We start from the raw sequence: 55,626 nt of genomic DNA, 5'->3' as shown, positions 1-55,626 counted from the left end.
AGACCCAGCCCGGATCCCAACATCAGTAGCGCCAGCACCGGGAGTCCGTAGTACCACCCCGGGAACGGCCCAATCGATCCGGCCCCCAGCTGGACTTGGGTCACGACCATGTTTTGGTCAAGTTCCGCACCGCCGGCCGATACGTATGGGAGGTTGCGGAAGCGTCCCCGCTCGTCCGGTCCCGACAGGATCCCTGCAACGACGAGCCCCGCGGCCGATGCCCCGAGCAACACCGCCGGCATCACGATCCCCCAGGCCGGGCCGAACATTCCGGTCGAGCGCGGCGTCAGCTCGGCGCTGGTGTGCAGCGATGATTCCGGGGAGATGTCGGAGAACTCGTGCGGGATGCGCCAGGCCACGAAGACCAGGGAGGCCAGGACCCACATAGCTGCGGGGGCGGCGGCCAGGGGCAGCCCGGCCGCGCCAGGGTATTCAGCGTGAAGGACCAGCGCCGCGACGCCGCCCAAGGCCATCACCGCCAGTGCCACGACGGTGCGTGCCCGCAGGCTGCGCAGCACCCTGCCGGCGTTGGCCCGCTCGATGATGGTGCCGGCGGCGGCAAGCGACAGCAAGTTGGAGCGTTGCTGGGTGAAGATGTTTCGCCTGACAAGCAGGACGATGCCGACCGAAAAGCCGTGGAGCAGCAGTAGGGCGAATCCGTTGACCATGGGGGCTCCCGTTGTTGGAACGGGAGCCAACCAGCCACCCGCTTGTATCAATAAGGCAATACAAACAGGTGGCCGCTTCTTGTGTCAATGGATCGGTACAAAAACCTAGATTTTTGCACCCTTCAGCACGACATGGCTCAGGAACTCGTGCACATGGGACATTTCCTGCGCGTTCACCGAGTGGAACATGTTGGTATAAAGCACCTTGGTGACGTGGACGTCGCTGGTGGCCCAGGCATGCGTGTACTCGATCTTGTCCTGGGTGATGACCGGATCGGCCTGGTCCCTTCCCCAGAACACCGGCTTCCGCATTTCCTTGAGCTTCTCGTCCTGGAAGAAGCCCGCTCCCTCTTCCGGCACCGCAAAACCGGACAGGCCGATGACCGTGGAGATCGCATCGGGCTGGTGCCGCAGCAGGGACGTGGCCACGGCCATGCCCATGGAGAATCCGAGCAGGCTCACCGATGAATGCTGCTTGCTAACCGGCTCAAGCCAGGACCACAGGTCGGCGATGGAGTTCTTGACTGCATCGAAGGAATAATCCAGGTCCTGCATCAGCGGGAACCAGGTGTACCCCGGCCCCAATGATTGCGGGGCCCGAACCGAGACAATCGTGAATTCCTCCGGCAGCATGGGGGCGAGCCCCATGAGGTCCTCTTCGTTGGAGAGGTAGCCGTGCAACAGCACCAGCAGCGGGGTGCCGGCCCGTTCGGATTCCGGGCGCGACCAAATGACAGTGGGGTTCCAACTTGTTTCACTCACCAGACCAGTCAAGCAGAAGTTTGCCGCATTCGGCGATCCGCCAAGTAACCTACGCTTAGGTAACTTACGTATTCTTTGATAAGAATATCTTCGTGAACAACGTCATTGAAACACCTTCCTTAGCTTCAAGCCCTCCGAGCATCGGAAGTCATCCGTGGCGTCGCTATGTCGCCATCGGGGATTCCTTCACGGAGGGCGTCGGCGATGACGACCCCCGCAGCCCCGGGAACTACCGCGGCTGGGCCGACCGGGTTGCCGAACAGCTCAGCCAGGGTGTCGATGATTTCGCCTATGCCAACCTTGCCATTCGGGGACGACTCATCACCCAGATATTTGACGAGCAGGCGGGGCCGGCCCTGGAGTTGAAGCCGGACCTCATCAGCCTGTGCGCCGGCGGCAACGACGTGATTCGCCCGGGCGGGGACCCTGATGCCATCGCCGACAAGCTCGACGCGCTCATGCGGGTACTGGCCACCTCAAATGCCACGATCCTGCTCTTCACCGGTCCCGACATCCGCGATACCCCGGTACTGGGCGGAATCCGGGGCAAGGTTGCCATCTACAACGAAAACGTGCGCACAATCGCTGCCCGTTACGATGCGGTGGTGGCGGACATGTGGTCGCTGCGAGAGCTGCACCAACCGCGCATGTGGGCCGATGACCGCCTGCATTTCTCACCCCTGGGCCACCACACCATCGCGGCAATGGCCCTGGATGCCCTGAACGTCCCGCACCAGCTGCAACAACTTGAACCAAGCGAGTCCGAGATCAAGAACTGGCGCGAGGCCCGCCGCGACGACTTGATCTGGGCACGCACGCACCTGGCCCCGTGGGTGCTGCGCCGCCTGCGCCATCAGTCCTCCGGTGACGGCATCTCGCCGAAGCGACCCCTCGCCATCCCTTTCACCGAGCAGCCGCCCAACGCGTCCCTGGGCAACGGTCCCGCGATCTGATCGGGCGGACCCCAGGTCCCGGCGAATGTCGGTGGCAGTCCCCCGGACATCACGAATGGAAAACGTTTGGTGGAATTCGTCTCGGTTTTTGCCGACGCGTGTTTGACTAGTGTCGAAAGCGAGATCACGACCCAGTTCGCCCCGGCATTCGACACCTTGAGGACGGCAAGCCATCAACGATTCAAGCACCATCACGATTGACGACCTTCCCCCCGAGGTCCTGGGACCCCAGGACTCCGTGGATTTCGGCTATGTCGAACCCGACCCGGATTTCCTGCCCGGCGGAATGGGCGGCGTTTTCGAGGCAATGCCCGTATTCATGGGTATCTTCGCGATTCTGTTTATCGGGATCGTGGCCTTCGTGATCTTCGTCTGGATACGAAACTACAAGGCCAGCAAGAACGCCGGGATGGACATCTTTACGCTGGAAACCGATCTGGCGACGCGTGCCGCCAATTCCCAAATGTTTGCTCCCCGGCAAACCCGCGAACAAAAGTTGGCCGAACTCGAAGGACTTCTGGCCCGGGGCGTCATCACCCGCGATGAGTACACCCAGGCGCGCCTGAAGATCCTGACCGACTAGGTCCGGCACACGAATGGCCCCGGCGGGGAAAGGATCCCCAAACCGGAGCCATGTCCGTTCAGCTACCCGGCGTCGGCCTGCAGTCCGGATTCCCGCGCGAAAATGTGTTCATCCAGGGCATCGCTGAGTTGCTCGATGTCGGTCAGGAAGCCGTCGTGGCCAATCGGCGACGTGATGTAGTGGACCTTGCCGGGAATCGGCAGCAACCCGGCAAGGCGCTCCGACTGCTCGGGCCAGTACAAGCGATCCGAGTCCACGGCGGCCACCAGGACATTCACATTTTCCAGTCGCGCCACGGCCGCTTCGATGGATCCATGGCCCCTGCCGATATCGTGGCTCATGAGCGCCTCGGTCAGCACCAAATAACTGTTGGCGTCGAAGCGGCCCACCAGCTTGCTGGCCTGGTGGTCCAGGTAGCTTTCCACCTGGTACCGGCCGCGGTCCAGCCCGGGGCTGGAGACCGGCAATTCGTCGCCTTGCGGCGCCCGCCCGAAACGGACGTCCAGTTCGGCCGCCGTGCGGTAGGTGATATGGGCAATGCGCCGGGCGATCCCCAGCCCCGCGGAGGGCACGAGTTCGTTCGCGTAGTAGTCGCCCCCGGCGAAATCAGGGTCCAGCCTGATCGCGGCCGTTTGCGCCTGGGCGAAGGCAATCTGCTCGGCCGACGATTCGGCCGAGGCGGCCACGACCACGCAATTCCTCACCCGCTCCGGGAACTCGATGGCCCACTCCAGTGCCCGTGCCCCACCCATGGATCCGCCCAGCACGGTGTGCCACGCGGCGATGCCCAGCTCGTCGGCCAGACGCGCCTCGAGACGCACCGAGTCCTTGATGGTGGTGAAGGGGAACCGCGATCCCCAGGGAACCCCGTCCGGGTCCAGGCTGGCCGGCCCGGTGCTTCCGGAGCAGCCGCCGACCATGTTCGCGGCAACCACGAAGTAGCGATCGGTGTCCACGGTCTTGCCGGGGCCGACGAAGCCGTCCCACCAGCCGGGCTCGGTCGAGGCCCCGCGCGCCACATGGCTGTCCCCGGTCAGGGCATGGGCAATGTAGATCGCGTTTGAGGCGTCGGCGTTCAGCGTTCCCCAGGTTTCGTAGCCCAGCACGATGTCCGGCAGCGTCGCGCCGGTTTCAAAGGTGTAGGCACCGGTGTGCAGGTGCCGCAGGATGCCGTCCGGGGCAAAGTCCAGCCCCGCGGCGGTTTCTGCGTCATATAGGACCACGTTTGTCTCCACACTCACAAGGTGCCCTGCAGCTCGACCTCGGCCGCGGCGGCCACGGCCTCGAAGCCCGCCTGCAGGTCGGCGATGATGTCCACGACGTTTTCGATGCCGACGCTCAACCGGACCAGGCCCGGGGAGACGCCCGCGGCGACCTGCTCCGCCTCGCTAAGCTGCGCATGGGTGGTGGAGGCGGGGTGGATGACCAGGGAGCGCACGTCCCCGAGGTTGGCCACGTGAGAGTGCAGCTCCAGCGCGTCGACGAAGCCCTGGCCGGCCGCGCTTCCGCCCGCAAGCTCGAAGGACACGATGGCCCCGATGCCGCGCGGCCCGTACTTGCGGCCCCGCTCGAACCACTGGCTGGACTCGAGCCCTGCATAAAGCACCCGCTCGACCTGCGGCCGGGCCTCAAGCCACTGGGCGACCTCCACCGCGTTGGCGACGTGGCGCTCCATGCGCAGCGAGAGGGTTTCGAGCCCCTGGGCAATCAGGAACGCGTTGAAGGGGGCAACGGCCGAGCCGAGGTCGCGCAGCAACTGCACGCGAGCCTTGAGCACGTAGGCGAGGTTGGCTCCCAGTGCCCCGTTGACGCCGAGGTCCCGGGCATAGACCAGCCCGTTGTAGGAATCGTCCGGGGTGTTGAAGCCCGGGAACCTTTCCGGGTCGGCGGCGAAGTCGAAATTGCCCGAATCCACGATGACCCCGGCGATCGCGGTGCCGTGCCCGCCAAGGTACTTGGTGGCCGAGTGGATCACGATGTCGGCGCCCCACTCGATGGGACGGATGAGGTACGGGGTGGCCAGGGTGTTGTCGACAATCAGCGGCACCCCGGACTCGTGTGCGATGGCGGAGACGGCCTCGATGTCGAGCACGTCCTGGCGCGGATTGGAGACCACCTCGCCGAAGAATGCCTTGGTGTTGGGCTTGACCGCCGCGCGCCAGCCGTCCAGGTCGTCGGGATCCGCCACGAACGTGACCTCGATGCCGAGCTTGCGCAGCGTGTGCTTGAGCAGGTTCTGCGTCCCGCCATACAGGCTGGGGCTGGCCACGATGTGGTCGCCGGCCTCGGCGAGGTTCAGGATGGCGAAGGTCGTCGCTGCCTGGCCCGAAGCCAGCAGCAGGGCCCCCACGCCACCCTCGAGGCTGGCAATGCGCTGCTCCACGGCGTCCTGCGTCGGGTTGCCGATACGCGTGTAGATGGGTTCCAGCTCGGCGAGGGCAAAGCGGGCGGCCGCGCTCTCGGCACTCGGGAACACAAACGAGCTGGTTTGGTAGATCGGCAGGGCGCGCGCGCCGGTTGCGGCGTCGGGTTCCTGACCCACATGGATCTGACGGGTTTCAAAGGACCAGTTGTTAGACATCTCTTCCCCTTCAAGGATTCGTAGGGGTATGCCCGAAACCGACTCCGGTTGTGGCCGTGTCTTGGCTGGGGGCAATCCCGCGCTTGTCCCACGTCGTTTTGACGCAGGGCCTGGTCTTCACCCGGGGCACCCCACCGCGGCGGAGGGTTGCCGTTCAGCAAGCCGGGGCCTTCTGCTGAAACTCATGACCTTGGCATTAAGTCTGGCCCAGCGCTTCATATGTTCGCAACCACGTCTCAAATTGTGACGATCCGAAGGGCAACCGCACTACCCCGCAGCCGTTTGAACCAAGCAACCACAAAGCAAGTTAGGCAATCCTAAGTCGAGAGCCAGATCACAAAGTGCCATGATAGGCACATGATGAGGTTGGACCATGTAACTTACGCTTGTGGACCCGACGGCCTCGCGGCAACTGCCGCTCGGATCGGCGAGGCCCTTGGACTCGAATCTGTAAAGGGCGGTGTACACCCACGTTTTGGTACGCGCAATGTCATCTTCCCGCTGAAGAATGGCCAGTACCTGGAAGTTGTCGAAGTCTTGAACCACCCGTCGTCGGACAAGGCGCCGTTTGGCCAGGCCGTTCGCGCCCGCTCCGAACTCGGTGGCGGCTGGATGGGCTGGTGCGTCGCGGTTGACGACTTGGCTCCGGCGGAAGAACGCCTGGGCCGGGGCTCGGTTCCGGGAAACCGCAAATTCCCGGATGGGCAGGAACTGACCTGGCGCCAGATCGGCATCAACGGCCTGATCGCCGATCCGCAGGTTCCTTACCTGTTGCGCTGGGACGACGGAACCGAGGAGCTACACCCGTCAAAGGCACTGGAACCAGTTGGCAAGATCTCCTCGATCAGCATTGCCGGCTCCAGCGAACGCGTTGCCGACTGGCTCGGACAGCCCGAGCAGTTGCCCGTTGGCGAGGTTGTCGTCGATTGGCAGGCTCCCAACGGGACACCGGGGATCCTTTCGGTGACCTTCGAAACGCCCAAGGGACAAATCACGCTGTAACCACGCAGCGCGGGGAACCACGATCAAGGTGGGGTTGGCCGGATGATCCGGCTAGCCCCACCTTGCCTCATTTCCGGTCGGTTCCGCCGGCAGCAGCTTGCAGCTCGTCCTTCAGGATTTCGAAGTGCTTCACCATGATGGATCCGATGGCCATGAACAGGCCGCCCACCAGCAAGGCCTGCTGAAGTCGGACTTCCATCCCGAAGACCAGTTCCTCAACCGGCAACATGGTGTCGTAGTACCACTTCCAGATCGGATTTCCGATCACGGCCATGCCCGCACCAACCAACGCGAGGATGAGGCCGAGTCGGAGCATGGTTTTCGAACTCAAGAGTTGGGGCATCGCTGCTTCTCGACTTTCCTGGGGTTTTCCGCATCTGGCCACCTGCCACCGGCCGACATTTCCGAGCCATGGTTCCGGTGGCTAATCCCGCGGCAGTCCTGACTCCGGCTGCTTCGTGCTTCTGACCGAGGCGACGGCCTCTTCCGCTGAGCGAACCACGAAGGATCCGGCCAGCAGGAACAGCCCGCCGAAGAAGGTGCCTTGCTGGATCACGGCGGCCAGCCCACCCACCAGGCCCGTGAGCGGGTGATTGAGGCCGCCGAGGTTGATCAGCCAGTTCAGGAGCGGTGAAACGATGATGTAGAAAACGGCTCCAAGAATGCCCAACACCAGACCAACACGGAACATTTTCTGTGAGCTCAGGGCCCGGGGCATATCCTGCTCCTTGGTTGACGGGTCCAGGCCCCGGCGCCGGAATTCGGTGCGCATTCCCGGTGGTCTGGTTTCCTTGAGCCTAGCAACGTACCCCAAAAGCACAAGTGTTCACGAACAAAGTGATCAAACCGTGTTTTATGAACCAAGACCGATGGCCGTGCCGACCAGCGCGTAACCTACGAACCCGGCGATATCCAACAATGCATGGGCGATCACCAGCGGCATGACCCTGCCCTTTTTCGAGTACACGTAGCCGAAGACCACGCCCATCGCGACGTTCCCGATGAAGGGACCGATCCCCTGATACAGGTGGTAGCTGCCCCGCAGCACGGCGCTGGCGAGGATGATTTGCCACTTGCCCCAGCCCAGGCGCCCGAGTCTCTCGAAGAGGTAGCCGACCACGATCACCTCTTCCAGGATGCCGTGGCGGATCGCGGAGAAGACCAGCACGGGGACCGTCCACCAATAGTCGTCCAGCGCCGCCGGCACGATGATCGTGGTCAACCCGAGGGCACGGCCCGCCGCGTAGACACCAAGCGTTCCGACGCCCATGGCCAGAAATAGGCCGGTTCCCCAGCCCAGGTCCCGAACCGGCCGCGCCAAGTCTAGGCCGAGCCGGGCAAAGGGGCTGCCCCCGGGAATCCTCCAGAGCAGGTAGAGCACCAGCATCACCGGCACCAGGGCGAAGAAGATGTCGAGCAGCTGGTAGGTCAGGTCGAAGTACTGGCGCTGGTTCAGCGAATTGTTCAGCGAAGTGGTCTGCGATCCCAGGGGCGCCCTGGTCATCTTGTCGATGAGGTTCACGATCGCGTAAATGCCCGATTGGCCCAGGGACAAGCCAAGGACGATGAGCAGCTCGATCTTCAATCCGCGGCGCGTCCCGGCTTCCGCCACCGTGCTTTCCAACGCTGCGCTGGATGCGGTGTTCCCCTGCGCTTCTGAGATCATGACGTCGATCCTACGTGTTGATCCTGTGTATCCGCACACCCGTTGGCCTGCAAGGATGGAGGGGTGAGACGAGATGCGCTGCCCCGCGAATACGAGTTGGCGAATGCCCTCTTTCCCGGACCGGACTGGAAGTCCGCGCACGTGGACGATGGCGGCCAGTTCCACCTGGTGCTGGTGGCCGAGGGCCAGGCGGTGATGCGCATGGGTCGCACCGCCGAGGCGTCCGCCCGGCTACAGCGGCGCGTGGACCTGATCCAGGCGCTGTCGGGTCTATTCAGTTTCCAGCTGCCCACCGCGCTGGGCCCGGTCTGGCACGGCGATGATTTCTCCGCGGTCATCCAGCGCTACATCCCGGGTGCTGCGCACCCGCCGCACACCGGTGACGCACCACGCCTGCGCTCCGTGCTCGAGGAACTGGCGGCCGTGGACCTGCGGCCGCTTGCCGAACTGCTGGCCGAGCCGTATTCGTTCCGGGGACCGTGGACCGCGCGGAAGATCGACGCCACCCTGTGCGCCTTGCCGCTGGAGTTGGCCGGTGCCGCGCGGCAGGTCCTGGACACCATCCCCGCCTTCGGGGCAGTGGCGCCTTCGCTGGTCCACGGGGACCTCGCGGGGCACAACATGCGCTGGCGCGATGGCGATCTGCTCGGCATCCTGGACTGGGACCTGGCCGCGGCATGGGACCCTGCGCTGAACACCGCATATCTCTGTCTCTGGCACGGCACCGACTTCGCCGAGGCCATTGCCCCGAGCCCCGAGGTGGCCTGGCGCGCCCGAATTTGGCTGGGTGCCATGGCACTGGAGAGCGTCTACGACGCTTCATTGGATCCGGGCCGGGACCTTGGTGCACTGATCGGGAAGATCGGCCCGCGCCTCGTGGCCGCTGCCGCCGCCACCCGCGGCTAGCGCGGCGCGCCCGGCCGTGGGTCGGCAACAATGACGGGAATGCCCGACTCCACCAATTCGCGCTGCTGCTCGGCGGTGATCCCGTCATCGGTGATCAGCGCGCTGAAGGTCGACCTGGCCAGCGTTGCAAAGGCGCTGTGCCCGATCTTCGAGGAGTCGCACACCAGGTAGCTGCGGCGCGCCCGGCGGATCATCAGGTCGTTGATGGAGGCCTCGAACTCGTCCGAGACCGTTGGACCGATGCGCGCCTCCAGCCCGTTGATGCCCACGAAGGCAACGTCCAGGGTGACCTTCTCCAGGGATTGCTCCGCAAAGGGACCGACCAGCTCGTAGGACCGCGGGTTCAGCACTCCCCCGGTGACCATCACCTTCACGTGCGTGCGCACCGCCAGCATCGAGGCGATGTTGACGGCGTTGGTGACCACGGTGAACGTGGTCCGCCCGGAATCGTTGACCAGCTCGCGGCGCATCCCCAGTTGCGTGGCAATGGCGCTGGACGTCGTGCCGCCCGACAGGCCCACCACCATGTCCTGGGTGACCATGGAGGCCGCGAGCACCGCGATGGCGTGCTTCTGCACCGCCGCGTCTTCCTTTTGGTAGCGAACCGGCAGGTCGTAGGCCACGGTGTTGGACACCGCTCCCCCGTGGGTGCGCGAGAGCAGCGAGGAGGCAGCCAACGAGTCCAGGTCCCGGCGTGCGGTGGCGGGCGAGACCTCGAGCCTGCGCACGATGTCCTCGACCTCGATCTTCCCGAAGCGGGAAAGCATCTCGAGGATGGCGTTGAGGCGTTCTTCGCGTTTCACCTTTTCACCCGTCTGTCGTCGTGTGGCCGGTTGGGGGGGATCAACCGACAGTTCTCTGCTGCGGGGGCCGCGTGCTGCTGGGGCCCGGCCCGTTCGCCGGGCCGCCCGTCACCGCATTCGGTTCCGATGTTCCGCGGAAGGCGAGGTCACCAGGGTTTTGGCGAACAGCGCCGCGGGCACGGGATCCTACTTTACAGCTCCGGCGGCAAGGCCGCCGATCAGCCGCTTCTCAATGAGCATGAACAGGACAATCACCGGGATGATGGCCACGATCGAGACGCCGAAGACATATTGCCAGGCGGTGGAATACTGTCCCACGAACCTAGTCAGCGCCACCGACAGCGGCTGGTTCTCCGCGGTGGAGAGGATGACCAGGGAGGCGGCGAATTCGTTCCAGCAGGAGACGAAGGTGAAGATCACCGCGGTGACGATGCCCGGCCAGACCAGCGGCAGGTTGATGCGGAAGAGCACCCGGAGCTTTCCGGCCCCGTCGATCTGGGCGGCCTCGTCGACCTCCTTGGGAACGGAGGCAAAGAACGAATGCATGATCCACACGGCGAAGGCCAGGTTGAAGGCGGCGTTGATCAGGATCATGGCCAGCCAGGTGTCGTAGAGGTTCATGGCGAGCATCTGCTTGAACAGGCCCGCGGTCAGCACCGCCGGCTGCAGCATCTGGGTGACGATCACCAGGAACATGAAGACCATCTTGCCCGGGAACTTGAAGCGCGCGGTGTAGTAGGCGGCCGGGGTGGCCACCAGCAGCACCAGCAAGGTGGCCGAGAGGGAGATGACGATGGTTGAGATGAGGTTGAAGGCCACCGGTGTTTCGGGGGTGTCCCACATGGTCAGGTAGTTCGACCACTGCGCCCCTTCCCGCGGCATGTAGCTTGGCGGGATGGCAAGGATTTCGGCCTGGGTCTTGAGCGACCCAAAGAACATGATCCCGTAGGGAATCAGGAACGCGACGGCAACCAGCAGGCCCACGACCATGCGCCAGATGACGGTTCGGCGGGACGCACGGTCCTCGGTGATCAGGATCGACATGGGATTCCTAGACCTCCCTCATGGGCTTGACCGTCTTGACGTAGATCGCGACAATCACCAGCACGATCGCGAAGTTCACCACCGAGAGCGCCGAGGAGATGTCCAGCCGGCGGTCGAATTGCAGCACCTTGAAGATGTAGGTCATCAGCGTGTCCGCGCTGTAGCCGGGAATGGAACCGGTGATGATCTTCAGGATCGGCAGGTTGTTGAAAACGTTGATGATGTTGATCAGCACGGCAACCGCCAGCGCCCCGCGCAGCTGCGGCAGGATCACGAAAATGTAGATCCCCCAGCGATTCGCCCCGTCCATGCGGGCGGCCTCCAACGTCTCGTTGGGGATCGCCTGCAGGCCGGCCAGGAGCGTGTAGGTGGTGAACGGAATCGACACGAAGATCGCAACCACGATGGCCACCGCCATGGCCGGGACGGCGTTCTTGGTGAACCCGTAGCCCTCGTCCAGGACGCCGATGTCGGTGAGGAACTTGTTGAAGATCCCGTAGTTGGGATCCGCCGCGTAGTAGAACACGGTGGTGGTCATGACCACCGACGCCGCCCACGGGACAATGACTGCCATGCGCACCAGGGTCCGCCCGGGGAAGGGCTTGTTCAGGAACTGCGCCAGCGCCAGCGAAATCACCACGGTGATTGCCACCACGACCACCACCCAGACCACGGTGTTCAGCAGGATGCGCGGCAGCGCCGGGTCGGCGAAGACCTTGGAGAAGTTCGCGAATCCCACGCCCTCGAGGTCGGTGCCGACCTGCGAGATCTTCCGGGTGGAGTTGTAGATCATGTATCCGGCCGGGAACACCACGATGGCCAGGATCAGCAGGAGGGCCGGCCCGATCCAGGGCAGCGCCGAGAGGAACGACCCGCCTTCCCTGGCGGAGGTGCGCGCGGATCTGCGCTTCGGGGCGGTTGCGACGCTCATGGCGGGGGTCTCCTGCGTTACGGGGACGGAAATTGGTTGGCCTCAACCGCGGACGGGGCTCCCATGGTGGAGGTGAGCCCCGTCCGTCTCGGCCGGGAGCGGTGCAGCTAGCTGGCCGCGTCGGCCTTGGCCTGGATTTCCTTCAGGACCTCCGCAGCGCTCTTGCCCGTGTCGATCTGCCCCATCAACGACTTGAACGCGCCATCGGTGGCGTTCCATGCCGGGTTGGTGGTCGGGTAGAACACCGCATTGGGCAACATGTCCAGGAACGGCTTGAGCGTCTCGTCGCCCGCCAGCTTCTCGGAGCCGGACTTGGTGGTCGGCAGGAAGCCCTCGGTGGACACCCAATCGGTGTAGACGTCGGCGGCGAAGAAGTAGTCCATGAACTTCTTGACGGCCGCGGTCTTGGACCCGTCGTTCTTGAACGACATCAGGCGGTCGGCGACGCCGAGGGTTGCCGGGGCACCGGACTTGGTGGCCACCGGCGCGATGCCGTACTCAAGGTCGGGGTTCTCCTTCTCGATCTGGCCAACGGTCTGCGGCAGCCCATAGGCGAAACCCAGCTTGCCCTGGACGAAGGTGTTGAGCATCGGGGTGCGCTGGGTGGCCCCCGGGTTCTTTTGCGTGGCCCCGTCCTTGATCATCTTCTGCATGTACTCGGTGGCCTCGACGTTGGCCGGGGTGTCCACGGCAATGCTGGCGGTGTCGCCGAAGTTGCCGCCGTTGCCGGCGAACCAGATCATCGATTCGCCCTGCGCTTCTTCGCTGCCCAGCGGCATGCCGTAGCCGTCGGCCTTGGTCTTCTCGCTCACGGCCATGGCTGCGTCGTGGAGTTCGTCCCAGGTCTTGGGGACCGCGGAGATCCCGGCCTCCTCCATCAGCGTCTTGTTGTAGAACAGGGCGCGGGCCGAGGCAATCAGCGGCAGGCCGTACTGAGTTCCTTCGAGCTTTTCGTTGTCGGCAAACGAGGGCTGGAAGTCGGCCACGGTCGCCTCGGAGGCGATGTCGGTGGCCGGGGCCAGCAGTCCCTCGGCGGCGAATTCGGCGAAGGCGCCGCCGTTGTAGATGTCGGGTGCCTTGTTGCCCTGGACCTTCGTCTTCAGCACGCTTTCCAGGTTTTCCCAGGACTGGATCTCAAGGTTGATCTTCACGTCCGAGTTGGCAGCCTCGAAGTCCTTGATCACGCCCTCCCACAGGGCCTTGGTTCCGGTGGAATAGCTGGGAACCAGCATGTCCAGGGTGGTGACGCTGCCGGGGGCGCCGGACTCGCCGCCGTCGGTGGTGCCCCCGCCGAATCCGCAAGAGGTCAGCAGCAGCGCGGCGGCCGCAGCGCCGGCAATGAATGTTCCTCGGAGAGTGCGCTTTTTCATCGGTCCTCGTTCCAGGTGGTCGATGTGATCGTTTGTCACTTCACAACGACAAGAGTGATGTTATGTGCTTTATTTGCAATTAGAACGATCAATAAAGCACACCTTCCCTCGATTATGCTGTGACCACGGACACGCCGTCAAGTGGTCGGGAGTCCAATCCCGGGAAATTTCCACGTTGGCCGGGAAGGTGCGGGTAAAGCCTTGTCACCCGGGGATTTTTGGGCGCATGCCCGAGCGCGAAACAGGGTATGGGGTGCCGTGGCGGGAAGACTGCGGGACGGGGTACTCGAAAGCGCGAACTACTCGGCGGAGGGGCGCTGCCGCTGCCTTTTCGTTTCCGAACGCCGGCTCTTTGCGGCGAGGCGCCGTTTCTTCGAACCCCTGGTCGGTTTTGTTGCGCGCCGGCTCGCGGGCTCCGGGGCGAGGCCGGCGGCCACCAGCTCGGCGAGCTTGCGCAGGGCGGTTTCGCGATTCCGAAGTTGGGAACGCTGCTCCGAGGCGGTCACCGTGATCACCCCTGAAACGAGGCGACGCCCGAGGCGGGTGAGCAACATCGTGCGCTGGTCCTCGGTGAGCGCCAGCGATTCGGCGATGTTCCAGAAGAGTTCTACCCGGCTGTCCGACGTGTTGACGTGCTGGCCCCCGGGCCCGGAGGAGCGCGAGAACCGCCAGCCCAATTCCGCCGCGGGAATCGTGAGCTCGGGCGACACCAACAGATCCATGCATTAAGTGTTGCACGATGCGGCCCGGGGCCCGGGCCGCCGGGAGCGGCGGCACCCGTTGCATCACCGGGACGGATTCCTAGGGGCGCCGCCCGGCGAAAAGGCGCAGCAGGCGCGCGGTTTCGGCGGCCATGGCCTCCCGGCCGCGTGCCAGGTACTTGCGCGAATCGACCACCTCGGGGTTTTCCTCGAGGTACTGGCGAATGGCACGGGTGAAGAAGCCGTTCAGGTGCGTGGAGACATTGATCTTGGTCATGCCCGCCTCGATGGCAGCCACGATGTTCTCGTCGCTGACCCCCGAGGATCCGTGAAGCACCAGCGGAACATCCAGTGCGGCGCGGATCCGTCCGATCAGCTCGATATCCAGCGCCGCGGATCGATCGAGCATGGCGTGGGAGGAACCCACCGCCACGGCCAGGGCGTCCACGCCGGTGGCACCCACGAAAGACGCCGCCTCCACGGGATCCGTGCGCACACCCGGTGCGTGGGCGCCGTCCTTGCCGCCGACCTTGCCCAGCTCCGCCTCGACGTAGACCCCGGCGGCGTGAGCGTACTCGGCCACGCGCCTGGTGGCGGCGACGTTGTCGTCGTACTCCAGGTGTGCCCCGTCAAACATGATCGAGCCGAAGCCCAGGTCCACCGCCGCGCGGGCGAGATCTTCCGATTCCGCGTGGTCCAGGTGCACGGCCACGGGAACCGCCGCGTTTCGGGCGGCGGCGAGGGTTGCCAGGGACACCGGCTCCAGGCCCCCGTGGTAGGCGACGCAATTTTCGGAGATCTGCAGGATCACCGGGGTTTGCGCCAGCTCGGCGCCCCGGATCAGCGCCTCGGCGCTTTCCAGGTGGATGACGTTGAAGGCACCCTGGCCGATGTTGGCGCTACGGGCGGCGTTCATGATTTCTGCGGTATTGACCAGGGGCACCGTGGATGCGTCCTTTCAAGTGGAATGGAGGGGCGTGCCGCAGGTGCGGCTAGCGCTCCGTGGAGGAATCAAGGATGAGTGCCCGGGCCAGGTCCGGGTGCGAGGGATGCAGCTCCCCCGCCGTCGGCATCAGCACCGCGGAGGCGGCCCAGGCCGCCGCCCGGGGAAGGATCACCGAGTCGTGGTCCTCGCGCCGGTGCAGGCCCACCGCGACGGCGGCGACCACCGAGTCCCCGGCGCCGGTGGGATTGCCCGACAGGGGCTCGGGCAGGCGGGCGGATGCCCATTTCCCGGGGGTTGCGGCGGCAAAGTGGAAGAGGCCCGCCTCTCCGGCGCTCGCATAGACATGCCCGGCCCCGGCAGCCAAGAGCATCGCGGCACCCGCCGCCAGCGAATCGGTGCCGGTGGTCTCGGCCAGCTCGTGGTGGTTGGGCTTGAGCACCGTGGCCCCGGCGCGGGCAGCGGCCAGCAATGCGGGGCCGGAGGTGTCGATGATGCTGGGGATGCCGCGGCGTGCCGCTTCCCGCACGCACCACGGATAGAAATCCTCGTCCGCCCCCTGGGGCAATGACCCGGAGGCCACCAGGACCGTTGCCCCGCGGTCCAGCTGCGCGAGGATCCGCGCGCGGACGGCGTCCCATTCGTGCGTGCCCAGCGCCCCTCCGCGTTCGTTGAATACCGTGGTGCGACCCGTTGCGTGCTCGACCACGGCGAAACTTCGCCGGGTCTCGGCCGCGACGGGGATCAGTGCGTGCCCGACCCCGGCGGATTCCAGTTCCCGGGTGAACACCCGCCCGTTGGCCCCGCCCACCGGAGCCAGCGCAATGACCTCGCAGCCCTGGGAGTGGGCCACCCGGGCCACGTTCAGTCCCTTGCCGCCGGCCCGGCGCATCGGGGCATCGACGCGGTTGGTCCCGCCCACGTCCATGACCTCGAGGCCGTAGGTCTCATCGACGGCGGGGTTCGGTGTGATCGTCAGGATCATGGCTTCGCGCCAAGCGCCTCGGCGGCTTTCAGGAAGGCGCCGCGCAGGCCCGCATCCTCGCCGAGCTGGGCCGGGACGATGAGCGGTTCCCGATGGTAGGAGAGCCTGCTGCGGACCGAGTGGCGCAGCGGTTCCAGCAGCGCCTCCCCGGCCTGGGCCAGCCCGCCGCCGATGATGACAGCCTCGGGGGCGATGGAGGCGCTGAGCTGGGCGATGGAAAAGGCGATGGCCTGCACGGCCTCGTCCCAGATCCTTGCCGCCGTAGGGTCCCCGGCGGCCATGGCCTCGAGCACCTCGCGGGCGCCGCGCACCTGGGTGCCGGTCGCCTGCGCGTAGCGCCTGGCGATGGCACCGGCCGATCCGAGGGTTTCCAGGCAGCCGTGGGCGCCGCAGGGGCAATCGAGCCCGCCCGGCACCGCCGCGTGGCCGAGTTCGCCAGCATATCCGCCGGCCGAGACCGGGCGCCCGTCGACGAAAAGCGCTGCGGCAACGCCGGTCCCGATGACCAGCATAACCGCGTTGCGGACCTTGCTTCCCAGCGCGGCACCTGCCCCGAATTCGAGTTCCGCGGCGCCGGCCATCGCCACGTCGTGGCCGAAGCCGACCGGAAGGCCGAAGGCCCGGGCAGCCATGTCGCGAAGGGGGGCATCGCGCCACCCGAGGTTTGCGGAGAACAGCCCGCGCCCGCGCTGCTCGTCGACGAGCCCGCACACCAGCAGCCCGACTGCCGCGGGGCGGAGAGAGGGCGCCTCCGCCATCACGTCGCTCCCCAGCCCGTGGAGCTGCTCGATCAGCGTTTCCGCGGGATGCGCGGTGCCGCGCCGGGTGGGGACCCGGCGGATGCCCAGCAGGTTTCCCACGTCGTCGCAGAGCGCAGCCTTGATGTCGGTGCCTCCGACATCGAAGAGCAGGTATGGAGGGTTCATGGTGTCAGGGACTCCCGGTCGCTTGCCTAGGCCTCGTCGGAGAGGATGACCGAGCGCGTCAGGTTGCGCGGCGCATCCGGGTTCATGCCCCGGGTACGGGCGCGGTCCAGCGTGACGCGGTGGATGCGGGCCAGCTCGGCCAGCGGGTGCACGTCGTTGTTGATGTACAGGGCGCCGGTGCGCACCATGTCCCCGGCCAGGCCCTCGGGCTCCTCGCCGAGCATCCAGGTGACGCGGTTTGGTGCGGCGATGGCGATGGGGCCGTGGCGGTAGTCCATGGCGGGGTAGGACTCGGTCCAGCCCTGCACGGCCTCGCGCATCTTCAGCGCAGCCTCGTGGGCCAGACCGACGCTCCAGCCGCGGCCCAGGAAGGTGAATTGCTCGGCGTCGATCAGTTCCGCCGGGGTCTGGGCCGTGACGGCAACCCTGGCCTCGGCCACGGCGTCGGTGAGGTCGACCCCGGCACTGGTGAGCAGGTAGGCCAGTGCGGTGGTGGCAAAGCGGGTCTGCACCACCGATTCCTCATCCGCGTACGGCAGCTGGACCACGGCATCGACCTTGGACACGATCGGGGAGGTGATGTCGCCGATGACCGCGACGGTCGGGATGGATCCGTCAAGCTCCGCCAGCAGTTCCAGGACCTCGGAGGTGGTGCCCGAGCGGGTGATGGCCACCAGCACGTCGTAGTCGCGGGTGGCGATGAAGGCCTCGGAGGCGGCGAACGCATCGGTGACGCCCTTGCCGGCGGATTCGCGGGCGGCGGCGTAGGCCTGGGCCATGAACCAGGAGGTGCCGCAGCCCACGACGGCCACGCGCTTGCCGTCGGCCGGCAGCAGGCTCTCGGCCTTGGACTGGGCGATTGCACGTTCCCACATCTCGGGCTGCGAGGTGAGTTCGGCGTCCATGTGGTGGCCAAGCTGGCTGGTGTCGCTCAAGACAGTCTCCTTCTGTGACCCGGTGCCCGTGAAGGTGCCCGGGAATGGCAAGCTCTTCCCTACTATGATTGCTTATGATCGTTTGACTTGTCTACCGATCACAAAAAGTCTTAAGCGGCGGGGCTCGTTTCACATCCCGTCACGCTTGGAATCCGCGCCACCGGCCCCGGGATGTCCGCGCCAGGCAACGAGCCGGAAAACGAAAAAGGGGCCGGCGCCGGACCCAAGAAAATCCTGGATCCGGCGCCGGCCCCCTCGGCCTAGGCGTTAGTTGGACAGTGCCGCGATGGCTGCGTCGTAGTTCGGCTCGGTCGTGATCTCCGGGACGACCTCGGTGTGCAGGACGGCGCCGTTCTCGTCCAGGACGACGATCGCGCGGGCCAGCAGGCCCTGCATCGGGCCGTCGCCCAGGGTGAGGCCGAATTCGGCGCCGAAGTCGGAGCGGAAGGTCGAGGTCGGAACGACGTTTTCGATGCCCTCGGCACCGCAGAAACGGCCCAGCGCGAACGGCAGGTCGGCCGAGGCGCAGACGACGGCGGTGTTCTCGAGTCCCGAGGCCAGCTCGTTGAAGCGGCGGACCGAGGAAGCGCAGACGCCGGTGTCGATGGACGGGAAGATGTTCAGCACGACGCGCTTGCCGCGCAGCTCGGTGCTGGTGACATCGCCGAGGTCGGCGCCGGTGAGCGTGAAGTCAGGAGCGGTTTCGCCAACGGCGGGCAGCTCGCCAATGATCTGGACGGGGGAACCTTTGAGTGCAGTAATAGCCATGCTCCTTGTTTATCACGAAGGTGCCCTCCCTCACGAAGCGGTTCGCTAGAGGCGTCCCGCCGCCAGCACCCCCGCACGGAACACCGGACCGGTCAGGTTCATGCCCGGCCGGTAGGCCAGGTGCGCCACCGAGGGGGCGTTGAGCAGCTGGATGTCCGCCCGTTTTCCGACCTCCAGGGACCCCACGGCTTCCTGCACGCCCAGCGCGAGCGCTCCCCCGTAGGTGGCCGCGACAATGGCCTCCTCGATGCTCAGGTGCATCTGCAATACTGCCGTGGCCACGCAAAACGCCATGGATGAGGTGTAGGAGGTCCCAGGGTTGCAATTCGAGGCCAGGGCGATTTGCACCCCGGCGTCCAGCAGTTCCCGGCCAGGTGCCAGGGGCTGGCGGGTTGAAAGGTCGCAGGCCGGCAGGCAGGTCGCCACCGTCCCAGCAACGCCCGTTCGCCTGGCCGCATCCCAGTCCTTCCAGGAACCGGCGAGCGCCGTCACATCCGCTTCATCTAGGTAGTTCACGTGGTCGACGCTGGCGGCACCGAACTCCACGGCCAGTTGCACCCCGGGACCGGGGCCCAGCTGGTTGCCGTGGACGCGCAGCCCCAGGCCGGCATCCCGCGCCGCGGTGAGGACCTGGCGGGACTGCGCCTCGTTGAAGGCCCCGCGCTCGCAGAAGACGTCGGCAAACTGCACGTAGGGGGCCACGCGTTCGAGCATTTCCCCGCAGACCAGGTCCGTGTACTCCTGGGCGTCCATGCCCGCGGGCACCAGGTGGGCCCCGAGGAACGTCACCTTATCCACGACCGTCGAGGCGATGCGGGCATGCCGCGCTTCCTCTTCCACGCCCAATCCGTATCCGGTCTTGGTCTCCAGATAGGTGGTTCCCCCTGCCAGCGCCTCGGCGGCACGCCCCATGACCAGGCGGGTGAGGTCGTAGTCGCTGGCCGCCCGCGTCGCCGCGGTGGTGACGGCGATGCCGCCGGCCGCATAGTCCTGCCCGGCCATGCGCGCCACGAACTCGGCGCTGCGGTCCCCGGCGAAGACCAGGTGGCTGTGTGAATCCACCCAGCCCGGCAGCGCCGCGCGGTGGCCGGCGTCGACGGTCTTCCCGGCCCGCGGGGCCTCGGTCGCAGGCCCGATCCAGGCGATCTTGTCGCCGTCAATGAGGATTGCCGCGTCCTTGACGACACGGAGCTCGGCATCGGCCGTGAAGGCCTCGGACAGATTGGTGATCAGCGTGGTGCTCATGAAAACTCCGGGTTCTCGGTGAAGAAGGCGGTGTACAGCTTGGCCGGGTCGCCCAGCCGGGTGTGGATGCCGTCGCGGGCGACCAGCTGCCCGTTGATATGGACCTCGGCGATGTCGGCCGCCGTGGCGGTGAGCGGGAGCTGGCCGGAGCGTGAGCCGGCGGTGCGCACCGAATCGGTGCGCACCAGCAGGAAGTCGTCGTTGTCCCCCAGCCCCAGGGAGCGCAGCCCGCCCTCGCGGGCTGCGGCGGAGAGCTCCGTGGGCGAGAACCGTCCGCGCTTGCCGCTGCGCAGGCGCTCGGCATGTTCAAGGGCGCGCTGCTCGAGGTAGGGATCGAGCACCGCGTGCTGGTCGCTGCCCAGGCAAATGTGGGCGCCGGCGTCGGCAAGTTCCCGGGCGGGCCCGATCCCGTCGCCGAGGTCGGCCTCGGTGGTGGGGCACATGACGATGCCGGCCTTCCCGCGGCCCAGTGCCGCGATGTCGGATCCGCTCAGGTGCGTGGCGTGCACCGCCGATAGCCGCGGGCCGAGCAGGCCGGCCTCCTGGAGCAGCCCCGTGGGGCTGGTTCCGTAGGCGTTGTGGCAGGCGTCGTTTTCCGCTGGCTGCTCGGAGAGGTGCACGTGCAGGGGCAGCGCGGGATCCAGCCGTGCGGCGATCGCCGCCAGGTCCGCGGGGGCCACCGCGCGCACCGAGTGCACCGCGGCGCCGAGGCTGAGCAGTCCTGCCCCGGCATCCAGTTCCGCCAGTGCGGTGCCCAGTTGCCCGTGGCGCCGAAGCCAGCCCTCCACGGTGCCGTCGCTGAAGCGGGCCTGGGTTTCATCGAGTTCCAGCACCGACCCGTCCGCGGCCAGCCCGCCCCGGAGGTAGCAGGTGTCCAGCAGCACCAGGCGGATGCCCGCCGCCAGGGCCGCCCGGCCCAGGGCCAGTTCCATGGCGTGCGGCTCCTCGTCAGAACCCCGGGCCCCATAGGGTGTCCCGTCGATCCGGTGGTGCAGGTAGTGGAACTCCCCCACGGCGCTGTACCCGGCGGCCACCATCTCCGCGAAGACCGCGGTGGCAAGCTGCTGGTATGCCGCGGGGCCCAGTGTCTGGGCCGCGGCGTACATGTGCTCGCGCCAGGTCCAGAAGTCCCCGGCTCCGCCGTCTGCGCCCTCGTGGGTGCGCCCGCGCAGGATCCGGTGGAAGGCATGGGAGTGGGCGTTCACCGGCGCCGGCACCCGCACCGTCTGCGGCGACGCGGTCCCCTGCGGGCTCACAGCAGGTCCTCCAGCACGTCGGCGAGCGCCGCGACACCCGCGGCGGCGTCGTCGTGCTCCACGTATTCCTCCGGCGAGTGGCTGATGCCCGAGGGGTTGCGCACGTAGATCATGCCGGAGGGAACCTCCGCTGCCAGCACGCCGGCGTCGTGTCCGGCACCGGTGGGCAGCAGGGGCGCGTTGGGGATGAGCCGGTGCACCGATTTTTCCAGCGCCCGGGTCAGGGCCGGGTCGAAGTTCACGGTTCCGGAGAGGGATTCCTCGGTGAGCACCACGGTGCATCCCTCGAAGGCGGCGATCCTTTGGGCCTGGCCGTGGATCTTCTCCACCAGCATCGCGGTGACCGCATCGTCGGGGTGGCGCACATCGAGCCAGAGGTCCACCCGCGAGGCAATCACGTTGGTCCCGCCGGGGACCGGTTCGAGCCTGCCCACGGTGGCCCGGGCGTCGGCCTGGGCGCGGGCGACCTCGCGGACCTTCACCACCAGCGCCGCGGCGGCGACCATGGGATCCGCCCTGTCCACCATGAGCGTGGTGCCGGCGTGGTTGCCCTGCCCGGCAAAGCTCAGCCGCCAGCGTCCGTGGCCCAGGATGGAGTTGCCGATCGCCACGGCCGGCCCGCGGCCGGCGGCGTCGGTGTGTTCCTCGGTGTTCAGTCCGCGGCCCTGCTCCACGTGCAGCTCGATGAAGTCGCCGATGCCGGCCAGCGCCGCCTCGTCCCTGCCCATGCGTGCGGGGTCAAGGCCGTTGGCCGCCGCCACGTCGGCGAAGGTGTTTCCCGCCGCATCGCGCAGGTTCAGCGCCCTGGCCGGGTCGATGGCGCCGGTGAGCAGCCGCGAGCCCAGGCAGGCAACCCCGAAGCGCGAGCCCTCCTCCTCCGGGAAGACCGCCAGGGCCAGTGCCCTGTTGCGTTGCAGCGAGCCGGAGGCCTCGCGCGCCGCCAGCACGTCGAAGGCCGCCAGCGCGCTGGCCACGCCCAGCGGGCCGTCGAAGGCGCCGCCCCCGGGCACCGAGTCCAGGTGGGATCCGGTGACCAGGGCGCCGCGGCGCGATGCCGCATCCCTGGCGGAACCGGGCGTATCCCACCAGGCCCAGATGATGCCGTTGGCATCGGTGGAGACCTCGAGGCCGCGGGCCCCGGCCTCCGCGGTGAACCACTCGCGCAGGGTGATCTCCGCGTCCGAGTACACGGGGCGCGAGTAGCCCCCGCGCGTGGCGTCGCGTCCGGTGTCGGCAATGGCCGCAAGCAGCGAGTTGACGGTGTTGGTAGGCAAGTTCATGATTCCTATCTGCCGACCATGAGGTAGGCAACGGGGCTGGCGATGAGCAGGGTCAGGGCGACGCGCTGGGCCCAGATGACGACCAGGTGCCAGACCTTCAACGGTATCCGGGTTGCCAGGATGCACGGCACCACGGCGGAGAAGAAGATGATCGCCGAGACGCAGACGACCGCGATGACCAGCCGCAGGTGCTCGGAGGGGTGTCCGGCTACCACGGTGGCCGGCAGGAACATCTCGGCGATGCCCACGGCGGAGGCCTTGGCTGCCAGCACCGGGTCGGGCAGTCCCACGGCCCAGGTGATCGGCACGAAGATGTAGCCCAGCCAGTCGAAGATCGGGGTGAAGCGGGCCAGCAGCAGCCCGATCAGCCCGACCGAGAGGATCGAGGGCAGGATCGCCATGGCCATGAGCAGCCCGTCGCGGAAGTTCATCCAGATGTTGCGCCCCAGCGAGGGGGCGGACTCGAGCATCCCCATGGCCTCGTTCCACGCGGTGGCCAGCCGGCGGGTGGTGACCTTCTCCTCCGGGGAGGCGACGGCGTGCGGGTAGTAGTCGTCCTTGATGCGGCTGAGCGGGGGAAGCCGCACGCAGATGGCGGTGACCAGGAAGGTGACGCCGAAGGAGAGGAAGAAGTAGGGCAGCCACAGGTGCATGATGTCCAGCGTCTTGGCCACGATCACCATGAAGGTGACCGAGACGGTGGAGAAGCCCGTGGCGATGATCGCCGACTCCCGGGCGGTGTAGCGCCCGGACTGGTACATCCGGTCGGTGATCAGCAGGCCCAGCGAGTAGCTGCCCACGAAGGAGGCGACGGCGTCGACGGCCGAGCGGCCCGGGGTGCGCCAGATCGGGCGCATCACGCGCTGGACCAGCACGCCGACGAACTCCATCAGCCCGTAGCCCACCAGCAGCGCCAGGAAGATGGCCCCGACCGGAACGATCATGCCCACGGGGATCACGAGCTTGTCGAAGAGGAAGGGTCCCAGGTCCGGTTCGAAGAGCAGCGCCGGGCCCGCGTTGAACACCAGCATCGTGCCGGTGGCCAGGCCGATGATGTTCAGGAACGCGAACACCTTCTTGATGCCCGACTCGCGCCACCGCCCGGAGGCGAACGGGTAGATCGTCCCGGCAAGGATGAGCCCCAGGGCCACGAAGCGCACCGCGTCGCCGAGCCCCGCGATGATCCAGCCGACCAGGTGGTCCAGCGGGATCGTCTCCTTCCCGCCGATGGTGATCGGGATGAAGAACATGAAGACGCCAATGAGGCTGTAGACGAAGAATCGCCACTTGCCCCGCGGCTGCGCGGAGGTGCGTTGGACATCGAGCTCGGTGTTGTTCGTTCCAGACATGGGAGTTGTCCTTTTTCGAGTGGGAGGGGGAATTCTATTGGGCCATCGGGATGCGCACGCCGCGCTCCTGGGCGACCTCGATGGCGCGTTCGTAGCCGGCATCCACGTGGCGGATCACGCCCATGCCCGGGTCGTTGGTCAGCAGCGCCTCCAGCTTGGCCGCGGCCAGCTCGGAGCCGTCGGCGACGGAGACCTGTCCGGCGTGGATGGAGCGGCCGATGCCGACCCCGCCGCCGTGGTGGATGGAGACCCAGGTGGCACCGGAGCTGGTGGCGGTCAGGGCGTTGAGCAGGGGCCAGTCGGCGATGGCGTCCGAGCCGTCCTTCATGGATTCGGTTTCGCGGTACGGGGATGCCACGGAGCCGGAGTCAAGGTGGTCACGGCCGATCACGATCGGCGCGGAGACCTTGCCCTCGGCGACCAGCTTGTTGAACAGCACGCCGGCCTTGGCGCGGTCGCCGTAGCCCAGCCAGCAGATGCGCGCCGGCAGGCCCTCGAATTCGACGTGTTCGGCGGCGGCATCCAGCCAGCGGTGCAGGTGCCCGTTTTCCGGGAAGAGCTCCTTGAGCGCCTCGTCGGTGACGCGGATGTCCTCCGGGTCCCCGGAGAGCGCCACCCAGCGGAACGGGCCAAGGCCCTCGCAGAAGAGCGGACGGATGTAGGCCGGGACGAAGCCCGGGAACTCGAACGCCCGGTCGTAGCCGCCCTGGCGGGCCTCGTCGCGGATGGAGTTGCCGTAGTCGAAGACCTCGGCGCCGATGTCCTGGAAGCCGACCATCGCCTCCACGTGGCGGGCCATGGACACCTGGGCCTTCTTGGTGAAGCCCTCCGGATCGGACTTGGCCTCGGAGTCCCACTGTTCCAGGGTGTATTCCACCGGCAGGTAGGAAAGCGGGTCGTGCGCGGAGGTCTGGTCGGTGACGATGTCGAAGGCGACCTCGCCGGCCTTCTGGCGGCGCAGCAGCTCGGGGAAGACCTCGGCGGCGTTGCCGACGTAGCCCACCGAGAGCCCCCGGCCCTCGTTCTTCGCGGCGGTGACCTTGGCCAGGGCGGTGTCCAGGTCCAGCTCGACCTCGTCGAGGTAGCGCTTGGACGCCCGGCGGCGCAGGCGCTCCTCGGACACGTCGACAATCAGGCAGGCGCCGCCGTTGAGGGTGACCGCCAACGGCTGGGCCCCGCCCATGCCGCCGCATCCGCCGGTCAGGGTCAGGGTGTTGGCCAGCGTGCCGCCGAAGCGCTTGGCGCCAATGGCGGCGAAGGTCTCATAGGTTCCCTGCAGGATGCCCTGGGTGCCGATGTAGATCCAGGACCCGGCGGTCATCTGCCCGTACATCATCAGGCCCTCGGCCTCCAGCTTGCGGAACTCGGGCCAGGTGGCCCAGTCCCCCACCAGGTTGGAGTTGGCGATCAGCACCCGCGGGGCCCACTTGTTGGTGCGGAAGACGCCGACCGGCTTGCCGGACTGGATCAGCAGCGTTTCGTCCTCTTCCAGGTCCGTCAGCGTCTTGATGATCGCGTCGTAGGCCTCCCAGGAACGGGCCGCACGTCCGGTGCCGCCGTAGACGACCAGGTCCTCGGGGCGCTCGGCGACCTCCGGGTCGAGGTTGTTCATCAGCATGCGCAGCGGGGCCTCGGTGGCCCAGGACTTGGCGGTCAGCTTGGTGCCGCGCGGGGCGCGGATGACGCGGGACGGATCGTGCTGGGTGAAGCTCATCGGATGGTTCTCCTTGTCGGTGGTTCTTGATCTGGTGGTGCCCGTTCGGGCGGTGCAACGTGGGTTGTCGTGGGGAATCGAGGCGCGGCCGGCGCGGGCGCCGGGCTAGCTGCCGACGGCCAGGCCCAGCAGCGCCCGGGCCTCGGCGGCGACCAGTTGGCCGATGCGCTCGACCTCTGCCGGGTTCATCCGGTAGCTGGGGGCAACGACGGATATCGCGGCCACGGGTCCGCCGTCGTCCGCGGCTCCGGTTGCCCCGAGCTGCCGCAAGGGGGCGGCGATGGCCGTGACGTCGACCTCGACGCCCTTGTCGGAGACCACGTAACCGGCGTCCGGGGTCTTTCCGGCGAACACGACTCCCAGGCTGGATCCCTCCAGGGGGACGCTGCGACCCACCCAGGAGGCGTGGCGCACCGAGTGGGTTCCCTCGGCGATGGCCAGGTACACGGCGTGGTCGCTGCCCGTGCCCTGGTGTCCGCGCACCGAAAGGTAGGCGGATTCGCCTGTCGCGTCGACCAGTCGCTGCAGGGCCGGTGCGGCCAGGTGGATCAGCGACTCGTGGCTCAGGGCCTGGGCGCCGAGCTGCACCAGGCGCAGGCCGGGCCGGTATTCCCCGTCCGCGTCCTTGCGCACAAAGCCGCTGTTTTCCAGGGTGCGCAGCAGCCGCAGGGCCGTGGAGGCCGAGAGTTCCGTCTCGCGGGAGACTTCTGCCAACGACACCGCCCCTGCATCGCAGACGGCGCCGAGCAATTGCAGGGCTCGTTCCACGGTTCGGGTTGCCGGTTCTGCCACGGTATTCCTCCATCTGGGTGTTTCGGTCTCCGGAACGCCTGCCTTTGGGTGCCGCTTGGCGCCCTGGGACAAAATTCAAACCCCTGGGGGCTTGCCCCGGAGCCACGTGATGCGTTTCACTTATTGAAACGCTAATTTCATCCCTTGGCAAGTGTTTGCGAGATCCGGCTCACACGACACCACGGAAAACCCACCTGTCAGAAGGAAGAACCCATGAATGCCAGCATCACCATCTCGACCGGCGCGTTGAAGCCACAGGACGTCGTCGCAGTGGCACGCCACGGTGCGCAGGTGGAACTGGGCGCCGACGCACTTGCCGCCATCGAGTCCTCGCGCGCCGTGATCGACGCACTGGTCAGCGACACCGTCCCGCACTACGGAGTGTCCACCGGCTTCGGGGCACTGGCCACCAAGCAGATTCCGATCGAACTGCGCGCCCAGCTGCAGCGCTCGCTGATCCGTTCGCACGCGGCTTCCTCCGGCGCCGAGGTGCCGCGCGAGGTGGTCCGCGCGCTGATGCTCAACCGCATTTCAACCCTGGCCACCGGCCGCACCGGAGTCCGCCCGATCGTGGCAACCACCTACGCCGCGATCCTCAACGCGGGAATCACCCCGGTCATCGGCGAGTACGGCTCCCTGGGCTGTTCCGGGGACCTGGCCCCGTTGTCCCACGCCGCCCTGGCGTTGATGGGCGAGGGCCCGGTCCGCGACGCCGCGGGCACCGCGATGGACGCCTCCGAGGCACTGGCCGCCGCGGGCATCGCCCCGGTGGTCCTGGCCGAAAAGGAGGGGCTCGCACTGGTCAACGGCACCGACGGGATGCTCGGCATGCTGCTCCTGGCCGCGGCCGACCTCCATGCGCTGGTCAGCATCGCCGACCTCTCGGCAGCCATGAGCATCGAGGGGCTGCTGGGCACCGATGCCGTCTTCGCGCAGGACCTGCACGCCCTGCGCCCGCACCCGGGCCAGCGCGACTCGGCCGCCAACATGCGCGGCGTCCTGGCCGGCTCGCCCCTAATCGAGGAGCAAAAGTCCGGCGCCCACAAGTTCACCCGGGTCCAGGACGCCTATTCGCTGCGCTGCGCCCCGCAGGTGCACGGCGCGGTGCGCGCGACCCTGGCGCACGCCGAATCCGTGGCCGCCCTCGAGTTGGCCTCGGCCATCGACAACCCGGTGGTCACCCTCGACGGCCGGGTCGAATCCAACGGCAACTTCCACGGCGCCCCCGTCGGCTACGTGCTGGACTTCCTGGCCATCGCCGTGGCCGACCTCGCTTCCATCTCCGAACGCCGCACCGACAGGTTCCTGGACAAGGCACGCAACCACGGACTGAACGCGTTCCTGGCCGACGACCCCGGGGTGGACTCGGGCCACATGATCGCCCAGTACACCGCGGCCGGCATCGTCTCCGAGCTCAAGCGCCTGGCCGTCCCGGCGTCGGTGGACTCGATCCCGTCCTCCGCCATGCAGGAGGACCACGTGTCGATGGGCTGGCACGCGGGACTGAAGCTGCGCAAGGGAATCGACGGGCTCGCGCGCGTACTGGCCATCGAGCTGCTCACCAGCGCCCGCGCCCTGGACATGCGCGACGGCGGCCTGGACTCCTCCAAGTCCTCCCCGGTCATCACCGCGGTGCGCCGGCAGATCCGCACCCGCGTCGAGGGCCCGGGAACCGACAGGTTCCTCTCCCCCGAGATCGAGGCCGTATTCCAGATGGTGGCGGACGGCTCGCTGCTGGATGCCGCCAACTCGGTGCTCGAAGCCCGGCTGGCATAATGTCCATTTCCCCCTCCGCCCCCGACCGGAAGACGGGCACCGAGCAGAAGCAGGACCTGTCCCCCGGGACCGTCATCGCCTACTCGGGGATTCGGCCCGCCCCGTGGCGCAATGGCGGCGGGGTGACCCGGCAGATCGCTTCGGGTCGGCTGGACCGCTCCGGAAACCCGGAGGCAACCACCGGAGAGGACTGGGACTGGCGGCTGAGCATTGCAGATGTCCAGACCCCCGGGGACTTCTCCGCCTTTGCCGGGATGTGGCGGATCCTGACCGTCATCGAGGGCGTGGGCATGGTGCTGCGCATTGACGGGACCGAGCGGCGGCTGGAACGATACGGCCCGCTTGGTTTCGACGGCGGGGCCGCCACGAGTGCAACGCTGCCCGAGGGGCCGATCAGGGACTTCAACCTGATCGCCCGCACCGGAACGGTGAGCGGGCATGTTCGAATCGTGGAACTGTCACCGGGGCACCCGCTGCAACTGACCGGCGGCCGGCTCGGCGTCCTTCTCCAGGGCACGGCCGCGCTGCAGGTGGGCGGGCAACACGTCCAGGACCTGGAGCGTTACGACACGATCGTTGGCGGCGGGGAATCGACGCCTGCCATCACCGGCGGCGGCTTCGTGGCCGTGGTTTCGCTTGAGCGTGGGTAGGTGAATTCGGCGCAGGCATCGTCGGTTGATCGCATGCCCGGGTCGGGGGCGTCGTGTCCGCTAACAGGCGCCGTCGCCGCAGCGGGCTTGCGCGGGCCGTCCCCGACCGAAGCCGCTGCTTGACCGCCACGTCAAATTGGCGTGCCCGGGCAGCTGCCCCAGATAATGGTTTCCATGCCGTCTTCGTCCCTCCTTGGCTTCGCCGGGGTTGCCCTTGTCGTGGTGCTGGCCCCCGGGCCCGACACCTTCCTGCTGCTGCGCTACGCCCTGAATCGTCCGCGCAACGGGGTCGCAGCGGCACTTGGCATGATGGTCTCAATCATGGGCTGGGCGGCCCTGGCCGGCCTGGGTGTTGCAGCGCTCCTGCAGACGTACCCGGCCATCCACCAGGGCATCGCGATCGTCGGCGGGGCCTACCTGCTCTACCTTGGCCTCGGATCGCTGATCAAGGCGCGCTTCCTTGCCGGCGCGTCAGCCGCGACGGCGCGCACCACGACCAGGAAAGTGGCCGCGGCGGAAACCGAATTCACGTTGGTGCAGTCGGCGAGGGCAGGTGCCCTTTCTGCCGCACTGAACCCGAAGCTGGGGCTGCTGTTCCTGGCGTTGATGCCCCCGTTCATCCCTGCCGGATCGAACATGCTGGGTTCGGCGTTGATCCTGGGAGCAATCTTCGCGGCCATGGGCTTCGCATACCTGATGGTGCTGACCGCGATCGCAGCCCGGGCCATGGCATGGTTCAAGAGCCCGACGGTAGGCATCTGGCTCGAACGGGTCTCCTCCGGGGCACTGGCCATCATGGGCATCGTCGTGCTGCTCGGGGCGTTCACCTAGCAGCACCGACCGCCGCCCGGACCCGATACGACAGGGCGGCCCACTAGACTTCTTTTCATGACGACGACTAACCGGATGCTGGCAGCCGGAACCATCTTGCACCTGGCCGACTCCACCAAGCGGAAATGGGCCCACGGGGAAGTCAGGGAAATCGCCGCCGGAAAGCTGGGACCCGATGCGACCCTGTTGCCCGCCGAAGGCAACGCGTGGGATTGGCGCCTGAGCGTGGCCTCCATCGAAGCGGCCGGGGAATTCACGCGCTACGACGGCTTTGACCGGACGCTGACGGTGATCGCCGGCGAGCTTCTCGAACTCACCATCGACGGTGCGGCCCATGCGGTGGAGGCCCTGCGCCCGTTGAGGTTCTCCGGCGACAGCGCCGTCGCCGCCGCCCTGCCCACAGGAGACGTGCTTGCGCTGAACCTGATCACGCGCACCGGTGCCGTGCGCGGCAACGTGCGCATCGTGGAACTCTCCAAAAAGCGCGAACAGCACCTCTTCGGAGCCCAATTCGGCGTGATGCTGCAGGGCAAGGCCACCATGCTGCGCGGGGAATCGGAAGAAACACTTGGGCTGCGCGACACCGTGATCGGCGGGGAGGAAGACTCCCCGCGCATCAGCGGCCGCGGCTTCATGGCCGTGGTGTCCCTCGACCTGCCGTAGCGGCTTGGGCCGAGGGCTGTTGGAGTCCTCGGCTACTGGTTCAGGCCGGGCTTGACCGGCACGAACCCCACCGCGTTCTTGCGGTGGATGGCCTTGGCCGGAGTGCGCTTGAAGCCCTTCGCATCCATCTTGTTCTGCAGCCGGAATTCGGCCAGGGCCGCGTCATAGATTTCGTTCATCCGGCTCCCGGTGACTTCTTCCTGCGTCCCGTCGGTGAACGCGATGGAGATGGCGAGCTTCGCGGGGAAGTGCCGGCTCATCCGGACGTTGCCGTCGGTGTCCTGCTGGAGATTGATCATGTATTGCCTATCTTTCGTGAACGGGTATCCCCCAGTCTCCACTACGCACGGCTGGGTTCATTACCCGCCGCCGCGGGCGGTGCCCACGCTTTCGCCACACTCCTGATGGTTGCGGCCCGGCCGGGAGACGGACGACACGTGCCCGGCAGCCCAGCCAACCGACCTCGAAGCACCCCCCGCTCCCCCCGAATCCGCCGGACCGCGTCGGTACGCACCCGATAGACTTGACGTTTCATCGCCGACACGGGACGGGTACGGGCACCCATGGACTACAACGACTACGAGCTTGTCGCCTTCTGGGTGCTTTGCCTCGGAGCAGCGGTGCCGCTGGTGGCGATCGGCGTCTTCGTGCATCTGCGCCGCGGTGCCAGGGCCCTGGACTGGTACATGTTCCTGGGATGCATCGGATCGATCGCCTATGGGTGCTTCGCGGGCCTGGTCGTGGACGCCGTGTTTCCGCCGCCCTACGTTCCGGGACTCTCCGAGGGCCGGGGGCTTGACCTTCGAGGCGTGGCCCTGGTCATCGGGTCATGGATCGGCGGGATCCTCGGTGTCGTCGCCACCGTGGCCACGTTCCTGGTTTCCAAGTTGGTTCACTGGCGCCGGCAACGGAAAACCGCCATGCCGCATGACGTGGACATCCGCTGACGCGCCGCCGGCCCACCCATCAGGCCTGCAGGACCCGGTACTCGATCTCGTCTTGCACCCAGGCCTCCCCGTCCCGGAACACGTTGAGGGCCAGCGGCAATTGGTGGGAGGCGCTCTCCACGATGTGCATGAGATAGCCGGCGGTGTTGGGAAAAGCGATGACATCGTTCGGGGCTGCACCTTGCGGGAACTCGAACCGCCGGCGCAGGATCAGTTCCTCCTCGATGCAGTAGGCGCCCACCAGGAAACCGCTGAACGGTTCGCGCGCGCGCCGCGGCCGTGCCGCGTGGATGAGGATCGGGTCGAGCAGGAAATCCGCCGAGGTCGATCGGCACTGCGTCCTGTTCATGTGCAGCCCCAGCAACGGCACGCCGTCGCTGCGTTCCTTCCCGAACGCGACAGCTGCAAGCGTCATGCCGCACCCGTCCAGCAGGGAACGCCCGGGCTCGCAGCGCAACTGGAGGTTTCGGCCGGCCAGCAGCTCCGCGATGCTGCTCCCGGTCCCGGCCGGTTCGGCGGCAAGGACCGCATCCAGCCATTGCCCGCGGACCGGGCTCTGGTGGTAGGGATAGACGTCCTTGCTCGGATTCTTCCCGACGGCCCCGAGGGAATCGGATTTCCAGGTGATTTGCCCCGAGCCGGCCGGTTGCCCGGCGAGCGCCTCCCAAAAGCCGGCCCATTGGGCGGCGCTGTCCACATAGGACATCGGGATGCCCCCGCCCATGTCGATGAAGCCGGGCGCATGTCCCAAATCCACCAAGGCGTCGACCAGCTCCACCGACTCCGCCAGCGCAAGTGCCCGATGTTCGGCGCTGTACCCGTTGAGGTGGAAGTGGATCCCGACGATCCGAAGCCGGGAGGGATCCGGCGGCCCGGCCAGGAATTCGAGCCATTCCGCTGCCCGCAGGCCGAAGCGTGTTGGCGGCACCAGGGCGTTGTCGGTGGCCAGGCGCAGGGCGACGCGGGCACGCACTCCGCAGGACTCGGCAACTTCCCGCAGGTCTTCGGCCTCGTCCCGGTTGTCCAGGCTCACCACCACGCCGTTTTCCAGGGCCAGCCTGAGCAGCGCCGGCGACTTGACGGCGGCCGTGACAATGATCAGTTCCGGGTCCACGCCGCGGCGCAGGCACTGGTCGAGTTCGTGGAAGCTGGCCACGTCGATCCCGCACCCCGCGTCCACCGCGGCGTCGATGGCGCCGATGGTCTTGTTGGCCTTGCGCGCCAGGTACACCTGGAAATCCACCGAGTGCCGGGCCGCGGCCGAACGCAGTTCCTCGACGTTGCGGCCCAGGGAGGAGAAATCGTGGAGATTGACCGGGGATCCGAACGTGTCGATCAATTCCCGGCACTGTGCCGCGTCAGCGACCACCCGCTCCATCCAGGGTTCAAGGCGCGCGGTCAGCGGTGCGGTGCCGTGCATCAGGGGTTTCATGATCGTTCTCCAAGGTGTTGGGGCAGTCGTTGTCGCACGATGCGCCGGGCCCAGCTGCGGGGTTCGGGATGCAGCGTGCGGTTCAGGGTGTCATGGCCCAGCGTGGGGCCCTCGGTGGGACGGCCGAGCGCGGCCAGGGATTCGTTCCGGTTGCCGTTTGCGTCGATGCAGGTTCCGTCGGCATCGGTCAGCAGCCCGCGTTCCCCCTCGCGCACCAGCACCTCGCCGGCGGCGAGCAGGCCGGCGATGACAGGGGACATGGCCCGGCCGCCCGGCGCCGCGGAGTCCAGCACGCCGGCGGGCGGGGTGACGGCGTCAAGCAGCACCGTGTCCCGCGGCGGCCGCGGCGGGAACGGGCCCTGATCCAGCAGGCCGCAGTCGAAGAGCGCCAGCAGCTTCAGCGCCGTCCCCTCGGGAGGACCGAAGGCCATGCGCTCCAACTGCCCGGACACGCGGTGGAACAGCCTGGCTTGCGCGGGCAGCCAGCGCACCCGCGAAACTGCCCGCACCACCTCGGGATACAGGCCCGACCACACCCGGGCCCACAGCCATTGGGCGGTGGGCGGCGCCTGCAGGTGGTTCGCTCTGATGCTGCGCCGGATGTTTTCCGCGGCGGATTCGGTGCCCTGCCCCTCTCCCGTGCGCCCGGTCAGGGCCGTGCGCCACAGATCCAGAGGCGTGACCGGCGAGCCGCACCGTTCCGCGCAGTCGAGGGCGCAGGACAGCAGGATCCTGAACAGGCCGGTGTATGCGGCGCCGGTGCCCGCCGGGAGGCAGGCGATTTCGCGTCCCCAGTCAAGGACCCGTTGTCGGTGCCCGTCGATGCACCTGCGGATGTCTTCCGGCACCTCATCGGGCTTGGGAACCATGGGCAGGGTGCTCCGGGAGGCCAGGGTGATCCCGGACGGTTCCCGGCCACCGGGGACGTAGCGCAGCCAGGGCGTCCAGGATTCGGGGCCCGCGGACTCGGTCCACCGTCCGCCGCGGCCCTCGGTCAGCAGCAGGACGGCATCGTAGGCGGTCAGGGCTGCGCCCCGGATGAGGACCCGGCTGCCTACCGGGATGCCTTCCTCGCCCAGTGCCGGGTACTCCCCGATCAGCGGGCCGCCGTTGCGGGCCGAGGCGAGCGGTTGCCCCGGCGCATCCAAGGCCATCCCATGTCCGGTCGCGAGCACCACCTCGTCGTACAACCCCGACCCGGCATCGCTAAAGACCTCCCATTGCGCCCCGGCACGCTCCACGCCCGTGACCAGGGCCGGGACGTGGGTCAGGCCGAAGGCCGCCGTCCCGGCGAGGTGCCGGAACTGCTCGGCCAGGTACCTGCCGACCACGACCCGGGGCGGGTAGCGCTCCCCGCGGTACCGCGGCTCGACCCGTGCCACCCATTGCGCGAAGGTCTCCGGTCCCGCCGAAGGCCCCGCGTCGAGGATGCCCGCGGACACATTGAGCCGCAACGCCGTGGGCTGGCCCTCCTGCCAGACCCTCCCGGCACCGGGCGGACAGGGGTCGAAAACATCGATGGCCAGCCCTTCGGCCGCCGCGTCGGGACACCTGTCCCGGAGCTCGAGCAGGGCAAACAGGCACTTGGGCCCTCCCCCGATGAACGCCACGCGCGTCATCGGGGGCTGGCGCCCAGCACCTCGGCAACGGTGTCCGGCTCCGGTTCGGAGCCAAGGTTGCTGCGGACCCAGTCGTCGTCATAGACCGTGTGCAGGTAGGGGACCCCCGAATCGTGGACCAGGAATCCGATGCGCGTGCCTTCCTCGATTCCCGGCAGGTCCCGCCCCATCGCCGCCACGATGGCGCCCGTCGAGGCCCCCGCCAGGATCCCCTCGCGCCTGGCCAACATGCGGCAGCCCCTGACCATGTCGATTTCGTCGATCCGGCACACGACGTCGGGGTCGGCCTGCAGGGCCAGTTCCGGGACGATGCCCGCACCCAACCCGGGGAAGCGCCGAACGCCCTCTTCCCCGCCGAACAACACCGATCCAACCGCATCCACCGCGACCAGCTTGGTCTCCGGGTGGTGTAGGCGCAGGTACCGTTGGCAGCCCAGGAGGGTGCCTGTGGTGCTGGTTGCCACGAACAGCATGTCCAGCCGCCCGTCCACCGCATCCATGAACTCGGGCATCGTCGTGGTGAAATGCGCATCCGGGTTGTCCGGCGATCCGTATTGGTTGGTGGTCACGGCCCCGGGATTCTCGCCCAGCAGCTCTTGGACCCTTTGGCGCCGGGCGGCCAGCTTGTTTCCATCGACGGGGGTCCGCACCAGCTCGATCCTCGCCCCGTACGCGCGCATGAGCTCAAGCGCCGAGCGGTTGGCGTTCTCGTCGACAACCGCCACGAACCCGATCCCGCGGACCCCGGATTGCCTGGCCAGCGCGATGCCGAGGTTCCCGGAGGTCGATTCCACGATCAGGCCCCCGGGCTCGAGCCTGCCGGAGGCCATGAGCGACCCAATGAGGCTGCTGGCGGTGCGTTCCTTGGTGCTTCCCGAGAGCTGGAGGAGGTCCAGCTTCGCGAAGACCTCGATCTCCGGCCTGCCGAAGAGCCGTTCCAGCTTCACCGTCGGGGTGCTGAAGGGGTCGAGCGTTCCAACGTGGGTCATGTTCGTTCCTCGCATCTGGTTGGACAGCGGCATCCGGCCCGGCGGCCCTGGAACGGTGGTGACCGGGCCGGAGCCATGAATGGCCCGCGCTTCGCCTCGGCGTGGGGAACGCCGACGTCACACGGGTTATCGGGTGGACAAACCCGCGGCAGCGGGTTGCAACTGTGGCCAGTCTAGGAGCGGGTGTTGGTTCTGACCAGACCAAAACCGAAAAACTCCTTTCCCCGGAGGCTTGCCGAAACACCTGTCCGACATGGGAAACTCAGGGCATGCACATGCGCGCGGAACCCACCGGAGACCACCTGGTCGGGCGACGCTTCCCCGAGGTCTCGCTCCCGGCGACCACGGGCATGACGATGTCGCCGGAGGACTTCGCCTCGGGGTCGTTCGTGTTGTTCATCTACCCGCGCACGGGGCGGCCGGACCGCATCGAGCCGCCCGAATGGTCGATGGTGCCCGGAGCCAAGGGTTGCACGTCCGAATCGTGCGAGTTCCGCGATCTTGCCGCGGACTTTGCAGCCATCGGCTTCGGCATCTACGGACTTTCCAGCCAGGACACCGACTACCAGCGCGAGGCCGCGGGGCGCCTGCACCTGCCCTACCCGCTGCTCTCGGATCCCGGGTTCGTCCTCGCGGCCGAGTTGGGATTGCCGACCTTCGACTTTGACGGCGGGAAGCTCCATGTACGCAGCACGCTGGTCGTTTCGGACGGCGAGATCATCCTTGCCTATGTTGGCATCACCGACGCGGCCGCACATCCCCTGCTTCTCCTCGCCCGGCTCCAGGAAGAAGGCTAGGGGACCCAAGGCCGCGGAAACCGACTCGATCGAAGCGGTACGGCCCGTGGTGCGGGTTCCCGAAGCGCCCCAGCGACGACGACCCCGGATGGATGCGGGGAACCCGACGAAACCATCTGCAACGGCCTGCTTCCTGGTGCGCGCGATCCACCTTCAGGGTCTCCGTCGAGCGGCGATGATCTCCTGACGCCCCGGCTAATATAGCCACCTGCCTGAATAATCGTTCCGAAACGCAACCATTCCCGGCGAGTTCCTGCCGACACCACGCCCCCGGGGACCTTCCAAAAAATATGTCACAGGTAACATTCGGAAATCTTTCAGCCCCCACTAAAAATTCATCTTCAATCCCGCCCGCGCTACCCGGGGCCCTGGAAACGAGGGGGCACGGCGCCGCAAGAACGCCTAAAAATAAACTCTTCGGTAACCCACATCACAGCATGTGGACCCCTGATCCGGAAATCCCAATCGCATAGGCCCCACTCCCATTCCCTTCGCCTTCCCATGGGCTCCGGCCGGACGCCTAACCCCCATCTCAGGAGCGCTTTCCCATATCACTGTCGACGTGCCGCACGGCACGCACACCTGCCGTTTATGCGGCGTTCACTTGTCGCCTCTACGTTTGCTTGACCAGCAGATGGAAATGAAGAATCCCGTTTGGTCGAGCAGCGGCATGCGCCGCGATCCGACCGTGGGGAGGGCGGCGACCACTTTCGATGCAGGCTTCCAAGGCACTTCGTGGTGACACGAAATCCAGGGGGCCTGCAGCCGGTACCGCCCGTCCCCGCAGGATTCGGCTATCTCCCCGATGAAAGGAGTTGGACAATGACCGCACACGCGAACAAGACCGGTAAGAAGATCGGCCAGCCGAGTCAGTTCAACAAGGTGGTGGAAAAACCGACGTCAGACAAAAGCTCGGTTGATAAAAACGCCGCCGCGGCAAAAATCGCAGCCGGCTCCAAGCAGGCAGCCACTGCTGTCCGGGGCACCCGGGCAGTTGCCGCGAAGTCCGCCACGGCGGAGCCAACCGCATCAAAGTCTGCATCTGCCACAGCCGCCACCATTCCGTCCGCACCGGCAGCTGCCGCGAAGCCGGTGAAGTCCGCGACTGCCACGGCAAAGGCCGCACCCGCAAAGACCGCGGGCCGCACCGCCCCGACCACCCAGGCGACCGCCGCAAAGCCAACCAAGACCGCGACCGAAAAGCCAGCCGCCGCGTCGTCCCGAACCACCCCCGCGGCCAAGACAGCAAGCGCCGCGAAGGCCACCGTGAGCAAATCCGCGACGGCAACAACCACCCCGGGCACCGCCGCCACGACGGCTGCGAAGACACCCGAGGCCACGACTTCCCGAACCACCGCGACCACAGCGACCTCGACTCCTGCCACCAGCGCGACCAAGCCTGCAACAGCCGCAAAGCCGGCCACGGCCACCCAGACCCCCGGCGAAAAGACGACCGACGCCGCGACCAAGACCGGCGGCACGGCAACGACCGCGACCGCGACAGCAAAGGCCGCCGCGGTGGACCCAAAGACCACCCCCGCTGCAGCCAAGTCCGCGGTCGCGGAAAAGACCACGGCCACCAAGCCCGTGGCCACGTCAACCGCTTCGGCACCGGCTCCGGCCGTGAAGACTGCCGACGCCGCGCCCAAGACCGCCGAAGCCCAGAAGCCCGTCCGGGCCAGGGACAAGCCCTTGGCAACTTCCGTCCCGTCCACCAAGGCATCCGACCCGCTGCCGGCCGCCACGCTCGCCGGCAACGCCGCTGCGAAGCCCGCCACCACGGCAGGGTCCGCCGGCGCAACCGCCACCGCGACCGTCCCGGCAACGAAAACGACCCCGGCAGCCAAGGACGCGGCCACGGACAAGCCGGCATCCAGCGCCGCCGCACCGGCAGTTGCCCCGGCGGCCGACCCGATGCCGCGCGCCACCCCGTCCGGTCCCGAGGCACCCGAGGCAACAGTCGGCACCGACGCGGCCTTCGCCTCCACGATGCCCCAGGAAACCGTCCTGCACACCGTGCGGAACATCTCCGAGGTCCGCCACTTCTTCCGCACCAACGACGTGCCGGTCTTCTTCATCGGCGCCACCCCGTTCAACCTGCTGGGCCTGGACCGCTGGGTCCGGAACTTCACCTACATCAGCTACTACGACGCCTGGGACGGCGCCCACCCGCGGGTCTTCACCCCGGTGCACAAGCCCTACCGCGAGTTCGGCTCCGGCGAGGAAATCAACAACTGGCTGCTGCTCAACGCCGAGGTCCGCGCCCGGATGACCAAGGACCTGCGCCCCGGCGTGCGTCCGAAGGTCGCCATGGTCTTCTTCGACGAGGAAACCGAGCAGATCTGCGACGAGCTGGGCTACGACCTGATCCTGCCTTCGGCCGAGCTGCGCTCGCGCCTGGATTCCAAGATCGTCACCACGCAGCTGGGCAACGAGGCCGGGGTGCCTTCGGTGCCCAACGTCCTGACCAAGGGTTCGGACTGGTCCGCCCTGCGCGCGGCGGCCGACAAGGCCGGGCTCGGGGACGAACTGGTGGTCCAGACTCCCTACGGCGACTCGGGCAAGACGACGTTCTTCATCAACAACGAAGCCGACTGGGACAAGCACAGCGACGAAATCATCGGCGAGGACATCAAGGTGATGCGCCGCATCAACAACCTGCCGGTGGCCGTCGAGGCAGTGCTCACGCGCTCCGGCACCCTGGTGGGACCGTTCCTCACCGAGCTGGCCGGCCACGGCGACCTGACCCCGTACCAGGGTGGCTGGTGCGGCAATGAAATGCACCCTGACGTGCTCACCGACACGCAGCGCGCACGGGCCACCGACCTGGTCAAGCGCATGGGCGACCGCCTGTCCACGGAGGGCTACCGCGGCTTCTTCGAGGTCGACGTGCTCGTAGACACCGACACCGACGAGGTCTACCTCGGCGAGCTGAACCCGCGCATCTCGGGGGCATCGGCCATCACCAACGTGACGGCCGGCGCCTACGCCGACGTGCCGCTGTTCCTCTTCCACCTGCTCGAGTACATGGACGTGGAATTCGACCTGGACATCGACGAGATCAACGCGCGCTGGGAGGCACTCTCGGGCGCCGACGTGTGGAGCCAGATGATCATCAAGGAAACTTCCGAGACCGTCGAGCTACTCACCGCCACCCCGGCCACCGGCCAGTACGTCCTGGACGCCAACGGCGCCCTGGTCTTCAGCCGCCCGGCCATGGACTGGCACATGCTGCAGAACGAGTCGGAGGCGTTCTTCCTGCGCATCTACGGACCGGGCGACTACCGCTGGAAGGGCGCGGACCTCGGCATTCTGGTCACCAAGGGCCGCCTACAGCTGGAGCGCAGCGGGTCGACCAAGCTGACCATCCGGGCCAAGCACTTCATCGACTCCATCAGGGCCGGATTTGCCGGCCTGCCGGTGGGCGTGGAGGCAACCCTCGACGCCACCGCCGGGATCGGCGTGAAAACCCAGTGGTAGTCCCGCTCTAAACCGGTGCTGCAATCCATGCAGCACCCGAAGGCTGCACCGTTGCAGCAACATCAACGCCGCCCCTGGGCGGCATCGAATTGCTGCGATGGTGCAGCCATGGAAGGAAACAGTCGTTGGACGGCACGAACCTTGATTACCACCCATCCGGGGTGGACATGCAGAATTGGCAACTGCCGCAAAACCTTCGCTGGTCCTTCCAGCACATGGCCGAGTTCCTGCCCACCGCAGTGATATCGCGGGGGCGGGGACCGGCGGCCAAGCTGCCCGCCGACCACCGCGACCTGGACTCGATCGCGCTGCCCCCGGCGGGCCCCGAGGAAGCGCCGATGACCGTTGGCTCGGTCATGGGCTCGACCGACACCGACGGCTGGATGCTGCTGCACCGCGGGTCGGTGCTCACCGAGCAGTACTTCGGCGAGATGGCAGCGGACACCGAGCACCTGCTGATGTCGGTGAGCAAGTCGTTGGTCGGCGCCGTCGCCGGGTCGCTGTGCGACGCCGGCCTGCTGGACCCCGAGGCGCAGCTGACCGAATACGTGCCCACGCTTGCCGACTCCGGCTACGCAGGGGCCACGGTGCGCCAGCTGCTGGACATGCGCTCGGGCATCGCGTTCTCCGAGGACTACCTCGACCCGCGCGCCGAGGTGCGGATGCTGGAGGAGGCCATCGGCTGGGCTCCCCCGGCCTTCGCCGGCCCCACCGGCATGTACCCGTATTTGACCACGCTGCGGCAGAAGACCGAGCACGGCGGGCCCTTCGAATACCGTTCCTGCGAGACCGACATGCTGGGCTGGATCTGCGAGGCGGTCTCCGGTTCGACCATGCCCACGCTGATGTCCCACCTGTTGTGGGGCAAGATCGGTGCCGAGTTCGACGCCGTGATCGGGGTCGACCAGTACGGCACCGGCATGTTCGACGGCGGGATCAACGCCACGCTGCGCGACATGGCCCGCTTCGGTTCGCTCTTCCTGAACGACGGGCTCTCCCTGGGCGGTGCGCGCGTGCTCTCGCGCGAATGGATCGAACAGACACTGTCCGGCGCACCCGATTCCCGCGAGGCCTTTGCCAACAGCCCGGGAGACAACCGCATGCCCGGCGGGATGTACCGGAACCAGATGTGGTTCCCCTACGAGGGCAACGACGTGCTGCTGTGCCTTGGCATCCACGGGCAGATGGTCTACATCAACCGCCCCGCCCAGGTGGTGGGGGTCAAGCTCTCCAGCTGGCCGCTCCCGCAGGACGCCTCCAAGCTCTTCCCCACGCTGCGCGCCTTCGACGCGATTGCCGCCCAACTGGGCACCGCTCCCCCGGCCCCGCGCCAGGAGTTCCTGCCGCTGTTCACCCTGCCCCCGCGGACCAAATCGCATCCCGTGGTCGGAAACGCGAAGTCTTGAGCTTGATTTGTGACGCCCGTGACGGGCACACCCTAGGATTGGAACAGAAGTGAAAGCGCCATCGTCGATCATCGACAACGAACAATATGCAACACCTTCCAGCGTATGGCGGCTGCGCACCGACGCCTGGGAGTACCTTGGCTACGCGACCAAGCAACTGCCCTCCCTCTCCAATTCCGGCCCGGATTCCCATGCCGTGGAGAAGGGCCTGCTGGCCGAGGTCAAGCGACAGCTGCGCGTGCTTGAGGCCGTGGAAACCTACTGGGCGGTGCCGGGCAAGGCGCACGTGCTTGAGCTGCGGGCACGGATCGAGGAGGGCGACTACGCCACGGCGCTGACCCTGATCGAGATCGTGACCCGCGGGTTCACGCGTTTCAGGCACGAGCTCGACGAAACCCCGGAGGATCCGGCTCCCGACGCCCAGCCGGTTGACCAGCCGGTGCCGGCCGTCGCCGACCGCCGTCCGCGCTTCGAGGTGCTGGTCGTGGACGACGTCTCCGAGACGGTGCGCGAGGAACTCATTGCAGAGATGGCCGTCCAGCGCCGGGACTCGGACGCCTTCACGTACCAGATCAACGTGGTGCCCTCCCTCGAGGACGCCCTCATCGCGGTGCTGCTGAACCCCACCATCCAGGCCTGCATCCTGCGCCCGGGATTCGGCGTCTCGGCCCGGCACCGGCCGGGCGACGACCTGCGCAGGTTCCTTGACGGCTTCGTCGATCCCGGGGTGTCCGCCATCCCGCCCAAGCAACGCATCCTGAAACTGGCCGACATGCTCAAGAAGCTGCGCCCGGAACTGGACCTGTACCTGGTTGCCGACGTGTCCATCGAGGACCTCGCCGGTTCCGCGAACCGCCGCTTCGCCAGGCTCTTCCGCCGCGAGGAGTCGATGGAGCTGCACCTGTCGCTGCTGCGCGGGGTCGCCGAGCGCTACGAAACCCCGTTCTTCGACGCCGTGCAGGAGCACAGCCGCAAGCCCGCCGCGGTCTTCCACGCGCTGCCCGTTTCCCGCGGCGGTTCGGTGGTCAACTCCCGGTGGATCAAGGACATGGGCGAGTTCTACGGCCGGAACCTGCTCCATGCCGAAACCTCCGCCACCTCCGGCGGACTTGACTCGCTGCTTGACCCGCGCAGCACCATCCGCGACGCCCAGGTCCTCGCCGCCCGCGCGTTCGGTGCCCGGCGCTCCTACTTCGTCACCAACGGCACCTCCACCGCCAACAAGATCGTGCACCAGTCGATCCTGGCCCCGGGAGACGTGGTCATCGCCGACCGCAACTGCCACAAGTCCCACCACTACGCGCTGATGCTCGCCGGGGCGCAGGTCGCCTACGTGGACGCCTACCCGCTGAACGAATACGCGTTCTACGGGGCGGTGCCGTTGAAGACGCTGAAATCGATCCTGCTTGACTACCGCCGCGCCGGGCGCCTGCACGAGGTCAAGATGCTCACGCTGACCAACTGCACCTTCGACGGCATCGTCTACGACGTCGAACGCGTGATGGAGGAGTGCCTGGCCATCAAGCCGGACCTGGTTTTCCTCTGGGACGAGGCATGGTTCGCCTTTGCCGGGTTCCACCCCATCTACCGCAGGCGCACCGCCATGGCCGCGGCGGCAACGCTTGAGGACAACTTCAGGGACCCCGCGTACGTTGCGCGGGCCAAGGCCCAGCGGGCACTGCTCTTCGACCCCGAGACCGGGGAGCCGGCGGAGGACTCCGTCTGGCTGGAAAACCGGTTGCTGCCGGACCCGGAGACGGCCCGGCTGCGCGTGTACGCCACGCAGTCAACGCACAAGACGCTGACCGCGCTGCGCCAGGGCTCCATGATCCACGTCTTCGACCAGGACTTCAGCCACCTCAACGAGGTGACGTTCAAGGCCGCCTACATGACCCACACCTCGACCTCGCCGAACTACCAGATCCTCGCCTCGCTGGACATCGGCCGGCGCCAGGCGGAGCTGGAGGGCTACGAGCTGGTGCAACGGCAGGCCTACCTGGCCCAGTCGGTCGCGCAGATGGTGGCGCGCCACCCCCTGCTCAAGAAGTACTTCCGGGTGCTGACCACCGTCGACCTCATCCCGGAGGAATTCCGCGAGACCCGGCGTCCGATGCCCCTGCGCGACGGGATCGCGGCCATGGACGAGGCCTGGCGCACCGACGAATTCGTGATGGACCCGAGCCGGCTGACCCTTCACATCGGCAACACCGGGGTGGACGGGGACACGTTCAAGCACAAGTACCTGATGGACATGTACGGGGTCCAGGTCAACAAGACCAGCCGGAACACCGTGCTGTTCATGACGAACATCGGCACCTCGCGCAGCGCGGTGGCCTACCTCATCGACGTGCTGGTCAAGCTCGCCGAGCACTTCGAGCGCGAGCGGGCGGACATGAGCCCGCGGGCGTTGGCCGCGCGCGAGAAGAGGGTCGCCGAACTGGTCGCCTCCCCGCCCCCGCTGCCGGACTTCAGCCGCTTTGCCGACAGGTACCGCAGCGCAGACGACACCGTGGACGGGGACATCCGCACGGCGTACTTCACCACGTACCAGAACCAGGCCTGCGACTACCTGATGCCGCCGGAGCTGTTCGCGCGCGTGTGCGCCGGCGAGGAAGTGGTGTCCGCCGGGTTCGTCACCCCCTACCCGCCGGGATTCCCGATCCTGGTGCCCGGCCAGGTCTTCACCAAGGAGATCCTCTCCTTCATGGCGGCGCTGGACACCCGCGAGATCCACGGCTTCGACCCGGAAGTGGGCTTCCGGGTCATCAACGAGGTCCCGGCCCTCGCCGCCGGGGCCTAGGGGCCAATCCGCGTGGGGCATCGGCCGGGCGGCCGTTGCCCCACGCGGAACCCGACTCAGCCGGCCGGCCGCACCACCAGCACCGGGCAGACCGCGTGCCGCACGCACTGCTCGCTCACCGAGCCCAGCAGCATCCCCGCCAGGCCGCCGCGCCCGCGGGTTCCCACCACCAGCATCCGGGCCTCGTGCGAGATCGCGATGAGGCTCTTGGCCGGCGGCGCATGGACGGGTTCGTAGGTGATCGGGACCATGGGGAACTTTTCGGCGACCTCGCGGGCGTCGCGCTCCAGCTCCTCGCGCACCGCGGCCGTGAACTCGCCCATCGCCGGGACGTACCCGAATTCCCACCCCGCAGGCCGCGGTGCCGTCGCAATTGACCACGCCCGCGACACCACGACGGGGGCGGACAGCTCCCGGGCCAGTTCCAGGGCCATGGACAGCGCGTCCTGCGCGCCCTTGGATCCGTCGTGGCCCACGACTATGCTGCCCGCCGGCGCGGGTTCCGGCGCGGCGTTGGCTGCGGGGTTCGGGACGTTGGATATTCCTTCGGTGCTCATGGCCGCTTCTCCTGGGGTCGTCGGTGGTTGGTGGTTGCTGGCCGGGGCAGCGCCCGGCGCTACGTGTATTCGTCGTGCAGCCGGTGCGCCTCGGCCACCTGTTCACGGATCTTGTCGACGTCCTTGGCCTTGTTGCGGTACTTCGGCTCCATGGCCAGGATCTGGGCCTCCTCCTGCCTCAGCAGCCGGTAGACCCGCTCGCGTTCGGCCGGGTCTGCGGTGTAGCCGAGGTCGATGTAGTTCACCGCATGCCTGCGGGCGGAATTGATGGCGGTCTGCGCCTTGCCGGCCTTGCTCAACAGCGAGACAACCACTGTCACCAGCAGCACGCCGATGATGAAGCCCAGGGACAGTCCCGTGGTGATCTCGATGACCGGGACGGGTTCGCCGTCGTTGATGAAGGGCAGGTTGTTCTCGTGCAGCGCGTGGAGCACCAGCTTGACGCCGATGAACGCCAGGATCGCGGCCAGCCCGTAGGAGAGGTAGATGAGGCGGTCCAGCAGGCCATCGAGCAGGAAGTACAGCTGGCGCAGCCCCATCAGCGAAAAGGCGGTGGCGGTGAAGACGATGTACACGTTCTGCGTCAGGCCGAAGATCGCGGGAATGGAGTCAAGCGCGAACAGGATGTCGGTGCCGCCGATCGACACCATGACCAGCAGCATGGGGGTCAGCGCCCGCTTGCCGTGGTGCATGGTGAACAGCTTGTCACCGTCGAAGTGGTCGGTCGTGTGCAGGAACCTCTTGGCCAGGCGCATGATGAAGTTGTCCGACTGGTCCGTCGCATGGTCCCCCGGCTTGAGCAGGTTGCCGGCGGTGAGCAGCAGGATCAGGCCGAAGAGGTAGAACACCCAGGCGAAGGAATTGATCAGCGCCGCACCGAGGAATATGAACCCCGTCCGGGCGACCAGCGAGAACACGATGCCGAACAGGAGCACCTTTTGCTGGTCCTCGCGGGGAACCCGGAAGCTGGCGATGATGATGAGGAAGACGAAGAGATTGTCGACCGACAGGGCCTTCTCCGTGATGTAGCCGGCGAAGTACTCCGACCCCATTGTGGACCCGCCGAAGACCAGGACCAGGATGCCGAACAGCACGGCAATCCCCACATAGACCGACGACCAGATCGAGGCTTCCTTGAGCGTGGGCACATGGGCCTTGCGGATGTGGAAGAAGTAGTCGAAGGCGAGCAGGGCAAGAATGACGACGACGGTGATGCCCCAGATGAGGGGTGAAACGCTCATGAGTCCCTGCTTTCGGACGGAGACGGCAACGGGCCCGGCAAATTGCTCGGCGCTGTCCTTTCCCGTGGCCGAACGCGCCCCGGGCCGGGCCGCGTTCGGCATCCTCGATCATGGGCAACCGAGCAAAGTCCTTGGCACGAAACTAGCACCCCGCTAGGGCGTTTGATAACCCCTGGAGCGTAGGGGGGCCGAACGGATCCTCCTGGCCCGGGCGCCCTGGGCATCCGCGCCCGTGCCGAAGCCACGGGACGTGGAGGCTGCCTACAACGTTCCCCCGGCGGCATCCGGGGATCCTGTTCCCGCGGCCTGTCCGGCGTCGCCAACCGTCTCTCGGGCCAGGAAGGTCTCGAGCTCGAAGAGGTTGCTCGCCCTCTCCGCGACATTCAGCAGCGTGGACATCGAGGCAACCTCCTCGACCTGCTCCTTGAGGAACCAGAGCATGAATTGCTCGCCCAGCGGGTCGTTTTCCGCCCGTGCCGCGGCGAACAGGTTCTTGATGCTTTCGGTGACCTCGAGTTCCTGGGCGAGCGCCAGCTTGAGCGGCTCCTCGGCCGAACCGAAGTCGTTGCGGACCTCGCCGATCCCGGGAATGGCGAACTTGATGCCGCGGTCCAGCATGTACTGGACCATCATCATGGCGTGGTTTCTCTCCTCCAGCGACTGGCGGTAGAAGTGCTTGGCCAGCTGGGGCAGGTCCTGCCCGTCGAACCACGTGGCAATGGCGATGTACTGCTGGGAGGCCGCAAACTCGTTGCCCAGCTGGCGGGTCAGCAGCTCGTTGAAATGGTGGCTCATGATGCTCTCCTTCATCGGTGTGCACGGGTGCGGACCTGGGGCGCCGAGACCGGCCGGGCCGGGATGGCGGAGGACCTGTATCGAGCGTCCCCCGCCCCCATTCCCCGAGTCAAGGCCCCGGGGTGCGCCTGCAGATGAAACGGTCGTGTCCCGCGGGTTCCCCCGGCCCGGGGCCTTCCCGGAGCGCGGCCGGAGCGGGCCGTTGGCCTACTTTCCCACGAAGGCCAGCAGCGCCTCATTGACCTCGGAGGCATGGGTCCACAGCAGCCCGTGCGGCGCCCCGTCGATTTCCACGTAGTCGGCGTCGGGCAGCAGTTGGCGGAACCGGCGCGCCGTGGCGTCGATCGGCAGGATGTTGTCGGCCGTTCCGTGCAGGATGAGCGCAGGCTTGCCGCTGGCACCCACGGCAGCGACGTCGTCGCGGAAGTCCTCGATCCAGGAGGAGACGACGGCGTAGGCGGCGACCGGCGCACTGGCGACGGCGGTGTTCCAGTTCGCGATGACGACCTCCTGGCTGATTCGCGACCCCAAATTGTCATCGAGGTTGTAGAAGTTGGAGAAGAAGTTCGTGAACCAGGCGAACCTGTCGCCGCGCGCCTGGTCGATGATGCCGTCGAAGACGTCCTGCGGCACGCCCTCGGGGTTGTCCTCCCGCTGCACCAGGAAGGGCTCAAGCGAGGCCAGGAAGGCAAGCTTCGCTACGCGCCGGTGTCCGAACCTCGACACGTAGCGGGCCAGTTCTCCGGTGCCCATGGAGAAGCCCACCAGGATCGCATCGTTCAGGTCCAGGGTCTCGAGCACCGTGTTCAGGTCCGCCGCGAAGGTCTCGTAGTCATATCCCGTGCCGACCTTGCTTGATTGGCCGAATCCCCGCCGGTCATAGGTGATGACGCGGTGGCCCGCCTCGAGCAGGACACGGGTCTGGCGCTCCCAGCTATGTCCGTTGAGCGGGTAGCCGTGGATCAGCACCACCGGCTGGCCTTCGCCCTGGTCTTCGTAATACAGGTCGATCGAGGTGCTGTTTTCGGTTCCCACGTTGATGAAGCCCATGGAGGATTGCCTTTCGTTCGGTGGTGCGTGCGATCGCTATCCCGATCTCCCACTCACGCTAGAGAAACGCAGTTCCCATTACAAGCATCGATAGACGCGGGGCATCGAAGCACTCCGCCGGAGCACCTCTTCCGGGCGCCGGTGATGCGATCCCGCCGGTCCCCCCGGCCCGGCGGGATCGCCTGCCCGGCGTCTCCCCTCAATCGCTCGCGGTCCGGTGGCCCGGAGCCGCCGAGTGTTGCTCGGCGATCAGGTATTCCTTCACCGCCTGGGCCGGAACGCGGTAGGAGCGCCCAAATCGCACGGCCGGCAGCTCCCCGGCATGCACCAGCCTGTAAACGGTCATCTTGGAGACCCGCATCGCCAACGCGACCTCGGCCACCGTCAGGTAGTGTGCGTCCTCAAATCCCTTCAAATCCACCATTTCGTCCCCAATCGAAGTGTCTTCATCCCCAGATGAAACAGCTGACAACGTGCACCGCTTCAACCCCTTGTGCAACGTTGTTCCCATGGTAGGCACATGGCCTTGGCAGCGCCATGGAAACGACATTGCAATTGGGGCACGGAGTTCTCCCCGCCAGATGCGGGCCCGCACGTCTTCGGCGGCATCCCCGGCTCCTGCCCGTTCCGGCCGTCCCGTGCATCCGTTTGGCGTCGCACCATCGGCGCACGCCGCCGCTATGGATACTGCTGCGCCGCGGTGCTTCAATTGCTCCATGACGCACCTTGTGCAGGCCGACTACCTCGTGGTCGGGGCCGGCGCCATGGGCATGGCGTTCGCCGATGCACTGATCGACCACGCCGACGTGCGCGTCGCCCTTGTCGACCGGCGCCACGGCGCGGGCGGGCACTGGCTCGACGCCTATCCGTTCGCCCGGCTGCACCAGGCCTCCGCCTTCTATGGGGTGGCCTCGACGTTGCTGGGCGATCGCCGGGTGCAGCAGCACGGTCCTGAGGCCGGGCTCCACGAGCGGGCCGACGTCTCCGAGATCTGCGCCTACTACGCACATGTCCTCGCCGACAGGATGCTGGGCTCCGGGAAGGTCGAGTTCTTCAACAACTGCGAGTACGTCGGGGACCGGCAGGTCGTTTCGCATGTCTCCGGCCGGCGGTTCGAGTTCCCGCCGCGATGCCGGCTCGTCGACGCCCGCTACCTCGCCCCCGATATCCCCTCGGTGACGCCGCCGCACTTCGGAATCGAGTCCGGCGTCCGCGTGGTTCCGGTCAACAGCCTCGCCCACATCATCGACGCGCCGAGCCAGTACGTGATCGTGGGATCGGGCAAGACGGCCACCGACGCCTGCATCTGGCTCCTGGCCCACGGCGTGGATCAGGCAGCGATCTGCTGGGTGCGGCCGCGCGATCCCTGGATGCTCAACCGGGCGGTCGTCCAGCCTGATCCGGCGGTGTTCCTGGGCATGGCCGCGGACACCATGGAGGCCGCCGCGGGCGCCACCTCGCTGGAGGACCTCTTCCTGCGGCTCGAGGACGCGGGCGTGATGATCCGCATCGACGGGTCGGTCTTCCCGACGATGGCCAAGACGCCGACCCTTGCGCACTGGGAGCTGGAGAAGCTGCGCACCATCGAGCACGTGGTGCGGCTGGGACATATCCGGATGGTGGAACGGGGGCGCATCGCCCTCCAGGAGGGGTCGGTCCCGATCGAGCGGGACGCGCTCGTCGTCCACTGTGCGGCCTCCGGCCTGCGCTACCCGCCGACGATCCCGATCTGGGGACCACGGGAGATCACGTTGCAGCCGATCCGGGCCGGGTTCCCGTGCTTCGGGGCGGCCCTGGCCGGCTACGTGGAAGCGACCCGCGACGATGACGCGGAGAAGAACCGGCTCTGCCCGCCGACCCCGTATCCGAACTCGCTGGCGGGCTGGGCGAACATGCAGGTGCTTGGCACCCGCGCGGTGGCATCTTTCGCTTCCGCGCCCGACATCAAGGCCTGGGCCGATACCGTGGCTCTGAACCCGGCCCGCGTCCCGCCCGGGGACGGCAGGTCCCCGGCGCTGCAGGACGCGCTCGGTCGGCTCAAGACCCGGGGCCCCTCGGGAATCGCGAGGTTGGCCGAGCTGGTGGGCGCGTCGATCTGACGGTCAATGCCTTCGGAACCCTGGTGACGGCGCTTTCTCGGTCCGGCTACGAAACCGGCTCGGGTTCCTGAAGCACCGGGGCGGACGCGGTCTCGACCTCCACCACCAGCGCGGCGGAAATCGCGTCGAAGGCGCGCAGGACGGGAAAGAGCCTGGCTGGATCCTGCGGCGTCGGCCAGGTGGACAGCTTGACCGCCACCACCTCGGCGGTGCGGTTGATGTAGACCATCTGCCCGTGGATGCCCAGGCACAGCACCACGTCGTTGCCCTCGTAGGGGAACCACATCTGGTTCCGGTACATCCCGCCGGGCATCATGTTGTGCCCCGGGCTGTCGGCGAAGGCATCGCGGGAATCCGGGGCACCGGCAAGGGTCTGCTCGATCCACTCGCTGGAGAGCACCCGTTCACCGGTCAGGGAAAGACCGTCATTGAGGAACAGCGAGCCGAAGCGGGCCATGTCGCGCAGCGTTGCGTTGATTCCCCCGTCGAAGACCCCGGTGCCGAACTGGTCGACACCCATGGCGGCGTCCGATTCCGCTCCGATCTTGCCCCACACCAGGTCCGACAGCAGCACGTCCATGGTGGCGCCCGAAGCGACCTCGCAGATCCAGCCCAGCATGTCGGTCTCGCAGGAACGGTACTCGAAGACGCCGCCGTGGGCGGTCTTGCGCTCCAGGGTCCGCAGGAACGGGTACATGCCGGTGGGTCCGGGAGCCTTGGAGGCGGCCCAGCCAATGGCCTCCTCCATTTTCCGCACCCCGGCGGCCGGGTCCAGGTAGTTCTCGGAGTAGTCAATGCCGGAGCGCATGTCCAAAAGCTGGCGCACCGTCGCGCCGGCGTATCCGGTTTCGGCCAGTTCCGGCAGGTAGTCGGTCAGCTGCCCCTCCGGGTCGAGCTTTCCTGCGTCGCACAGCGCCCCCGCCACCGCGCCCACCAATGACTTGCTCATCGACATCAACAGGTGCTGGGTCGGCGCGGCCATCTCGCCGAAGTACTGCTCGGTGAGAACCTGCCCGCGGTGCAGGAGCATCCACCCGTCGGTGTCAGTCGTGGCCATCACCGAGCCGACGCTCATGGGCAGCTCCCCGGCGTAGGCCGGGGGCAGCGTGACCGAATCCAGGTCGCGGTGTGCTGCCGGAAGCGGCGCCACCGGGCCACTCCCCCGGGAGATTTTCGCGGTGGGCAGGATGTCGGCCATGTGCTGGAAGGACCAACGCAGGTTCTCCGGGGACCTCCACGTGTTCATGTCCACCGCAGGGGTGGGGAGATCCGGGTTTGTGCCGTCCATGAGAGTCGCCTTCCGTTGCTACACCGTTTGTTGATTGGGACCCTACCATCGGGTATTCACGGAACCGCAGACCATTCATGCCGTGTTTTAAGGTCGGCAGCCCTTCCGGCCGGGGAACAGGCCCCTGTCATTTCCCGCCATTGATGCACTCGTCGGAATTACTCCGTCGTTCCTCCCGCATGGTTGGCCGCGCGGAGTCGAGGCATGCCCTAGGGTCGAAAGTGGTGAAGCCGCCACCGTGCTGCACCCACAACCTAGAGAAAAGGCCGGAAACATGATCGGATTCATCGTCGCAGGACTCGTCATCGGGGCCCTTGCACGGCTCATCAAGCCCGGCAAGCAGAACCTGAGCCTGCTCGTCACCCTGCTGCTGGGACTTGCCGGGTCCGTCATCGGCGGGGTGGTTGCCAACCTGCTGGGCACCGGCAACATCTTTGAGCTCAATGTCATCGGATTCATTGTCGCCGTCGTCGCCGCGGTCCTCCTCATCGGCACGGCAGAAAGCCTGGCTTCTCGCCGCAACTCGGTTCGGTGACCCACCGGGGCCAGGACCTCGAAAGACAGATACACGAGGCACCTGCATTGGCTTGTCAATGCAGGTGCCTCCGTCGTCCGCCCCGGAATCTGCAAGGACCTGAATTTCCGTGCCGATCCGGTTTCGCCTACGCGACGGGGCCCAGCGTTGTTCCGGGCACGAACTCGCCGGCGAACTTTTCGTGGCGGACCTCGGTCCCGGCCCGGGCGCCCATCAGGCCTTCCAGGACCTCGACACCGCGTTCGGCCACCCGCTCCACCGGGATGCGCAGGGTCGTCAACCCGATCAGGTCAAGGCCCGGGATGATGCCGTCGCACCCGGTGACCGAAATGTCTCCGGGGACATCCAACCCGGCCGCCTTGGCCGCACGCAGGAGGTAAATCGTCCAAGCCGTCAATAGCCGAGCTTTCCAAGGCCGGATCCAAACTTGCCTCGGATTCCACGAGCAAGTCCACCAAGTCCAAGGCCGGATCCACGCTCGGCAAAGGCTAGGCAATCAAATGGTGCGCAATTCGATTGCGCTGCTTAACCTAGGATCGCCTGCACTCCCTCAAGAAAGGAGTGCAGGCGATCCTTTGCTTTGCCTCTAGCGGCTGGCGACAAACGCCTGCACGCAGGTCTCGATGTCTTCGGCCGAGTGGGCCGCCGAAAGCTGGACGCGGATGCGCGCGGCACCCTTGGGCACCACCGGGAAGCTGAAGGCGGTGACGAAGACGCCGTGGTCCAGCATCTTGCCGGCGACCTCCGCGGCCTTGACGGCATCGCCGAACATCACCGGGATGATGGCGTGCTCGCCCTCGAGCAGCTCGAAGCCCTCCTCGGTCATGCGGCGGCGGAAGAGCGCGGCGTTGGCGAAGAGCTTCTCGCGCAGCTCGCCCGAGCCCTCGACCAGTTCCAGCGCCTTGAGGGTTGCCGCGACGATGGCAGGGGCCAGCGAGTTGGAGAACAGGTAGGGGCGCGCCTTCTGGCGCAGCATCGCCACGATCTCCCCGCGGCCCGAGACGTAGCCGCCCGAGGCCCCGCCCAGGGCCTTGCCGAAGGTGCCGGTGTAGATGTCCACGCGGTCCGAGACGCCCGCGTGCTCGGGGGTGCCGGCGCCGGTGGCGCCCATGAAGCCCACGGCGTGGGAGTCATCGACCATGACCAGGGCGTCGTACTTGTCGGCCAGGTCGCAGATCTCCGCCAGCGGCGCCAGGTAGCCGTCCATGGAGAAGACGCCGTCGGTGACGATGATGGTGCGGCGGGCGCCCTTGCCGTCGTTCATTGCGGCGGCTGCCTGCAGCTGGGTCTCCAGGTCCGCCATGTCCTGGTTCTTGTAGCGGAAGCGCGCCGCCTTGGACAGGCGGATGCCGTCGATGATCGAGGCGTGGTTCAGCGCGTCGGAGATGATGGCGTCGCCCGCGCCGAAGAGCGACTCGAAGACGCCCCCGTTGGCATCGAAGCAGCTGGAGAACAGGATGGTGTCCTCGGTGCCCAGGAACTGGGAGACCGCTGCCTCCAGTTCCAGGTGCAGGTCCTGGGTGCCGCAGATGAAGCGGACCGAGGCCATGCCGAAGCCGCGGGAATCCATGGCGTCCTTGGCGGCGGTGATGATGCGCTCGTCGTCGGCCAGGCCCAGGTAGTTGTTGGCGCAGAAGTTCACGACCGGCCTGGCCGCGGAGCCGAGCTCGCCGGCGGAGATGCGGGCGGACTGGGCCGAGTCGATGTGGCGTTCGGACTTGAACAGGCCGTCGGTGCGCAGCTGCGCCAGTTCGGCTGCCAGCTCGTCTTTCATGGTGGTGTACATGTGCTTCTCCTGGAAGTCGCGTCGGAAGGTGGAAGAGGCTTGGGGAGAGTTTAGAAGACGGTCCAGTCGAGGACGACCTTGCCGCCGTGGCCGGAGCGGGCGGCCTCGAAGCCCTTTTCCCATTCGGTGGCCGGGAGGTAGTCGGTGACCACCGAGGAGATGCGCTCGCGCAGCACCGGGTTGGAGGTGAGCATCGCGCTCATGGCGTACCAGGTCTCGAACATCTCGCGGCCGTAGATACCCTTGAGCGTGAGCATGTGGGTGACGACCTTGCCCCAGTCGATGTCGATGGAGCTGGAGGGCAGGCCCAGCATGGAGATGTGCCCGCCGTGGTTCATGTTCTCGATCATCTCCGGCAGGGCCGTGGGGTGGCCCGACATTTCCATGCCGAAGTCGAAGCCCTCGACCATCCCGAGCTCGCGCTGGGCGTCCTTGATGCGGGTCTTGGACACGTCGATCGCCAGGTCCACGCCCATGCCGCGGGCCAGTTCCAGGCGCTCGGGCGACACGTCGGTGATGGCGATCTTGCGTGCGCCCGCGTGGCGGGCCACGGCGACGGCCATCAGCCCGATGGGCCCGGCACCGGTGATCAGCACGTCCTCGCCGACCAGCGGGAAGGACAGCGCGGTGTGCACTGCATTGCCGAACGGGTCGAAGATCGCCCCGAGCTCCGGGGTGATCGAGGGGTCGCGGTGCACCCAGACGTTGGCCTCGGGGATAACGACGAATTCGGCGAAGGCGCCGTCGCGCTGCACGCCCACCGAGACGGTGTTGATGCACATCTGGCGGCGTCCGGCGCGGCAGTTGCGGCACATGCCGCAGACCACGTGGCCCTCGCCGGAGACCCGGTCCCCGACCTTCACGGTGTGGACGTCGGACCCGACCTCCACGACCTCGCCGTAGAATTCGTGTCCCGGGATCATCGGCGCCTTGATCATGGCCTTGGCGGCGTCGTCGTAGGCCTGGATGTGCAGGTCGGTGCCGCAGATGCCGGCCGTCATGACGCGGATCTTCACGTCATGGAACCCGGTGGCGGGTTCGGGGCGGTCCACGAGCTCGAATCCGGCGTGGGGTCCGGACTTGTACAGTGCCTTCATCGGTGTTTCCTCACTTGCGCCGGTCCGAGCGCGTTCATGGACGAGTCGACTCCAGTCTGGCATCTCGCACCCGCGGTGGATACCTTAGAAGATACGCAGGTTTCTCAATCAACGATTTAGGATTGACTACATGGAAGTCCACCAGCTGCAGATCCTGCGCGAACTCGGCGACCTCGGCTCGGTCAAGGCCGTGGCCAGCGCCCTCTATGTCACCCCCTCGGCGGTCTCGCAGCAGCTGGCCCTGCTGCAGCGCAACATCCACGTGCCGCTGACCCGCAAGGAGGGACGGAACCTGGTGCTCACCGAGGCCGGGGAGGTGCTGGCTGCCGCCGGGGCCTCGGTGATTTCCTCGCTGGCCGCCGCCCGTGCGGCGATCGGCGAGTTCCAGGAAAGCCCCGCCGCTCCGGTGACCGTGGCCGGGTTCCACTCCGTGGGGCAGGCACTCTTCGGCCCGCTGCTGGCCAAGCTCGATGCCCCCGGGGCCCCGGTGCCGCAGTTCTTCGACGAGGACGTCGCCCAGCAGGACTTCCCGGCGCTGACAGCCCGCTACGACCTGGTGCTGGCCCACCGCATGGACTACTCCCCGCCCTGGCCGGCGGACAAGGTGGTGGTTTCTGCCCTTGCGCACGAACCGCTGGACATCGCGCTGCCCTCCCACCACCGGCTCGCCTCCCGGGCGGCACTGCGCCCGGCGGACCTGGCCGGCGAGCGCTGGGTGGTCAGCCGCGAGGGCTACTCCCCCGCAGACGTGCTCAAGGCCATCAGCGCGGTGTCCGGGGATGCGCCGCGGGTCATCCACCGCATCAACGACTACGCCACCGTGGCCGCGCTGGTTGCCTCCGGGGACGTGCTGGGCGTGATCCCGCGCTACACCGCCGGATCGGCGCTGGGCACCTCCGTGGTCCTCCGGCCGCTGGAGGGCATCGCCAACCGGCGGCGCATCGATTTGCTGGCGCGGCCAGAATCCATGCACCGGCGCAGCGTGCAGCTGGTGGCGGCCGCCATGGGCGAGGCCATGGCGGGGCTCAGCGGCGAACACGGGTAGCCGGCCTCATCGGCCAAGGGAAGGCGCATCTCGGCGGAATCCCCCGGCCGAGGTGTGCCTTTCCTGCCGCCGGCCGGGCTAGGCGTTCACGCGTTCCTGGTTGGCGGCGAAGTAGGCCAGCACTTCCCCGCTGAGCGCCGGGACCTGCCTGGCCGATCCGTCGGTGCGCAGCGACTCGGTGGCCAGCACGCCGGCGGCAACTGCGGCCCGGGCGGCAACCGGCGAGGTCTCGGTCGGCCCGCCCTGCGCGGCAAAGCGCAGGAACTCGGCGATCAGGCGCGGATCCGCGCCGCCGTGCCCGCCGTCCGCCGCCTCGATCTCCACCTCGAGGTCCGCCGCCACGTAGCCGTCCTGGCTGCGGGTGTTCCACACCTTGATGGTGTCGCCCGCGTCGTCGCCGAAGTTCTCCAGGCGCCCGGCGGTGCCGATGACGGTGTAGTTCCGCCAGTAGTCGGGGGTGAAGTGGCACTGCTGGTAGGAGGCCAGCACGCCGTTGTCCAGCCGCATCTGCATCATGGAAATGTCTTCCACGTCGATGACCGGGTTCAGGTCCCGCTGGGCCGCCGGCGGCCAGTTCTCC

General features: G+C 67.2%; 54 protein-coding genes and 1 riboswitch (2 of these 55 running past the window's edge). Of the genes, 16 read left to right on the top strand and 38 right to left on the bottom strand.

All coding sequences use genetic code 11. From position 1 onward, the window contains the following. A protein-coding gene (locus AC6CHY_RS05385) for a hypothetical protein (protein WP_498225883.1) crosses the window boundary here: on the bottom strand, window positions 1-668 show its 5' portion. It extends 394 nt beyond the left edge of the window; the window shows 668 of its 1,062 coding nt (coding positions 1-668); its start codon is at window positions 666-668; its stop codon lies off the left edge, out of view. A gap of 105 nt (window positions 669-773) precedes the next feature. Further along, window positions 774-1,430 carry an alpha/beta hydrolase gene (locus tag AC6CHY_RS05380; protein WP_217389681.1) on the bottom strand — a complete coding sequence of 219 codons (657 nt, stop codon included), beginning with the start codon at window positions 1,428-1,430 and terminating at the stop codon, window positions 774-776. Between the two features lie 92 nt (window positions 1,431-1,522). Here AC6CHY_RS05380 and AC6CHY_RS05375 point away from each other — a divergent pair, with 92 nt between their 5' ends. Beyond that, window positions 1,523-2,383 carry an SGNH/GDSL hydrolase family protein gene (locus tag AC6CHY_RS05375; RefSeq protein WP_498225881.1) on the top strand — a complete coding sequence of 287 codons (861 nt, stop codon included), beginning with the start codon at window positions 1,523-1,525 and terminating at the stop codon, window positions 2,381-2,383. A 238-nt stretch (window positions 2,384-2,621) separates the two neighbouring features. Next, entirely contained in the window at window positions 2,622-2,966 is a 345-nt protein-coding gene (locus AC6CHY_RS05370) for an SHOCT domain-containing protein (RefSeq protein ID WP_498225880.1), read from the top strand. A 62-nt stretch (window positions 2,967-3,028) separates the two neighbouring features. On the opposite strand, the gene metX is transcribed toward AC6CHY_RS05370, so the two are convergent. Together metX and AC6CHY_RS05360 are read right to left on the bottom strand one after the other, a co-directional pair. Continuing rightward, window positions 3,029-4,189 carry a homoserine O-acetyltransferase MetX gene (metX, locus tag AC6CHY_RS05365; protein ID WP_498225878.1) on the bottom strand — a complete coding sequence of 387 codons (1,161 nt, stop codon included), beginning with the start codon at window positions 4,187-4,189 and terminating at the stop codon, window positions 3,029-3,031. Between the two features lie 14 nt (window positions 4,190-4,203). Continuing rightward, entirely contained in the window at window positions 4,204-5,547 is a 1,344-nt protein-coding gene (locus AC6CHY_RS05360) for a bifunctional o-acetylhomoserine/o-acetylserine sulfhydrylase (RefSeq protein WP_217389684.1), read from the bottom strand. Window positions 5,548-5,621: 74 nt separating this feature from the next. Further along, window positions 5,622-5,737: riboswitch (SAM riboswitch) on the bottom strand. A gap of 167 nt (window positions 5,738-5,904) precedes the next feature. Between AC6CHY_RS05360 and AC6CHY_RS05355 the strand changes: the two genes are divergently transcribed. Then, a complete protein-coding gene (locus tag AC6CHY_RS05355; RefSeq protein WP_498225876.1) occupies window positions 5,905-6,549 on the top strand; it encodes a VOC family protein in 645 nt (214 codons plus the stop codon). Window positions 6,550-6,616: 67 nt separating this feature from the next. Here AC6CHY_RS05355 and AC6CHY_RS05350 read toward each other — a convergent pair whose 3' ends face one another. The 3 genes from AC6CHY_RS05350 to AC6CHY_RS05340 all read right to left on the bottom strand — a co-directional run bounded on the left by AC6CHY_RS05350 (window position 6,617) and on the right by AC6CHY_RS05340 (window position 8,215). After that, entirely contained in the window at window positions 6,617-6,865 is a 249-nt protein-coding gene (locus AC6CHY_RS05350; protein WP_498225874.1) for a hypothetical protein, read from the bottom strand. Between the two features lie 108 nt (window positions 6,866-6,973). After that, on the bottom strand, window positions 6,974-7,321 hold the full coding sequence (locus tag AC6CHY_RS05345; RefSeq protein ID WP_498225872.1) for a hypothetical protein: 348 nt from the start codon (window positions 7,319-7,321) through the stop codon (window positions 6,974-6,976). An 81-nt stretch (window positions 7,322-7,402) separates the two neighbouring features. Beyond that, the gene (locus AC6CHY_RS05340; RefSeq protein ID WP_498225870.1) at window positions 7,403-8,215 is read right to left on the bottom strand and encodes a CPBP family intramembrane glutamic endopeptidase; all 813 of its coding nucleotides are present in this window, start codon (window positions 8,213-8,215) and stop codon (window positions 7,403-7,405) included. A 63-nt stretch (window positions 8,216-8,278) separates the two neighbouring features. Here AC6CHY_RS05340 and AC6CHY_RS05335 point away from each other — a divergent pair, with 63 nt between their 5' ends. Beyond that, entirely contained in the window at window positions 8,279-9,121 is an 843-nt protein-coding gene (locus AC6CHY_RS05335; protein WP_498225868.1) for a phosphotransferase family protein, read from the top strand. Here the strand turns inward: AC6CHY_RS05335 and AC6CHY_RS05330 are convergent. The 16 genes from AC6CHY_RS05330 to AC6CHY_RS05255 all read right to left on the bottom strand — a co-directional run bounded on the left by AC6CHY_RS05330 (window position 9,118) and on the right by AC6CHY_RS05255 (window position 26,163). After that, window positions 9,118-9,924: a DeoR/GlpR family DNA-binding transcription regulator gene (locus AC6CHY_RS05330; protein ID WP_498225866.1), complete on the bottom strand. Its 807-nt coding sequence runs from the start codon at window positions 9,922-9,924 to the stop codon at window positions 9,118-9,120. The two genes, AC6CHY_RS05335 and AC6CHY_RS05330, sit on opposite strands and share 4 nt — an antisense overlap. A 186-nt stretch (window positions 9,925-10,110) precedes the next feature. Then, window positions 10,111-10,968, bottom strand: coding sequence for a carbohydrate ABC transporter permease (locus AC6CHY_RS05325; protein ID WP_217389691.1), 858 nt, complete (start codon window positions 10,966-10,968; stop codon window positions 10,111-10,113). A 7-nt stretch (window positions 10,969-10,975) separates the two neighbouring features. Then, the gene (locus AC6CHY_RS05320) at window positions 10,976-11,899 is read right to left on the bottom strand and encodes a carbohydrate ABC transporter permease (RefSeq protein ID WP_498225864.1); all 924 of its coding nucleotides are present in this window, start codon (window positions 11,897-11,899) and stop codon (window positions 10,976-10,978) included. 107 nt (window positions 11,900-12,006) lie between these two features. Beyond that, window positions 12,007-13,269 (bottom strand): extracellular solute-binding protein, encoded by a 1,263-nt coding sequence (locus tag AC6CHY_RS05315; RefSeq protein WP_217389693.1) that lies wholly within the window; start codon window positions 13,267-13,269, stop codon window positions 12,007-12,009. 299 nt (window positions 13,270-13,568) lie between these two features. Further along, on the bottom strand, window positions 13,569-13,991 hold the full coding sequence (gene arfB, locus AC6CHY_RS05310; protein ID WP_217389694.1) for an alternative ribosome rescue aminoacyl-tRNA hydrolase ArfB: 423 nt from the start codon (window positions 13,989-13,991) through the stop codon (window positions 13,569-13,571). Window positions 13,992-14,070: 79 nt separating this feature from the next. Then, a complete protein-coding gene (locus AC6CHY_RS05305; RefSeq protein ID WP_217389695.1) occupies window positions 14,071-14,913 on the bottom strand; it encodes a class II fructose-bisphosphate aldolase in 843 nt (280 codons plus the stop codon). Between the two features lie 49 nt (window positions 14,914-14,962). Further along, window positions 14,963-15,898, bottom strand: coding sequence for a 1-phosphofructokinase family hexose kinase (locus tag AC6CHY_RS05300; protein WP_498225861.1), 936 nt, complete (start codon window positions 15,896-15,898; stop codon window positions 14,963-14,965). Beyond that, a complete protein-coding gene (locus tag AC6CHY_RS05295) occupies window positions 15,895-16,824 on the bottom strand; it encodes an ROK family protein (protein ID WP_498225859.1) in 930 nt (309 codons plus the stop codon). Before AC6CHY_RS05295 ends, AC6CHY_RS05300 begins: the two co-directional genes overlap by 4 nt. 26 nt (window positions 16,825-16,850) lie before the next feature. Beyond that, window positions 16,851-17,729 carry an SIS domain-containing protein gene (locus AC6CHY_RS05290; protein ID WP_498226194.1) on the bottom strand — a complete coding sequence of 293 codons (879 nt, stop codon included), beginning with the start codon at window positions 17,727-17,729 and terminating at the stop codon, window positions 16,851-16,853. 297 nt (window positions 17,730-18,026) lie between these two features. After that, entirely contained in the window at window positions 18,027-18,527 is a 501-nt protein-coding gene (gene tpx / locus AC6CHY_RS05285) for a thiol peroxidase (RefSeq protein ID WP_217389698.1), read from the bottom strand. Window positions 18,528-18,572: 45 nt separating this feature from the next. Next, entirely contained in the window at window positions 18,573-19,772 is a 1,200-nt protein-coding gene (hutI, locus tag AC6CHY_RS05280; RefSeq protein ID WP_498225857.1) for an imidazolonepropionase, read from the bottom strand. Further along, window positions 19,769-21,028 (bottom strand): formimidoylglutamate deiminase, encoded by a 1,260-nt coding sequence (locus tag AC6CHY_RS05275; protein ID WP_498225856.1) that lies wholly within the window; start codon window positions 21,026-21,028, stop codon window positions 19,769-19,771. The genes hutI and AC6CHY_RS05275 overlap by 4 nt, the downstream gene beginning before the upstream one ends. After that, a complete protein-coding gene (locus AC6CHY_RS05270; RefSeq protein ID WP_498225855.1) occupies window positions 21,025-22,308 on the bottom strand; it encodes an allantoate amidohydrolase in 1,284 nt (427 codons plus the stop codon). Before AC6CHY_RS05270 ends, AC6CHY_RS05275 begins: the two co-directional genes overlap by 4 nt. A 5-nt stretch (window positions 22,309-22,313) precedes the next feature. Beyond that, window positions 22,314-23,657 (bottom strand): YjiH family protein, encoded by a 1,344-nt coding sequence (locus AC6CHY_RS05265; protein ID WP_498225854.1) that lies wholly within the window; start codon window positions 23,655-23,657, stop codon window positions 22,314-22,316. A 34-nt stretch (window positions 23,658-23,691) separates the two neighbouring features. After that, window positions 23,692-25,371: a urocanate hydratase gene (gene hutU, locus AC6CHY_RS05260; RefSeq protein WP_498225852.1), complete on the bottom strand. Its 1,680-nt coding sequence runs from the start codon at window positions 25,369-25,371 to the stop codon at window positions 23,692-23,694. Between the two features lie 105 nt (window positions 25,372-25,476). After that, the gene (locus tag AC6CHY_RS05255; protein ID WP_217389704.1) at window positions 25,477-26,163 is read right to left on the bottom strand and encodes an IclR family transcriptional regulator; all 687 of its coding nucleotides are present in this window, start codon (window positions 26,161-26,163) and stop codon (window positions 25,477-25,479) included. 213 nt (window positions 26,164-26,376) lie between these two features. Between AC6CHY_RS05255 and hutH the strand changes: the two genes are divergently transcribed. The 4 genes from hutH to AC6CHY_RS05235 all read left to right on the top strand — a co-directional run bounded on the left by hutH (window position 26,377) and on the right by AC6CHY_RS05235 (window position 30,083). Continuing rightward, window positions 26,377-27,939, top strand: a complete 1,563-nt coding sequence (gene hutH, locus AC6CHY_RS05250) for a histidine ammonia-lyase (protein ID WP_498225850.1) — start codon at window positions 26,377-26,379, stop codon at window positions 27,937-27,939. Next, entirely contained in the window at window positions 27,939-28,589 is a 651-nt protein-coding gene (locus AC6CHY_RS05245) for a HutD/Ves family protein (RefSeq protein WP_498225848.1), read from the top strand. The genes hutH and AC6CHY_RS05245 overlap by 1 nt, the downstream gene beginning before the upstream one ends. A 174-nt stretch (window positions 28,590-28,763) precedes the next feature. Next, window positions 28,764-29,420: a LysE family translocator gene (locus tag AC6CHY_RS05240; protein WP_217389706.1), complete on the top strand. Its 657-nt coding sequence runs from the start codon at window positions 28,764-28,766 to the stop codon at window positions 29,418-29,420. Window positions 29,421-29,477: 57 nt separating this feature from the next. Beyond that, window positions 29,478-30,083, top strand: a complete 606-nt coding sequence (locus AC6CHY_RS05235) for a HutD/Ves family protein (protein WP_498225847.1) — start codon at window positions 29,478-29,480, stop codon at window positions 30,081-30,083. Between the two features lie 32 nt (window positions 30,084-30,115). Here AC6CHY_RS05235 and AC6CHY_RS05230 read toward each other — a convergent pair whose 3' ends face one another. Further along, complete coding sequence (locus AC6CHY_RS05230) at window positions 30,116-30,382, bottom strand: hypothetical protein (RefSeq protein WP_217389707.1); 267 nt, start codon at window positions 30,380-30,382, stop codon at window positions 30,116-30,118. A gap of 264 nt (window positions 30,383-30,646) precedes the next feature. Here AC6CHY_RS05230 and AC6CHY_RS05225 point away from each other — a divergent pair, with 264 nt between their 5' ends. Continuing rightward, a complete protein-coding gene (locus AC6CHY_RS05225; RefSeq protein WP_498225844.1) occupies window positions 30,647-31,030 on the top strand; it encodes a hypothetical protein in 384 nt (127 codons plus the stop codon). A gap of 19 nt (window positions 31,031-31,049) precedes the next feature. On the opposite strand, the gene AC6CHY_RS05220 is transcribed toward AC6CHY_RS05225, so the two are convergent. Genes AC6CHY_RS05220 through AC6CHY_RS05210 form a run of 3 tightly spaced genes read right to left on the bottom strand, consistent with a single transcriptional unit; the run spans window position 31,050 to window position 35,070 of the window. Next, window positions 31,050-32,462 (bottom strand): alanine racemase, encoded by a 1,413-nt coding sequence (locus AC6CHY_RS05220; RefSeq protein WP_498225843.1) that lies wholly within the window; start codon window positions 32,460-32,462, stop codon window positions 31,050-31,052. Next, window positions 32,459-34,081 (bottom strand): FAD/NAD(P)-binding protein, encoded by a 1,623-nt coding sequence (locus AC6CHY_RS05215; RefSeq protein WP_498225841.1) that lies wholly within the window; start codon window positions 34,079-34,081, stop codon window positions 32,459-32,461. Before AC6CHY_RS05215 ends, AC6CHY_RS05220 begins: the two co-directional genes overlap by 4 nt. After that, a complete protein-coding gene (locus AC6CHY_RS05210; RefSeq protein ID WP_217389711.1) occupies window positions 34,078-35,070 on the bottom strand; it encodes a pyridoxal-phosphate dependent enzyme in 993 nt (330 codons plus the stop codon). Before AC6CHY_RS05210 ends, AC6CHY_RS05215 begins: the two co-directional genes overlap by 4 nt. Window positions 35,071-35,339: 269 nt before the next feature. Here AC6CHY_RS05210 and AC6CHY_RS05205 point away from each other — a divergent pair, with 269 nt between their 5' ends. After that, the gene (locus tag AC6CHY_RS05205) at window positions 35,340-35,867 is read left to right on the top strand and encodes a peroxiredoxin (RefSeq protein WP_498225839.1); all 528 of its coding nucleotides are present in this window, start codon (window positions 35,340-35,342) and stop codon (window positions 35,865-35,867) included. An 869-nt stretch (window positions 35,868-36,736) separates the two neighbouring features. Here AC6CHY_RS05205 and AC6CHY_RS05200 read toward each other — a convergent pair. Next, a complete protein-coding gene (locus tag AC6CHY_RS05200) occupies window positions 36,737-37,582 on the bottom strand; it encodes a hypothetical protein (RefSeq protein WP_498225837.1) in 846 nt (281 codons plus the stop codon). On the opposite strand from AC6CHY_RS05200, the gene AC6CHY_RS05195 reads away from it, so the two are divergent. The 3 genes from AC6CHY_RS05195 to AC6CHY_RS05185 all read left to right on the top strand — a co-directional run bounded on the left by AC6CHY_RS05195 (window position 37,560) and on the right by AC6CHY_RS05185 (window position 43,553). After that, window positions 37,560-39,347 (top strand): biotin carboxylase, encoded by a 1,788-nt coding sequence (locus AC6CHY_RS05195; protein WP_254456204.1) that lies wholly within the window; start codon window positions 37,560-37,562, stop codon window positions 39,345-39,347. The two genes, AC6CHY_RS05200 and AC6CHY_RS05195, sit on opposite strands and share 23 nt — an antisense overlap. 125 nt (window positions 39,348-39,472) lie before the next feature. Further along, window positions 39,473-40,753 (top strand): serine hydrolase domain-containing protein, encoded by a 1,281-nt coding sequence (locus AC6CHY_RS05190; protein ID WP_498225835.1) that lies wholly within the window; start codon window positions 39,473-39,475, stop codon window positions 40,751-40,753. Between the two features lie 49 nt (window positions 40,754-40,802). Then, window positions 40,803-43,553, top strand: coding sequence for an aminotransferase class I/II-fold pyridoxal phosphate-dependent enzyme (locus tag AC6CHY_RS05185; RefSeq protein ID WP_498225833.1), 2,751 nt, complete (start codon window positions 40,803-40,805; stop codon window positions 43,551-43,553). A gap of 56 nt (window positions 43,554-43,609) precedes the next feature. On the opposite strand, the gene AC6CHY_RS05180 is transcribed toward AC6CHY_RS05185, so the two are convergent. The 5 genes from AC6CHY_RS05180 to AC6CHY_RS05160 all read right to left on the bottom strand — a co-directional run bounded on the left by AC6CHY_RS05180 (window position 43,610) and on the right by AC6CHY_RS05160 (window position 47,620). Continuing rightward, window positions 43,610-44,110, bottom strand: a complete 501-nt coding sequence (locus tag AC6CHY_RS05180) for a universal stress protein (protein ID WP_498225832.1) — start codon at window positions 44,108-44,110, stop codon at window positions 43,610-43,612. Window positions 44,111-44,169: 59 nt separating this feature from the next. Continuing rightward, window positions 44,170-45,351, bottom strand: a complete 1,182-nt coding sequence (locus AC6CHY_RS05175) for a TerC family protein (RefSeq protein ID WP_217389716.1) — start codon at window positions 45,349-45,351, stop codon at window positions 44,170-44,172. A gap of 261 nt (window positions 45,352-45,612) precedes the next feature. Beyond that, window positions 45,613-46,146, bottom strand: a complete 534-nt coding sequence (locus AC6CHY_RS05170) for a ferritin (protein WP_217389717.1) — start codon at window positions 46,144-46,146, stop codon at window positions 45,613-45,615. A 207-nt stretch (window positions 46,147-46,353) separates the two neighbouring features. Beyond that, window positions 46,354-47,196, bottom strand: a complete 843-nt coding sequence (locus AC6CHY_RS05165) for an alpha/beta fold hydrolase (RefSeq protein ID WP_498225830.1) — start codon at window positions 47,194-47,196, stop codon at window positions 46,354-46,356. A 199-nt stretch (window positions 47,197-47,395) separates the two neighbouring features. Continuing rightward, window positions 47,396-47,620: a helix-turn-helix domain-containing protein gene (locus AC6CHY_RS05160; protein ID WP_217389719.1), complete on the bottom strand. Its 225-nt coding sequence runs from the start codon at window positions 47,618-47,620 to the stop codon at window positions 47,396-47,398. Between the two features lie 292 nt (window positions 47,621-47,912). Between AC6CHY_RS05160 and AC6CHY_RS05155 the strand changes: the two genes are divergently transcribed. Continuing rightward, window positions 47,913-49,295 carry an NAD(P)-binding protein gene (locus AC6CHY_RS05155; protein ID WP_217389720.1) on the top strand — a complete coding sequence of 461 codons (1,383 nt, stop codon included), beginning with the start codon at window positions 47,913-47,915 and terminating at the stop codon, window positions 49,293-49,295. A 46-nt stretch (window positions 49,296-49,341) separates the two neighbouring features. Here AC6CHY_RS05155 and AC6CHY_RS05150 read toward each other — a convergent pair whose 3' ends face one another. Next, entirely contained in the window at window positions 49,342-50,583 is a 1,242-nt protein-coding gene (locus AC6CHY_RS05150) for a serine hydrolase domain-containing protein (protein WP_498225829.1), read from the bottom strand. A 274-nt stretch (window positions 50,584-50,857) separates the two neighbouring features. On the opposite strand from AC6CHY_RS05150, the gene AC6CHY_RS05145 reads away from it, so the two are divergent. Beyond that, complete coding sequence (locus AC6CHY_RS05145; RefSeq protein ID WP_217389722.1) at window positions 50,858-51,118, top strand: GlsB/YeaQ/YmgE family stress response membrane protein; 261 nt, start codon at window positions 50,858-50,860, stop codon at window positions 51,116-51,118. A 127-nt stretch (window positions 51,119-51,245) separates the two neighbouring features. On the opposite strand, the gene AC6CHY_RS05140 is transcribed toward AC6CHY_RS05145, so the two are convergent. The 3 genes from AC6CHY_RS05140 to tdh form a co-directional block, all read right to left on the bottom strand. Next, window positions 51,246-51,515 (bottom strand): substrate-binding domain-containing protein, encoded by a 270-nt coding sequence (locus AC6CHY_RS05140; RefSeq protein WP_498225827.1) that lies wholly within the window; start codon window positions 51,513-51,515, stop codon window positions 51,246-51,248. Between the two features lie 189 nt (window positions 51,516-51,704). Next, the gene (locus AC6CHY_RS05135) at window positions 51,705-52,904 is read right to left on the bottom strand and encodes a glycine C-acetyltransferase (RefSeq protein ID WP_498225825.1); all 1,200 of its coding nucleotides are present in this window, start codon (window positions 52,902-52,904) and stop codon (window positions 51,705-51,707) included. A 50-nt stretch (window positions 52,905-52,954) separates the two neighbouring features. Beyond that, window positions 52,955-54,001: an L-threonine 3-dehydrogenase gene (tdh, locus tag AC6CHY_RS05130; RefSeq protein ID WP_217389735.1), complete on the bottom strand. Its 1,047-nt coding sequence runs from the start codon at window positions 53,999-54,001 to the stop codon at window positions 52,955-52,957. Window positions 54,002-54,131: 130 nt separating this feature from the next. Between tdh and AC6CHY_RS05125 the strand changes: the two genes are divergently transcribed. Beyond that, complete coding sequence (locus tag AC6CHY_RS05125; RefSeq protein ID WP_498225823.1) at window positions 54,132-55,046, top strand: LysR family transcriptional regulator; 915 nt, start codon at window positions 54,132-54,134, stop codon at window positions 55,044-55,046. 78 nt (window positions 55,047-55,124) lie between these two features. Here AC6CHY_RS05125 and AC6CHY_RS05120 read toward each other — a convergent pair whose 3' ends face one another. Further along, window positions 55,125-55,626, bottom strand: partial view of a Gfo/Idh/MocA family protein gene (locus AC6CHY_RS05120; RefSeq protein WP_498225821.1) — the 3' end only. It continues 677 nt past the right edge of the window; only the last 502 of its 1,179 coding nucleotides appear in the window; its start codon lies off the right edge, out of view; its stop codon occupies window positions 55,125-55,127.

It is taken from the genome of Paeniglutamicibacter sp. GQ140 (assembly GCF_059759235.1).
This window is presented reverse-complemented; position numbering and strand designations above follow the sequence as displayed.

Bases quoted from the DNA above. Each gene is read 5' to 3' on its own strand.
- AC6CHY_RS05360 (WP_217389684.1), bottom strand. From the start codon at position 5,547: ATGTCTAACAACTGGTCCTTTGAAACCCGTCAGATCCATGTGGGTCAG.
- AC6CHY_RS05350 (WP_498225874.1), bottom strand. From the start codon at position 6,865: ATGCTCCGACTCGGCCTCATCCTCGCGTTGGTTGGTGCGGGCATGGCC.
- AC6CHY_RS05205 (WP_498225839.1), top strand. From the start codon at position 35,340: ATGCACATGCGCGCGGAACCCACCGGAGACCACCTGGTCGGGCGACGC.
- AC6CHY_RS05135 (WP_498225825.1), bottom strand. From the start codon at position 52,904: ATGTACACCACCATGAAAGACGAGCTGGCAGCCGAACTGGCGCAGCTG.
- hutI (WP_498225857.1), bottom strand. From the start codon at position 19,772: ATGAGCACCACGCTGATCACCAATCTGTCCGAGGCCTTCACGGCCGAT.
- AC6CHY_RS05210 (WP_217389711.1), bottom strand. From the start codon at position 35,070: ATGACCCACGTTGGAACGCTCGACCCCTTCAGCACCCCGACGGTGAAG.
- tdh (WP_217389735.1), bottom strand. From the start codon at position 54,001: ATGAAGGCACTGTACAAGTCCGGACCCCACGCCGGATTCGAGCTCGTG.
- tpx (WP_217389698.1), bottom strand. From the start codon at position 18,527: ATGGCTATTACTGCACTCAAAGGTTCCCCCGTCCAGATCATTGGCGAG.
- AC6CHY_RS05270 (WP_498225855.1), bottom strand. From the start codon at position 22,308: ATGAACTTGCCTACCAACACCGTCAACTCGCTGCTTGCGGCCATTGCC.
- hutU (WP_498225852.1), bottom strand. From the start codon at position 25,371: ATGAGCTTCACCCAGCACGATCCGTCCCGCGTCATCCGCGCCCCGCGC.
- AC6CHY_RS05245 (WP_498225848.1), top strand. From the start codon at position 27,939: ATGTCCATTTCCCCCTCCGCCCCCGACCGGAAGACGGGCACCGAGCAG.
- AC6CHY_RS05145 (WP_217389722.1), top strand. From the start codon at position 50,858: ATGATCGGATTCATCGTCGCAGGACTCGTCATCGGGGCCCTTGCACGG.
- arfB (WP_217389694.1), bottom strand. From the start codon at position 13,991: ATGGATCTGTTGGTGTCGCCCGAGCTCACGATTCCCGCGGCGGAATTG.
- AC6CHY_RS05180 (WP_498225832.1), bottom strand. From the start codon at position 44,110: ATGAGCACCGAAGGAATATCCAACGTCCCGAACCCCGCAGCCAACGCC.
- AC6CHY_RS05170 (WP_217389717.1), bottom strand. From the start codon at position 46,146: ATGAGCCACCATTTCAACGAGCTGCTGACCCGCCAGCTGGGCAACGAG.
- AC6CHY_RS05315 (WP_217389693.1), bottom strand. From the start codon at position 13,269: ATGAAAAAGCGCACTCTCCGAGGAACATTCATTGCCGGCGCTGCGGCC.
- AC6CHY_RS05175 (WP_217389716.1), bottom strand. From the start codon at position 45,351: ATGAGCGTTTCACCCCTCATCTGGGGCATCACCGTCGTCGTCATTCTT.
- AC6CHY_RS05225 (WP_498225844.1), top strand. From the start codon at position 30,647: ATGGACTACAACGACTACGAGCTTGTCGCCTTCTGGGTGCTTTGCCTC.
- AC6CHY_RS05300 (WP_498225861.1), bottom strand. From the start codon at position 15,898: ATGATCCTGACGATCACACCGAACCCCGCCGTCGATGAGACCTACGGC.
- AC6CHY_RS05320 (WP_498225864.1), bottom strand. From the start codon at position 11,899: ATGAGCGTCGCAACCGCCCCGAAGCGCAGATCCGCGCGCACCTCCGCC.
- AC6CHY_RS05165 (WP_498225830.1), bottom strand. From the start codon at position 47,196: ATGGGCTTCATCAACGTGGGAACCGAAAACAGCACCTCGATCGACCTG.
- AC6CHY_RS05160 (WP_217389719.1), bottom strand. From the start codon at position 47,620: ATGGTGGATTTGAAGGGATTTGAGGACGCACACTACCTGACGGTGGCC.
- AC6CHY_RS05355 (WP_498225876.1), top strand. From the start codon at position 5,905: ATGATGAGGTTGGACCATGTAACTTACGCTTGTGGACCCGACGGCCTC.
- AC6CHY_RS05220 (WP_498225843.1), bottom strand. From the start codon at position 32,462: ATGAAACCCCTGATGCACGGCACCGCACCGCTGACCGCGCGCCTTGAA.
- AC6CHY_RS05290 (WP_498226194.1), bottom strand. From the start codon at position 17,729: ATGGACGCCGAACTCACCTCGCAGCCCGAGATGTGGGAACGTGCAATC.
- AC6CHY_RS05235 (WP_498225847.1), top strand. From the start codon at position 29,478: ATGACGACGACTAACCGGATGCTGGCAGCCGGAACCATCTTGCACCTG.
- AC6CHY_RS05240 (WP_217389706.1), top strand. From the start codon at position 28,764: ATGCCGTCTTCGTCCCTCCTTGGCTTCGCCGGGGTTGCCCTTGTCGTG.
- AC6CHY_RS05340 (WP_498225870.1), bottom strand. From the start codon at position 8,215: ATGATCTCAGAAGCGCAGGGGAACACCGCATCCAGCGCAGCGTTGGAA.
- AC6CHY_RS05230 (WP_217389707.1), bottom strand. From the start codon at position 30,382: ATGATCAATCTCCAGCAGGACACCGACGGCAACGTCCGGATGAGCCGG.
- AC6CHY_RS05345 (WP_498225872.1), bottom strand. From the start codon at position 7,321: ATGCGCACCGAATTCCGGCGCCGGGGCCTGGACCCGTCAACCAAGGAG.
- hutH (WP_498225850.1), top strand. From the start codon at position 26,377: ATGAATGCCAGCATCACCATCTCGACCGGCGCGTTGAAGCCACAGGAC.
- AC6CHY_RS05265 (WP_498225854.1), bottom strand. From the start codon at position 23,657: ATGTCTGGAACGAACAACACCGAGCTCGATGTCCAACGCACCTCCGCG.
- AC6CHY_RS05155 (WP_217389720.1), top strand. From the start codon at position 47,913: ATGACGCACCTTGTGCAGGCCGACTACCTCGTGGTCGGGGCCGGCGCC.
- AC6CHY_RS05295 (WP_498225859.1), bottom strand. From the start codon at position 16,824: ATGAACCCTCCATACCTGCTCTTCGATGTCGGAGGCACCGACATCAAG.
- AC6CHY_RS05325 (WP_217389691.1), bottom strand. From the start codon at position 10,968: ATGTCGATCCTGATCACCGAGGACCGTGCGTCCCGCCGAACCGTCATC.
- AC6CHY_RS05125 (WP_498225823.1), top strand. From the start codon at position 54,132: ATGGAAGTCCACCAGCTGCAGATCCTGCGCGAACTCGGCGACCTCGGC.
- AC6CHY_RS05215 (WP_498225841.1), bottom strand. From the start codon at position 34,081: ATGACGCGCGTGGCGTTCATCGGGGGAGGGCCCAAGTGCCTGTTTGCC.
- AC6CHY_RS05150 (WP_498225829.1), bottom strand. From the start codon at position 50,583: ATGGACGGCACAAACCCGGATCTCCCCACCCCTGCGGTGGACATGAAC.